Below are 43,264 nucleotides of genomic sequence, written 5' to 3' on the forward strand. Positions count from 1 at the left end.
ATTGGACTCCGGCCGACGAGCAGTGGTGGTGGTCCATCAACAATCCCGACGTGGGCTCGCCCCGGGCGGCCTACATCGAGTTGCAGCGGATGGAGAAGTGAGGGCATAGAACGCTGATGACGCTGATCCTCGCTGATGAAGGAAGACAATGGGGGATCCGCGTAGATCAGCGTCTCATCGGCGGCCCCCACTCGGCCAATTGCGGGAGGGAACGCATGGATCCGTACGCAAGAGCCTATCGTGAGCGACCGGAGCGGTCTGGCTTGGGCATAGCTAGCTTTGTCATGGGGCTGATGTCGCTGGCGGGCGCGTTCGTCGTCTTCGTGCTGATGCTGGCCCGAGTGGGGAGCAGGGTGCTTGTGGGCCTGGGGCTGTGCGGTGGCGGCATCTTCGCCCTGGTGGGACTGGGCTTGGGCATCGCCGGCGCCATCCAGAGCCGAAACCGAGGGCTCGCAGTGCTGGGAGCCGTGTTCAACGGCCTGTTCATCTCCATCGGCAGCATTCTCCTCCTGGTGCTCCTGCTCCAGTAGAGGATGCGACCTCGATTGCTCGCCATCACGTTCCCCCTGAGAGGCTGACGCCGAGAAAGATCAGCCGAAGGAGCCGACGACGGCTAAGGAGTTCGCGCGCCCACGCGCGAGCGCGTCCTGGCGGCAGACGTTCCCGTCTCGGCGCTGCCGCGTCTGGGGCGCGGGTTTGTGAGGTGAGTGGCTTGAGCCCAGCGAAGGACCCGAGTAGGGATCTGGCACGAGGACTCGTTTCCCGATCGCGAACCCTTGTGGGGCTTGAATCCGCCGCGCTTTCCCCCTATGATGTGGCCCGTCCGCTATCATCCATTCTCAGGGGGGATCATACATGTCCACACGAATGACCAGATACCTCGCGCTCTTCGCCGGCCTGGCGCTGATCGTGGCCGGGCTGACCGTGCCCGTCTGGATGGCCTCCCCCGGCATCGGCGACATTCAGGCAGCGCAGATCCTCTACGATAGCCAGGCATTTCACTGGTTATACGTCATAACCGTCATCGTTAGCTGCGTGCTCATCGCCCCGGTGATCGTGCTACTGGCCGTTCGCTTGTATCCTCTGCGTCCGGAGCTCTCTCTGGTGGGGGCTAGTGCCTTCCTTCTGGGCCTGATCTTGGAGGCGGCTGGCTCTGCGTCCTCTCTGGCCCGTTTCGGCGGAGCGGTGACCGGCGCCATGGAGGCCGATCCCCTGTGGATCTCCATCTACCACAGCCTGACGTCGCTCTACCTGGCGGTGGACTTTGCCGGGGTGGCGCTGATCTACGTGGCAGGGGTACTGCTGGCTCTCGCCCTCTGGCGCCATCACCTCATCTCCTCTATCCTCCTTCTGCTGGCCGCGGTCGTCTTCGTGGTGGCCCTCTTCCTCCCGAGCTTCTACAGCACCTTCACCCTGGCCGGCTCCATCGTCATCTTCGGCCTGGCCTATGGCGCCCTGGGCTATGCCACCGCAGACCTCGACAGCCGCGAGGAAGCCCTGCAGGAGACGGAGACCGAGGCCGCTGGCTTAAGGTCCTCAACCACGAGCCGCAGCCGCCGCTCGCGTCGTAGCAGCCGGCGCCGTCGCTGACACGTCAGGAGGGCAAACGGTGAAGATCTGGGACTGCCACTGCCACGCCCAGGGCAACGAGACGGGCGATCAGGTCCTGAGGTGGATGGACGAGGCTGGGCTGGACCGCATCTGCCTGTTCAGCCAGTATCCTCCGGGACGCTCCGCCGGCTCAGGCGTAGGACATAGTTCCTTCCGCCTCACCGGGCACCTGCGTCCCAACGATCGGGCTCAGGTCACCTATAGGCGGGAGGACGTCCGCGCCGCGGCCGACCACATCGCCGCCGTGCAAGCAGCCGACCCTGACCGCATCTTCGGGCTGCTCTGGGTCGAGCCCCGGACGCCGGGCATCCTGGAAGAGATCGAGTATGCCCTGGGGGACAGGAACCTTCGCGGGGTGAAGATGATCCCCGATCACTGGTCGCCCCTGGACGAGATGATGTACCCGATCTACGAGAAGATGGAGGAGATGGGCAAGCCCATCCAGTTCCACTCGGGCATACTGTACGGGTTCGACGACAGCTCCCGCTTCTGCCGCCCTGTCCTCTACGAGGTGCTGGTGCACTTCCCCAAGCTCCGCTTCAGCCTGGCTCACATTGGCTGGCCCTGGGTGGACGAGTGCCTGGCGGTGTTCGGGCGCTTCCGTGCCGCCCGACGGGGCACCGATGAGGAGCCACAGATGTGGGTGGACACCTGCCGCGGCACCCCTGACGCCTGGCGCGAGGAGGCTCTGGCCAAAGCTGTGCCCTTCTGCGGCATGGACCACCTCATGTTCGGGGTGGACGCCTCACCTGAGCGGCTGCCTGAGAACGCGCCCGTGCATGTAGCCAAGGACCTGACCATCCTGCGCGGGGTCATGGGGCTGTCACAGGAGCAGATCGAGACCTTCTTCTGGGGCGCAGCGGCGAAGTTCTACGGTGATACGTGATGCGTGACGCGTGATCCACCGCGCGCCGCGGCGCAGGATCACCTACCACGCGTCACGGGTCACGCATCACTTCCCGCGGTCTCCGGTAGCCGATCGAGATCACCCCTGCTTCCTCCAGCGCGCGGGCCAGGTCGGGGTCGCTGAAGGTCTCCCAGTCGCCGGCTCTCTGCGCCAGGCGCGTCTCTCCCAGGATGGCGCGCGACTCGGGCGTGGGCCGGCAGGGATGGTAGATCAGGTGGGTGAGCCCGGGCTCCAGGTTGCGCAGCACCTCGTGGTAGCGGGCACGGATGTCCTCCCCCGGCTGCATGTGCGGCATCACCAGGTGATCCACCAGGAGCAAGTCGCTAGTGCTCTCCAGAAGGCGCAGCCCGTGTACCAGGGCCTCCGCCTGCTGCGCCGGTACACCCTGTGCCATCACGGCCTCCTTGGTCAGGCGAGGCAGCATCACCGGAAGCCCAAACTCCCGGCCGAGGCCAAGGTACGGTTCCAGCAGCGATGGGTGAGCGATGGCGCCCATGTGCGTGTCTATGTGGGTGACGTCTATGCCCGCCCTCAAAGCGTGCTCCACCTGAGCCCGCATCTCTGCCACGGCGGCTCCGGGGTCCATGTGCGCGTGCAGCGGAGGTAGGTCAGGCCAGAGGTAGCCCTGGTCATCGAGGAGGCCACTGGTGGCGTCACGGGTGGAGACAGGCCCCCAGCGGTAGGTCTGCCACTCGCTGGTGAGGGTGAGGTGCACGCCTATGTCGGCCTCCGGATGGGCCTGGGCGAGTTGCGACAGGTGCAGGAACCAGGGGCAGGGAACCATGACCGAGCCGCAGTTGACCACCCCTGCCGCCAGGATGTCCTCGAAGGCAGCGTTGGCGGCATGACACATCCCCAGGTCGTCGGCGTGAGCGATGACCACGCGTTGTGAGGGATCGAATCCCAGCCTCTCCAATGCCGATGCCATGTTGACCTCCGACTGAACCGCGTAAGGTGTGTAGCGTCGGCGCAGTAGCCCTCGACCGAGGTCGGGGCTAGTGGACCTGGCGGCCGGGTGTCCGCCTACGCGGACACGGGGCGGCAAGGGTCCCAGCGCGGGGGCGGGCCCCACAGGCATGGTAGTCCGTCGGCGGGGCGAATGCCCGGGGGTCGCCTTGACGCCGGCAGGCGCGATCTTTCGGCTGTGGGTCCGCAGCAATAGTTGCGGCCGCGCCGTTTCCGCTGGCCCCCTCTACGGCGAGCCCCCAGCCCACGAGCAGCGGGCTGTGCCTGAATGCTCGGGGGTTTTGGGGCGCGAGCTCGACCCGCGTCGCCTGAGCGGAGGTCAATCCGTGGGCCGCACCAGGGCCCCGAAGACCTCCGGTCTGCGCGTCTGGAGGTTGAAGCAGGCCTGCCGCCGCCGCTCCGCCACCAGATCACCGTCCAGCTCTACCACCAGCAACTCCTCGGCGATGTCCTCGCTGCTCGACTCGGCCACCACTTGCCCCTTGGGGTCCACCACCAGGCAGCCGCCGGCGTGGTTGGCTTCCACCCCCTCGATGTCTAGAGCAGAGCGGCCCGCGGTGTTGCACACGGCGGCGTAGACGCCGTTGTCGTAGGCGCGGCAGGAGTGCACCATGCGCCAGTTCTCCTTCACCCGCCGCACCGCCTGCCTGCGCCCCTCCTCGTCCTCCGGCCAGGCGCCGAAGCGGGCGGCGTGGGGCGCCAGGATCAACTCCGCCCCGTCCACCGCCAGGCAGCGCGCCATCTCGGGGAAGTTGTTATCGTAGCAGATGATGATCCCGACCCGGGCAAAGGGCAGGTCGAGGACGGGCAGCTTCGTTCCCCCGCGGAAGAAGAAGTACTCGTCCGCCGAGAGGTGCACCTTGCGCTGCTTGCCCAGGTAACCCTCGGGGCCGACGATGAACTGGGTGTTGTAGTGGATGCCGCGGCCGTCCTCGGCGATGCCGGCGCAGATGAATAGGTCCAGGTCGCGGGCCAGGTCGACCAGGGAGCGGACGGCGTCGCCATCCGGCACCGGTTCCGCCTCCGCCACCATGCGGGCGTGTCCGGCGTGCCCGGTGATGCCCAGCTCCGGGAAGCAGACCAGGGCCGGTCCCTGCTCCTTGGCCCGGCGGGTCCACTGGATGGTCGCCTCCAGGTTGGCGGCCTTTTGCCCCACTGGGCTGGCGTGCTGTACCAACGCGAGCCTGAACGTACGCATTTCGCCCCCTGGGGGAGAGGGGGTGACACGGAGAGGGGGAGACACCGCACACCGTCAGTGCCCAGTGTCACGCCGTCTCCCTATCTCCCTCTCTCCCCCTCTCCGTGTCTCCGCGTCTCTGTGGCTATCCCGGCCGACCGCCCAGGCTGCTCACATCGAAATCCCGGGCGGCGTGGAAGCAGGCGATGATGTTCTCCACCGAGGTGTCGGGCTGGATCACGTTGGACGGGAAGACCACCAATCCGCCATTGTAGCCGCACTTGCGGATGAGGTGCAGCACCTCCTGGCGCACTTCCTCCGGGGTGCCGTAGGGGAGGGTGCGCTGCAGGCTGATGCCGCCATGGATGGTGATCTTGTCGCCCCAGCGCCGCTTGACCTCGACTGGGTCCATGCACTCCGGCTGCACCGGGTTGATGACGTTGAACCCGATCTCTACCAGGTCATCCATCAGGTCCATGACGTTGCCATCGCTATGGATGAAGAAGAAGACGTCCGGGTTGATGGCGCGGCAGTCCTCGATCAGCTTGGCCATGCGAGGCTTATCCACTTCACGCCATGATTTGGGGCCCATGATGATGCGGTCCTGCATGGCGATGTCCCCGGTGACACCGATCTGGTCCACCCCGGCGCGCACGGCCCGCTTACAGATCTCGCCGTAGAGGGCGTAGAAGCGGTCGTAGATGGCTTCCAGGATGTCCCGGTTGATGAGGTAGTCGGCCAGGAGGTTATCCATGCCCCGCAGCTCCCAGGCGTCGCGGTAGGGGTTGCCGACGCCGGCGCTCACGTAGAACTGCTGCTCCTTGAGCTCCGCCACCCGCTGGGCGTAGTTCTCGGGCTCCACGATGTCGTCTAGGCTGGGCCAGGGATAAGCCTCCACGTCCGCCACGGACTGGGCGTTCTCCAGGGGGCCGCTCATCCACTCGGAGTACCAGCCGCCCTCGCCGATACGGTAGCGCACGCCCCAAGGGTCCTCGTAGGTGCGATCATCTATCCAGACCACGGGCCGGCCCGGCAGGGGGCCCGGCCGCAGTTCGGCCCGCTTCTCGTACTCGGGCCTGGCAATCCAGGGAGTGAGGCCGGCCCACCCCTCGATGCCGAGTTCCTTGAGGACCACGTCCCAGTCGTCGGTATGGTAGTGCTCCTTGAGGCGCTGCTGCACTTCGTGGTGGAACCAGCCATCGGTAGGGGTGTGGTCCGGGATCTCGTGATTGAGCGCCGCTAGAATCCGCTCTCTCGGGGTCATCTTTGCTCCTCTCTGGGACCAGGAGGCCTGGGTCGCATTCCAGACTTATCCCCATTGTATCGCCGTGGGCCCTGGTTGCCAGTGAGGGGCAGCACACCTGGGGATGGTAGGTGACCGAGTGATGTAGCCAGGAATGTGAACATCCATGTACAGAGACAGTGCCACTAGGCACTCCGTCTCTGCTTCAGTTCACGCAGCCGAGCCATCACCGGTGGTCCGCCCAGCTCCTGACGCAGTCGCTCAACCTCAGATGCCTGCCGCGCCAACTGACTCTCGATATCCTCGGCGTGGTCGCTGTAGTACGCCAGCGCTGAGAACACCTGGCCTAAGGTGAGGTATGGGCGCTGGTACTGGAGCTCCCAAGGGCTCCAGCCCCAGGCGATGTGCTCTGCCACCAGCTCGATGACCTTCATAGTCGTGCCGGCGATAATGGGCACGCCTTCTTCGTCCAACACTATGTGCTTGCAGCCGGTCTCTGGCATTGCCATGCGCCGCCACCTCCAATCCGGCCCACGCTAGGACCTGACTGCATAGTATCACCTATGAGCACCGGCCGCCACGGCTCAGCTTATCAGGGCGATTCCGTCTTCGCTGGCTCAGGTGCCCCTTTGAGAAGTCCGCGCCTCATAGGCGCGGGTTGATGCGCCCTCTACATCTCCAAGCGGCGCCCTGGCGCGCGTGGGCGCGCGCACCCCTCAGCGATTTGGGGCGGCCGAGGCAGAAGGTGCAGTCGGCCTGCTCTACGCGGTGAGTTTCCCCCGGCGAGCGTGCTATAATGCGCCCCAAGAGCCGTGGTGGCACAAGGAACAGGAGCGCACATGGACAAACAGACCTACATCCGCGACGTGGCGGAGCACGTGGGGGAGGAGATCGTCGTCAGGGGCTGGCTCTACAACCGCACCGATAAGGGGCGCCTCCAGTTCCTTCAGGTGCGCGACGGCAGCGGCGTCATCCAGGCCGTCGTCTTCCAGAAGAACGTCTCCGCCGAGGCCTTCGAGGCCGCCGCTCGGCTCACTCAGGAGTCCTCAATCGTGGTTCGGGGCACCGTCCGCCAGGACGAGCGCGCCCCAGGGGGCTACGAGCTGGACGTCTCCGACCTCCGGGTGGTGCACCAGGCTCAGGAGTACCCCATCCAGCCCAAGGAACACGGGGTGGACTTCCTCATGGAGTGGCGCCACCTGTGGATCCGCACCCCCACCCAGGCCGCCATCCTGCGGGTGCGCGCCCACATCATCCGTGCCATCCGGGAGTACCTGGACACTCACGGGTTCATCAACGCCGACACCCCCGTGATCACCCCCTCGGCCTGCGAGGGCACCACCACCCTTTTCGGGCTGGAGTACTTCGACACCTCCGCCTACCTCACCCAGAGCGGGCAGCTCTACAACGAAGCCACCGCCATGGCCCTGGGCAAGGTCTACGCCTTCGGCCCCACCTTCCGGGCGGAGAAGTCCAAGACCCGCCGGCACCTGACCGAGTTCTGGATGGTGGAGCCGGAGATGGCCTACGTGGACCTCGAGGGCAACATGGAGGTGATGGAGGAGTTCGTCACCCACGTGGTGCGCAGCACCCTGGCGAACTGCGCCGCCGAGCTCAAGGAGCTTGGGCGCGACACCACCGCCCTGGAACGCATCGAGCCGCCCTTCCCCCGCCTCCAGTACGACGAGGCGGTGAAGCTGCTCAACCAGTGGGGCGTGCCTATGGAGTGGGGCGATGACTTCGGCGCCCCCCAGGAGACGGCCATCGGAGAGCATTTCGACAAGCCGGTGATGGTGCACCGCTACCCCAGTGCCATAAAGGCCTTCTATATGCAGCCCGACCCCGACCGGCCCGAGCTCTCCCTTTCGGTGGACATGATCGCCGCCGAGGGCTACGGGGAGATCATCGGCGGGGGTCAGCGCATCCACGACCTGGAACTCCTGGAGAGGCGCCTGGAGGAGCACAACCTCCCCCGCGAGCCCTATGAGTGGTACCTGGACCTGCGACGCTACGGCTCCGTGCCCCACTCCGGGTTCGGGCTGGGCATCGAGCGTACGGTGGCCTGGATCACGGGCGTGCACCACATCCGAGAGACTATCCCCTTCCCCCGGACCCTGGGGAGGGTGTGGCCGTAGAGAGCAGCCGCCACCTGGAGGAGGACCGTCCCCCTCCGGCGTACCGTCATCCCGCCCACCCAGACACAGGGGCCGACGAAGGTTGACCGTTGCCTCTTTCGCCTGTAGGATCGTCGGCAGTGCCGCTGGGCTGTGACCCAGGCAGCACGGCTCGGTCCCATGTGGGCGCCGGACGACCTTGGGAGCCGGTGGCACGAGCCTCTATCCCTCGGGGCTACAGGGGCAGAGCCTGATCCGTGGTTCGGTCCGTAGGTAGATCTAGTTGGCAGCAATGTAAGTGGAGGCAGGCATGTTTGCTAGAGTAGGCAGGATACAAGCACGGCCGGAGCAACTGGATGCGGCGGTGAGCTATCTCGATGAACAGATCATCGGGGGTGAACGCGGGCTCAAGAATGCCTACGCCCTGATAGACCGCCAGAGCGGCAAGCTCATGACCCTCACCCTTTGGGAGACTGCCCCCGACCTTCAGGCCACTGCCGACTTGGCGCTGGACATTCTCCGGGAGGCCAGCCGGAGAGCCGGAGCCTCGGCCGAGCCGGTGGTCGAGACTTACGAGGTGGTACTCACCGAGTGACGCCGCCCGGGGGTTACTGAGGCCCCTTGGCCAAGAGTGAGACGGGCGGGGCAGCGCCTACATTTCGCTGCTGTCTCGCCCCCATGGCCCAGCCGGCATGCCCACGCTGGCTCGGGCACCAACGGCCGCAGCCTCAGCGCATCAGTTGGAGCAGTCCTCGTGGGTGACTCATCAGGGGATGCTCTTGGTCACAGCTCGGACGCGATGGGACTGCTGAGGAGTCATAGAGTATGCCCCGTGAGAGAGCAACGTTAGGCGGCGGGTGCTTCTGGTGTCTGGAGGCGGTGTATGAGCTGCTCAGAGGGGTGGAGAGGGTCGAGCCCGGCTACTCCGGCGGTGCCACCCCCGCTCCCACCTACGAGCAAGTGTGCACCGGCAGGACGGGCCACGCCGAGGTAGTGCAGATCACCTTCGACCCGGACGTCATCAGTTACCAGGACCTGCTGGACGTCTTCTTCACTATCCACGACCCCACCACGCTGAACCGCCAGGGGGCGGACGTGGGCACGCAGTATCGCTCCGTGATCTTCTACCACTCCCCGGAGCAGGAGAGCGTGGCTCGAGAGACCATCGCCCATCTCACTCGCGAGGAGGTGTGGGACGCGCCCATCGTGACGGAGGTGCGGCCGTTCGAGGCTTTCTACCCGGCGGAGGAGTATCACCGGGAGTACTTCCGGAGGAACCCGGAGCAGGGTTACTGCCGGGCGGTGGTGGCCCCGAAGGTGGCCAAGTTCCGGAAGGAGCATTTGGCGCGGCTGAAGGAGTAGGGGGAGCCTCACGCAAAGGCGCCGAGGGGCAGACACACAAAGAAGGAGTACGCGGCTCGGCAGCGGCCGCAGTGCCGCGGGTTCAGACCGGCGGTGCCCTGGGGTGAGAGATCGAGTGGGGCGTAGTAGAGCAGTGTTCCTGGACCTCCGTGGTACTCCTGGTGAGGGCGGTCGGGGAGATATCATGGACTTGGCTCTATGTCCCTTTGCCGCGGAGGCCATCAAGCTTCTCAATGAGGCCGGACTGCTGGCCATCGTGATCACTAACCAGAGCGGGATCGCCTGGTACCGCTTCACCCACCAGGAGTGCTAGGAGCGGATCGCCGAGGTCCGGCGGGAGCTCGGCCAGCAGGGCGCCAGACTGGATGGGTTCTGCCACTGCCTTCATTCCCGAGAGGACGGCTGCTCCTGTCGCAAGCCCGCTCCCGCCCTGGTACATGAGGCCCAGCGCGACTTCGCCCTGGACCTGGCGGAGTGCTACGTGGTGGGCGCGTGGGACATGATCCTGGCCCGCTCGATCGCATGCAGAGCGGTGTCGGTGCGAACCGACGCTGGTATGGGCTACCTCGGGGAGTACCGTCACACATGGGCAGACACCGAGCTCGACTTCGTCGCTGCCGACGTGTTCGACGTGGCTCGTTGGATCGCGAGTGGGCGTCCGGGGTGCGCGGGGGGCCGCGCGGAGTGAGGCTGCGAGCACACGCGCGGCCGGCCGCACGGGCTAAAGCCGGGTGCTAGAGATGCGAAGCCGGCCCTTCGGCCGGCTGGGGAGATCTCTCAGCCCGCCGGAGGGCGGGCTTCGCCTAGGTAGCCGGGGGGTTCAGCCCCCGGTGCACCTGGCCCGCTGCGTCCGTGCCCGGCGCATCCGCGGCCCCTGTTACGTTCACGGCCGCCCCCCTCCCGCTCCCCCACTTGACACCACCGCCCCATCCCCTAACGTACACGCACACCCGCCGCACCGCTTCGCCTGAGAGGGACCACCATGAGACTAGCCTGCCTCCGACCCGCCTTCACCTTCATCGTCCTGATCACCGCCCTGGCACTCCTTAGCTCTTGCGCCTCCGCGCCGGCTACACCCATCCCCACACCGACCACCTCACCCACGGACACGCCCACAACGGCGCCTACCACGCCGCCTTCCCCCACCGACACACCCGTCCCCACGGCCACGGCGCCCCCCACTGAGCCCGCCCCGGAACAAGAGGCGCCGCGCGTGTCCTTCGCCTCCTTCTATGAGCGTCCGGTCCAGACCACCCCAGCCATGCAGCACGAGCCCATCGCCCCCGACCTGAGCAACGTCACCGTCCCCTTCGTCCTCTCGCCGGCCCAGCGGGAGCGCCTCGCCGCGGATGGCTTCGTGGTCAGCCCGGGGACGGAGAAGGAGTTCTTCACCGTCTACGAGCGGGCTCGCTACGACAACCAGCCTATCTTCGTCACCAGCGACTCCCTCCTGCACGTCTACCACCTCCTCTTCGACAAAGTCCTCCGTACCGCCGAGGTTCGCTACTTCATCCCCCTCCTGCGCGACCTCAACGCCGCTCTCCTGGCCCAGGCAGACGCCCAGTACCAGGCCCTACAGCACACCAGCTGGGAGGACGCTGCCCGTCGCACCGTCGCCTTCGTGGCGGTGGGCTCACGCCTGCTGGACCCCGACGTAGCCGTGCCCGACTACGCCGCCGACCTGGTCCAGGCCGAGGTCAGCCTGGTCATGGACTCCGCCGGCATATTGCCCTCACCCCTCTTCCCTGGCCTGGAGTACGGCGAGGACTACACCCAGTACATCCCCCGCGGCCACTACACCAAGTTCGAGGAGTTGGAGGCCTACTTCCGCTCCATGATGTGGTACGGCCGCATGACCTTCCGGCTGGAAACGGAGGACCCGGAGGTGGGGCGGGCGGAGACGCGCTCGGCCCTGCTTCTGGTGCGGGCCCTGCGCTCCGCCCAGGTCAACGGTCGGCCCGCTCTGGACGCCTGGGCCGACCTGTACGACCCTACCGCCTTCTTCGTCGGCCGCAGCGACGACCTTACCGTGACCCAGTACATCGCAGTGATGGACGCCGTCCACGGCCCCGACCCGTCCCTGGAAGCCGTCGCCGACGATGCCCTCCTGGACCGGTTCATCGCCGAGGCGGGCAAGCTGCCCCCACCCCGCGTCCTGGGCATGATCATCTTCGAGACCGACGACGTGGAGCAGCAGACCAAGGGCATGCGCTTGATGGGGCAGCGGTTTGTGCCCGATGCCTACATCATCCGCCAGCTCATCTACCGCAACGTAGGCACCAGCACTGAGCGCCGCGGCCTTCCCAAGGGGCTGGACATCCCGGCCGCCATGGGCTCCGAGCGGGCCTACCAGCACCTGGAGCAGATGGGCGAGACCAGCTACCTCAACTATGCTGAACAGATGGCCAAGATGCGCGCCTGGATCGCGGGGCTGACGGTGGAAGAGTGGACGGAGACCCTCTACAACTCCTGGCTCTATTCCTTCCTGCCCCTCCTCCGGCCCACCGTGGACGAGCCTGGCTACCCCGCTTTCATGCGCTCGCTCGCCTGGGCGGACAAGCAGCTCAACACCGTCCTGGGCAGCTGGGCCGAGCTCAAGCACGACACCATCCTCTACGCCAAGCAAGCTTACGCCGAGCTGGGCGCCGGACCCATGCCTCCCGAGCCGGTGCCGCCCAAGGGCTACGTCGAGCCCGTCCCCCAGTTCTACGCCCGGCTGGCCGCCCTCACCGCCATGACCCGCGAGGGCCTGAGCCAGCGCGGCATGCTGGACGAGCGCGACGGCGACAGCCTGCAGCGGCTGGAAGAGCTGGCCGTCGCCTTCCAGACCATGGCGGAGAAGGAGCTTCGGGGCGAGCCCCTCACCGAGGAGGAGTACCGGCGCATCCGCTTCTACGGCGGGGAGCTGGAGCATCTCACCATGGCCGCCGCCGACACGGAGGGGGAGGATGGCGGCCGGACCTACATGGAGGAGCAGCCCCAGGCGGCCGTCATCGCGGATGTGGCTACCGACCCCTGGCCGGTGCCCCGAGTGCTGGAGGTGGGGGTGGGCCGCATCAACGTGATCTACGCCGTGGTGCCGGTGGTGGAGGACGACGGCACGCTCTACCTCCAGGTGGCCAAAGGCGGCGTCTTCTCCTACTACGAGTTCCCTTGGCCCCAGGACGATCGGCTCACCGACGAGAAGTGGCGGGCCATGCTGGACGAGGGCCAGGCGCCGCCCCTGCAGGAGTGGATGGGCAGCTTCATGGAGGAAGAGGGAGAGAACAGCGACCTCACCTCCGCCATCCACGCCTGGCATCAGGCGCTCACCAGCGCCTACTGGCACGTCTACGCCGAAGGTGCCGCCTACCTGGCGCAGGGCGACGCCCTGGATCAGCTCCGGGCCGCTCTGGAGCCGCTGCAGGCGGAGGGGCACATGGTGGGTCATCAGTTGGTGAGCAGTGGCTTTCGCTCCTTCGACCGCCAGGCCGATGACCTGGCCCTGGTCACCGTGCGCGAGGTGTGGCAGGATGAGCTGTACCAGGTGGGCGAGTACCCCGGGGATGCGGTAGGTGAGCCTCTGGCGGAGCGCGGCCCTTACACCCTGGACGTCACTTACACCCTGAAGAGGGACGAGGGCGCCTGGAAAGTCATCCGCGCCGTCTACGCCAACGAGCCACCGGCATGGTAGGGAAGAGCTAGACCCCCATCCCCCTTCCCTGCAAAGGAAGGGGGAAGCTGGGCTCCCCTCTCCCACAAGGAGAAGGGCCGGGAGTGAGGGCCCATCGGCCGGCGTGCCGTCCCCTTGCCCGATCGTGTATCATGCCGGGGCGATTCTGGTATTAGCGGGGAGAGAGCATGTCAGAGGGAGAGCAGGCAGGCTCTCGGGCCAGGCCCCTGGCCGGGAAAGTGGCGGTGATAACAGGGGCGGGAAGGGGCATCGGTCGTGCCCTGGCGGCCGAACTGAACCGGCTGGGGGCGACGGTGGTCCGGGCCGACATCTCGACGGACGCGGACGACGAGAGTCGCGCCGATTCTGTCTTCGTGCTCGCGGACGTGTCCGACCCCCAGGAGGTGGATGAACTGCGTCGCCAGACGCTGGAGCGCTTCGGCCCGCCTGACGTCCTGGTGAACGGGGCCATGATCTCGCCCGTGGGCTCAGTGGTGGAGACCGATCCGGACACCTGGGATCGGGTCCTGGCCGTCAACCTCAGGGGCGCCTTCCTCACCTGCCGCGCCTTTCTCCCTGACATGCTGGAGCGGGGATCGGGCACCATCGTGAACATGGTGTCCACCGACGCCATGCCATTCCTCTCCGCCTACATCGCCTCCAAGCAGGGGCTAGTGGGGTTCAGCCAGTCCCTGGCGGCGGAGGTGGGCGAGCGAGGGATACGGGTGATCGCCTTCGCCCCCGGCCTGGTGGACACTCCCGGCCTTCGGGACGTGGCCCGGGACCTTGCTCCTCGGCTGGGCATGTCCTGCGACGAGTTCATGGCCATGGCCATTCCGACCGCGCGCGCCGCTTGGGCCGGGGTCCAGCTCCTGCTACGTTTCGCCGACGAATACCACGGCGAGACGGTAGATGGCTACACCATCCTGGACCGGGCCGAGGCCACCGAAGAAGAGACTCCACCTCCACCTGAGCCCACGGCCGCGCCGCCGGACTCCAAGACCAGGGAGGAGTACCTGCGCGAGGCCCAGCGTCTCACCGCCCGCCTCCAGGCCATCATAGATCAAACGGCAGCGGAGCTGAGGCGACTGCCGGTGTTCGTGCGTCCCCTGGCGCGGCGGGGCTTTCGCCGCAAGACGGGGCAGGACATGGAGCGCTGGTCGCGCACCCTGTCCGACCTGCAAGGCCACCTGCGCCAGATGGACCGCCTGGACTCGGTGGTGGTGGCTGCCTTCCGAGCCGAGCACCCGGAGGTGGAGGAGCTGCTGAAGGGCTTGCTGCGCTACTACCGCGAGGCCCCTGGCGAGTTCGCTCGCTTCACCCGGGACGAGTCGGCCGTCCGCTACGTCACCGAACTGAACGCGGAAAGGGAGCAGGTGGTGCGCTCCCTCATCAACACCCTGGCGCGAATCCAGGACTGAGTGGCGCCGGTGGGCGACGTCTCCGAGGGGGAGTGGCAATTCGTGAGCGAGGAGGTCCGGCCCGACCCGGACAGCATCGCCCTGGGTAGGATGGCCCTGGGCGAGCCGGGACTGCCCTGCCGGTTTCGGTGGCGCGACCACATCTACACCGTGGCCGAGGTGGTGGCTTCCTGGAAAAGCACCGCCAGGGAAGGAGGGCGTCCCGCCGGCGACGCCTACGTGCGGCGGCACTGGTTGGACGTGCGCACCACCTCCGGCGAGCGAATGGTGCTCTATTGCGAGAGGCAATCTCGGGGTGCGCGTCGCTCCCGCTGGTGGCTATACCGCATCTGCCGGGTGTAGGGGCAGGCCACTGCGCCTTCCCAGGGCGGACGCGGTGGTCCGCCCTTACTGCGTCGGCGTTCCCAGGATGCTGCCCCACTCCACGATAGCGCGGGCCTCTCCGGTGGCCTCGAAGTACTCGACCCGGACCTGGTGCCGGCCCTGGCTCAGGTGCACCATCACCTCATGGGTGCTGCTGCCGGGGTGCCACTCGTCCACCAGCAGTTCGTCGTCCACCCACAGCCTGACGCCATCATCCACCCGCAGAGTGAAGCGATACTGCCCCTCGTCTAGGTCCAGCTCCCGCGTCCAGCGGACGCTGAAGTTATCCACGCCCACCCCTGGAAGCGGATAGCCCTGCCCCCAGTCGAAGTTGATGCTGGGGTCGTCGCGGACTGCCGCCGGCGTGCCGCTGAGCTCGGTGTTGTTGAAGTACTCCCCCTTCCAGCCCAGGAACACCGAGGGCGTGGCCACCGGCGTGGGGGTGACGGTGGCAGTGGCAGTGGCCGTAGCGGTGGGTGTGGGCATGGGCGTGAACGTGGGAGTGGGCGGCGGCGTCTCCGTGGGTGTTGCCGTGGGGCCCACCTGGGAGGGCGTAGGCTGCGGCGCCGCCGTGCCGGCGGGCACGGTGGGGCCGAGCGATCCCGGAGTCAGATCGAAGGGCACCCTGACCTCCAGATTCCCGGAGCGGGCCAGGAGTTCGGTGCCGGGGCCGGAGGGGTAGTCGTTGTGCCAGGCTACGTCCCGGCGGAAGGAGCCTGTCGAGTCGGCCAGGAGACGGCCCAGCCAGTAGTCGGCGCTGCTTCGGTCCGACGTGAGCGATAGGGACACAGCGGCGTCGGAAGGCCAGCCCTCACCCACGATGGTGAACCCCCCGGCGCTATGTCCCTCGAGGCGCACCGAGGGAGCGCTCGGACGCTGCTCTCTGGTGGGGGCCGGCTGCCCGTCCCGGCCTCCTCGCAGCAGGCGCGCGGCCAGAAACGTGCCCACCACGAACGCCACCGCCGCGATCAGGCCCACCGCCAGTATCCAGGTACGGCCGCTGTCGTTCTCTGAGTATGTGTCCATGCTGCTTTTGCTCATCAGGCCAGAAGCTCGCACTCGCTCGCGCAGGCTCGGGCGGTGGGGGCGACGTGCCCGCCTTCCCGATCACCGACCGCCCCTGGCGAGAGAGGCAAGCTGCTCCTCCTCTCCTCGCCTATGACGACGCTCCTGGATCCAGCCCAGTTCCCCACCGTCGTCGCTAGGCATCGGCGTACGCATAACATAACACCGGACGATGCTTCACGCATCATCGGCTAGAGCCGGGGGCCGAGTCGGGCTCGGCGCTGGGCCGCTCGTGGCGCGCCGTTCGGCCTGCTGGTCGCCTCGGGCCCGCCGGTGCAGCCGACCGCTCCCCATCGGTGGTGTCGGGTCGGATGGCCTCTGCTACAATCCCCTCTGCAGCGGGAACGGCCGTGCTGCTACACTCGCCCAAGGAGGGCCCATGCCACACTGCGCGATCGCGCCTGGTGGCTCGTGCTGGAGGCACCGCCATGCCTCCCCCTGAATCGCCATCCGGCCCCTGGGGGCGCTGGGAGGTGCGGGGCGAATGCTGGGACCTGGCCGATCTGGCCGCCTTCGCTGCCGTCCGCGATCTCCTGGACCGGGCGGAGCTCATCCCTGACGTAGTCGCTATTGGCGTCTCCTCAGAAGGCAGGAAGCTCATCGTCCGAGCCTGGTCCGCTTCCCTCTCGGCCGAGATCAGGCGTGCGCTCGACGAGGTCCAGGCGGCTCATCCCGACGTGGTGTTCCTCGGCCTCCGAGCCACGTGGGAGCCGGGGGCGGGCCCGGCCGAGGAAGAGGGTACCGCGCTCTTCCTCCGGCCACGCCAGTGCGACCGCTCCCGATCCACCGCTGAGAGTGCAAGACCTCACGATCAGGGCGGAGAGCCTTGAGCCGCAGTATCGCTCCGGGCTGAAGCCGCGGAGCCATAGGTGAGTGAAGCCCGGCTGCGCGGGCCAGAGAGCTCTGGCAGCCGGCGAAGGCCGGCTTCGCCTTGTCGTAGCCCCTGGTTCACCCCTGAGCGGCGATGGTGCTGCGAACCCGTCCCTCCGATCCCAGACTGCTACCGGAGTTGACGCCGGCCCCATTAGCGGCTAACCTTTTAGCACTGGTGGCACCTCGCCCCAGGGTACCTCTAAGGAGAGACACCAAACCATGACTACCCTCCTCTGGGTCTAGCCTCCGTCTGAGCTTCGTCTGGCGGCATGTCCTGGCGGCCGCAGCCGTCCGTCCGAGAGCATCCGCTCCGGCCGGCCCGTCGGTCGCACCAGCTACACCCAGGAGTACAAGTCATGGTTTCTCCCTCGCGACGAACCCCCGCGCCCGAGTCCTCGTCGCGCTCGAACAACTGGCGCTGCTGGGACCGCCTGGCCGATTGGTACGACGGCTGGGTGGGCCCCACGGGCAGCGAACACCACCGGAAGCTGGCCCTGCCGGCCGCGCTGGAGTTGCTGCGACCCCGGGCCGGAGAGCGCATACTGGACGTCGGCGCCGGTCAGGGCGTGCTGGCGCCTGCCATCGTCCAGGGCGGGGCGCGTTACGTCGGAGTAGAAATGAGCCCCCGGCTGCTGCGTCACGCTCGCCGCCATCGCGGCCGCCTGGGCAAGTTCGTCCGCGCGGACGCGCGCTGCCTGTGGCAATGCCCCTCCCTCGGGCCCGGCTCTTTCGACGGCGTGGTCTTCCTGCTCAGCATCCAGGACATGGATCCTTTGACCGACGTATTGAGGTCGGCGGCCTGGGCCCTCCGGCCCGGCGGGCGGCTGGTCATGGTGATGACGCATCCTTGCTTCCGCGTCCCCCGGCAGAGCGGTTGGGGGTGGGATGAGGACCGGCGACTGGTCTACCGCCGGGTAGACTCCTACCTGACCTCCCGGTCCGTGCCCCTCACACCGCAACCGCTAAAGCGCCGTCGCCAGGTGGTCTGGAGCTTCCATCGGCCCCTGCAGGAGTACGTGAACGGCCTGTCGTGCCAGGGCTTGCTGGTGGAGCGCATAGAGGAACTGGCCACCCACAGCCACAACCCGGACTCCGCTGGCCGCGCCAAGGCTCACAGGCTGGCCGACCGGGAGATTCCTCTCTTCCTCGGCCTGAAGGCAGTCAAGCTCGCGGAGACGGAGGCGGGCAAGGAGCAGGTCAACCGACGTTGACCCGCCCCAGGTCCACCTGTCCCCGGCCCTCCCCCGCTTCCACCTTCATGGAGAGGATGTAGCTGCCCGGCGCTAGGTCGGCGGGAAGGAAGATGATGCGCGGGTCCCGATAGGTCTGCCCGATGGCCCAGGCCTCCGGCCCGAGGGCCTCGGCGAGGGCCTCGCCCGTGGCAATGGTCCTGAGCTGCCCGCCCGTCTCCAGCACGAACTCGAGTTGTACTCTCTGCCTCTCCTGTACCCGCCAGAAGAGGGCGATGGACAGCGGCTGCCCGGCCGACAGGGCGATCTCGCGGGCACGCTCGCCCCCCAGCGGTGAGAGGTCCCAGCCCATGAGCCGCATGGGCCCCAACCCCACCTGCTGGCGGACTACCGTTCGCAGGGCTGCTGCATCCAATAGCTGAGGCATGGGCACCACCTCGATCTGCCCCAGGACCAGATGGTCGGACCCATCGGGAAGCCTCAGGCGGGCGCCGGTGACCACATCGTACAAGCCCGCCACCACCGTGTAGTTGCCGGGGGGAGTGCCCAGGAGCACCGGCACCGCCTGCCGGTCCACCACCGTCACCCCCGGCGCCCACCGGCTGACGGGAAGATGCCCCGAAACGGGTAGCGTATCTCGCTGGCCCACTATGTTGCTCCTCCCATCCAGCGCCTGGATGAAGAGGGCATACTCGCCGACGGCAGGGCCACTCAGCCGCCAGTGGAACTCGACCGGAACCGCGGCTCCAGGGGTTACGCCACCGCCGCCCAGGGCATAGGCTTCCAGGGCGATGCGGTCGCCGAAGATGGCGTTGGCCTGGCGGAGCCGAAGATCCGGCGGAGCGAACTCGTGCTGAGTCAGGCGCACGTTGCCGTACCAGGTATCAAGGGCCTTATGTGCATTCAAGTCTAGCCAGCTCTCCACCACCCCATCGGGATCGCTCTCGGCCGTGGCCCAGAGCACGGAGAAGGCGCGCGAGTGCCGCCGGGCGATGGCCGCCAACTCCGCTTCCAGCCGCGCTCTATCAGGGGGCCTGGTGTCGGGCAGGGGATAGAGGCGGGCGGCGCCTCGGTAGTAGTAGGAGAAGACCTCGACCTGGCCCGGGGCATTCAGGATGACAGCATCCTCCGGTCCTGCTGCCGCCTCGATGTAGGCGGCCAGTCCCCGGTAATCATCGCGGGAGGCTCCCTGGCCGCCGTAGTAGGCGCTCAGTCCGCCGTACGCCGCCAGGCCGGCCGGCGCCATCACTGCCAGGGCCGCTGCCACGCCCACCACTGCGCCTGCCCGGCGGGCCCCCGCTGAGGCCAGCCAGGCCGTACCGGCCCCAGCCAGCAGGTGGTAGGCAGGCAGGCCGATGAGCAGGAACTTAGCTCGGTACATGGGCCGGAGGAGAGAAATGGCCCAGAGCGATACCGCCGGCCAGATGGCTGCCGTGGCCGCCAGCCCCCAGAGCAGCCGGTGGCGGGCTCGGGCGGGCGCCAAGGCCAGCCCCAGGACGGCGGGCACGAGCGCCACCCAGCCGACCATCGAGGTAGCCTGGGCTGCCGGCCCCAAGGAGTAGAGCCGTGCCGCTTCCTCCAGGTAGAACCAGAGGGGCTCCCGGGCGCTGATGGCGGGCCAGCCCCCGGCACTGCGGAGCATGACCGGCAGCCAGGGCAGGAAGAGCAGAGCTACCGCACCCTGCGCGATGACCCAGTCCCGTACCTCCCCACGCACCGTGCTCCGCGCCGACCGGTAGCGCCCGGCCAGCCAGAGGGCCAGGGCCAGGTTGTGGAGCGCCAGCACCATCAGCCCCAGGTAGTGCGACCACAGCAGCCCGGCAGCGGCCAGAACGTAGCCGGCGGCCCAGCGGCGCGCCCGGAAGCCCTGCTCGCGGGCCAGCAGATACTCGCTCAGCGCCCAGGTGGAGACCGCCGCCAGCAGCGCCACCAGAGCGTACGCCCTGGCTTCCTGGGAGTAGTAGACCGCGAATGGGGAAACCACCGCCAGAGCTCCCGCCGCCACTGCAGCGGCCTCACCTGCCAGCCGGCGAGCCCACAGGTAGGTAACCAGCACCAGCAGGCAGCCAATGACGGCCGAGAGGGACCTCAGCCCCGCCTCGGAGGTGCCGAACAGACGGGCCCACAAGTTGAGCAGGTAGTAGTACAGCGGCGGATGGATGTCGGCTCCGGCGGCGGGGGCGATGTCCGCCAGGGAGCGAAGGGTCATACCCCAGGAGTTGCCCTCGTCGGCCCACAGGCTCTGCCGGCTGAGGCCCTCGAAGCGGAAGACGACTGCAGCCACGAATAGTGCCGCCGGCACCATCGCCCGCGAGAGCCCCCCGGCCCGGAACTGGCGAGCCCTGTCCGACGTCCATATGATGGAGCCGTGGGCAGACATGCGACGATTATAGGCAGCCGCAGAACCGGGCGGCAACAACCCGCCGGTCAGGGCGGAGTGAGAGGTGCAGCGTGAGAGGGAGCAACCCTCTGTACGGTCTCCTGTTTCTGCTGGTGATCGGCGTGGCCGTTGTGGCTGGATACGTCGTAGCCAGCAGCGTCCGCATCGGACCTCTTCGCCCGCCCGACATCCTGGCCCACCTCTCTTCGCCCACGCCCACACCCGGGCGAGTCGAAGCCCGTCTGGTGACCCCTTCGCCCACCGGCGACCATCCCGAAGCGGACGCCACTCCTGCCGCCTGGCCCACCGTGCCCCTGCCCACGGAGCGCCCGGCGCCCACCGTGATCGTCCCCACCTTCGCTCCCGCCCCCACCGCCACCTCCGGCTCGAGCTCGCTAGGGCCCACCGCTGCCCAGCCCGCGGAAGAGCGAGGGACGCCCACGCCAGCGGCCACCGGCCAACTGGAACCGCCTTCGCCCACGCCCACCCGGCCGGCCTACCTGTTCGTACCCGCCGGCGCTCCCACTATGGCCGAAGACCGGGGATGCTTCGTGGGCGCCGTCTTCGGCTACGTCAAGGACGAGAGAGGCAATCCGCTGCCCGGAGTGCAACTTCGGGTCTACGATCCCTGGAACCACAACTTCCCCGCCATCACCAAGCAGCCTCCCGACACCGGCTACTACGACGTCATCCTGGGGACGGGCCCGGCGACCTACTACGTGGTGGTGGTGGACTCCCTGGGCAACCAGATCTCCCCGGTGGTGGAGGTACAGCACCGGGAGGGCGCCAAAGGTTGCTGGTACCAGGTGGACTTCCTGCGCACCCGCCCGCAATAGGACGCTGATGGCCCTGATACTGCGCTGATTCTCGCTGATCTTCGTTCGTCACTCTTCAGGATCAGCACCAATCTGCGCAGTATCAGCGGCATCAGCGTTTCATTCCCCGCTCAGGCGAGAGCAGTCTGGGCGAACTCCACCTGCGAGCCGGCACCGAAGGGCCGCACCAGGTCGGGCATCAGATAGCGGAGGTGGAAAAGGGAATCGGCGCCGGTACAGTGGTTGAGATACAGCTGGGGAGAGCCCCAGGCCTGCAGGCGCTGAGACAACTCGCGAAGGTGCTCTTGGGGAACTCCCGCCAGGTGAGTGCCCCCTATCACCGCCACCAGAGGGACATCGAGGCGCTCCCTGACGGCCTCCAGGATGTTGAGCACGCCGGCATGGGCACAGCCCAGCAGCACCACCACCCCGTCTCGTACCTTCAACACCAGCGACAAATCGTCGCGGTAAGGGTCGGGAGCGAAGCTGTCGCCCACTTTGACCACGTGAAGCTTCCCCCGTCCTTCCGGGTAGGGACGCTGCCGGATCTCACCGGTGGTCCACACTCCCGGCACCACTTCGGTGGGCTGATCGCTCAGCCGCGGAAGGAAAGCGTGCTCCAGGACCTGCTGCCGCTCGCGGTTCATGCCAATGGACCGCCGTTCGGGGCCAGAGAACCTTTCCTCGAAGATCCCGGGGTGAGCCACCAGCGGCCTGCGGCTCAGGAGAGGGGCCAGTGCCTCCAGCCCTCCAGTGTGGTCGGTGTGGCCGTGGCTGAGCACCACCGCGTCCGGAACGGCCGCCCTGAGGGCCTTGAGATTGTGCCTAACCACCGCGCCGCTCTCCCCGGTGTCGAACAGAACGCGACCGCCCTGCGCCTCCACCAGAAGCGACAGCCCGTGCTCGGCCAATAGGCCGCCACGAGAGACGCAGTTGTCCACCACGCAAGTAACTCTCAAGCCTTGCCCCTTGCCGACGCTTGGCGCGCCGGCACCACCGAGCTTATCCCCGGATGCCCGCGGCATCAAGTCGCCTCCAGAGCGGGGGTTACCGGTTCGCCGTCCGGGGCGTCAGCGCTCCGACGCCACTTTGACCGGCAAGGACCGGCCCCCTAGAATGGCGCGAGCTAGCCGAGCGTGGCCTGAACCCCGCCATACGCGACCAAGGAGTCTCACCCGTGACCGGCAATCGCTCGCCTCTCATCGTTCTGCTGGTGATCGCCGTTGCCTGCAGCTGCATCGCCCTGCTCCTGGGTTGCGCCGGAGTAGGCTACGTCGCGTGGCGCGGTGAGGAGGTAGTGTCCGGAGGCATCCAGCGCCAGGCAACCGCCGTCATCACGCGGGTGCCTGCCTCTCCCACCGCGCAGGGACCGGACGGCCGACCCTTAGGGGGTGAGCTGCGGCTGCCCGGCGCCATGCCGCCTACTCTGGACCCAGCCCTCAGCCAGGACAGCACCTCCGCCCAGTACATCGTGGAGATCTTCAGCGGCCTGGTCACCGCTGGGCCCGACCTGGAGCTGGTTCCTGACATCGCCGAGGACTACGAGATCAGTGACGATGGCCGGGTGTACACCTTCCATCTCCGTCGCAACGTCCGCTTCCACAACGGAACGCCGGTCACCGCTGACGACTTCAAGTTCTCCCTCGAACGATCCTGTGACCCTGCCACCGGCTCGCCCATCGCGGCCACCTACCTGGGGGATATCGTAGGAGCGAGAGAGATGCTCGCCGGCCGGGCCCGGGAGCTGGCCGGAGTGCGCGTCGTGGACGACTACACTCTGGAGATCGAGATAGACGCGCCGCGGCCCTCCTTCCTGGCCAAGCTGTCCCATCCGGTGGCCTTCGTGGTAGACCGCCGCAGTCTCCAGTCCGACGACATCTTCCAACGCTTCACCGGTACCGGCCCCTTCAAGCTGGTCGAGGTCATACCGGGGGATCGCATCGTCCTGGAGGCGAACCGGGACTACTACCGCGACCCTCGGCCGGCACTAGACCGAGTGGTGTACCGGCTGGGTGGGGGAGATCCGGTCACCATGTACGAGAACGACGAGCTGGATGCCACTCTGGTTGGTACTGCTACTCTGCCCCGCATAACCGATCCGGCTAGCGGCCTCGCCTCCGAGCTCACCGTGAGCGAGCAACTGGCTACTTTCTACGTGGGGCTGAACTGCGAGACCCCGCCCTTCGACGACCTCGAGGTTCGACGAGCCTTCGCCCTGGCGCTGGACCGGCAGAAGATCGTGGACATCCTTTACGAGGGCACGGTGCCTGCGGCCAAGACGGTGGTACCCCCGCAAATGCCGGACTACGACAACGAGGGGCTGGCCGCGCCCGCGTTGGACGTAGAAGAAGCCCGGCGGGCGCTAGCCCGGTCCTCCTACGGGAGCGCCGGAGCCCTCCCGCCCATCACTCTTTACGTGGCTTCCGCTACTCCCCAGACGGATCCCGTGGCCGAGGCGATCGCCGTCATCCTGGAGGAGAACCTTGGGGTGACCCTGGAGGTGGAGCAGAGCGACTGGTCTACCTTCCTGGACGGTCTGAATTACAGCGCCCATCCCTATCAGATGTACATTCTGGGCTGGATTGCCGACTACGCTGATCCGGAGAACTTCCTGAATGTGCTTTTCTCCAGCGGTAGCCACGACAACCACAGCGGCTACTCCAATCCAGAGGTGGACCGGCTGCTGGCCGAGGCGGGCCTGGAGATGGATCAGGAGGAGCGCCACCGCTTGTACCTGGAGGCGGAGGAGGTGATCCTCTCCGAGGTCCCGGTCATCCCCCTGTACCACGACGTGGAGTACTGGCTCACCAAGCCCTACGTCCGCCAGCTGCCCCATCCGGCCATGGTAGTCCCTGTGCTCCAGTATGCCTACATCCAACCCTGAGAGGCAGGCGCCAGCGGAGGACAGGATTGACCTACGATCTGCTCATCACCGGCGGGCGAGTGATCGACCCGGCCCAAGGCCTAGATGGTCCCGCCGATGTGGCCCTGCTTCAGGGCAGGGTGGCTGCGGTCGAAGCTGACCTCTCGGGCTTTGAGGCCGTCTCCCGGCTGGACGCTACCGGCTGCCTGGTGGTGCCGGGACTGATAGACCTTCACACCCACGTGGCTTTCCGCCTGGACGCCATCAGCATCGAGGCCGATCGACATGCCCCCTCCTCGGGCGTCACTACTTGGGTAGACGCCGGCAGCGCCGGAGCCGCCAACTTCGCTGGCTTTCGGCACTACGTCATCGAGCCCTCGTGCGTCCGCATCCTGCCCTTCCTGAACGTCTCCGAGCCCGGGCTGACCTGCCTGGAGGTGGTCCACGGCGTCATCGAGCACCTGGACGCCGACTCCGCCTTCCGTGCGGTGGAGGAGAACCGGGACCTGATGAAGGGCATCAAGGTGCTGAGCTGCGCCATGCGCGTAGGCCCTACCGGCCTCACCCCACTCCGGGTGGCACTAGAGGTGGGGCGGGCCACCGATCTGCCGGTGATGTGCCACATCGGCGCGCCACCCCCGGGCCTGGGAGACATGCTCCCTTTGATGCGCCCCGGCGACATCGTCACCCACATCTACAAGGGGCGGAAGGGCTGTCTGATGGTGGGGAACGACCGCGTGCGGCCGGAGGCCTGGGAAGCGCGCCGACGGGGGGTGCTGTTTGACGTGGGCCACGGCGCTGGCAGCTTCTCCTGGGAAGTGGCCCGCGCCGCTCTCGACCAGGGCTTCCCCCCGGACTTCATCTCCAGCGACCTGCATCGGTCCAGCGTGGGCTCCGGCGCCTTCAGCCTGCCCTCGGTGATGAGCAAGTTTCTGCATCTGGGCTTGCCCCTGCAGGAGGTAGTGCAACTGGTCACCGACGCGCCCGCCCGGGTGCTGGGGCTGCAGGGCGAGGTCGGTTGCCTTCGACCTGGCGCTTGCGGCGATGTGACCGTGTTGCGGCTGGAAGAGGGCCGGTTCCCACTGGCGGACTGCGAGGGCGTGCAGGAGGAGTTGCACCAGCGCCTGGTCGCGGTCCGCACCGTGGCGGCGGGTGTGGAGCTGGACGCCTGCTCCTGACGGCGACAACACCCGCTTGTGTAGGGTGGCAGCGGCGGTCTCCGCGGGCAGGCTCAAAGCCTCGCCGTGGTGCCACGGCTGGCGGTCCCGCCCCTGGGGCGAGCTCTTGGGATGCACGTCAGGAACAGCGAAAAGCCACGGTCGTGACCGTAGCTTGTGTCGATGATATGGAAGGCCTCGCCCTTCAAACCCGGAGCTAACCCTCGACTTGCCTAACTGACATTACATCACCGACGACTCGGGCGAGGCCTGCGCAACCGCCCCTGCGGGCTTTCGGTCTTCATGGCTGACGCGTGCCGCCGGGGGATCGGCCTGCTTTCTCCGCTCCTGCCTGCCCCCTTGGTGCCTTCACCCCTGAGAAAGAGAGGCGAGGAGCCCCCGGGGTGAGGGCTCCCCAGAACTCCAGTGGCAAGAAGAGGAGGGGAATGGGGGGACATGTAGCAGTGGGGGGATCACTGCAGGAGAGTATGTGAGCTATTCGCTTGTTCCACCGGACAGTATGCATGTGGTGAGTTAAACGGTCATAAAGCGTCTCTCAGAGATTCATCAGAAGGAGAGGGTAATCTGATAGGAGAACTCCGCACGATCGTTCGGCCTCTGCTTGGCCCTTGGCCGAGCTGGAACTTGGCAGGCAACACCGCGCCTGCGCCTATGTCTCCACCGCACCCGGCGCAAGCTCTGTCCGGTCGCCAGAATGGCGGGAACAGCACAGCGAAGTTGACTGGACAGACATAACAGTTAAGATGCCGGCACATAGGCGGTTCCCGCCGGGCGATGGGGCTGCGTCGCCACCGGGTCCGGAGGACGGAGAGAGTAGATGGAGCTGTACCTGTTGCGACACGCCATTGCCACTAAGCGCGACGTGGGTGGCTACCAGGACGACGCCGAGCGCCCACTCACGCGTCGGGGCGAGCGCAGAATGCGGCGCATCGCTCGCGGCTTGCTCTCTCTCGGTTTTCGGTGCGATGCTGTGCTAACTAGCCCATATCTCCGTTCACGCCAGACGGCCGACATCCTTGTCGACGCCTTGAATGATGGACCCGAGCCGCTGACCCTCGATGCCCTGGCGCCGGGCGGAAGCCACCAGGAATTGGTGGCTCAGATCAGTCGCCTGCATGGCCCCGACGAAAGCTTGGTGCTGGTAGGCCATCAGCCGGACCTGGGCCAGCTGGCCTCGGTGCTGTGCACCGGAGGTCTGAGCCTGGACCTGAACCTGCGCAAAGGCGGAGTGTGCCGTCTCGCTGTGTCCGAGCTGAGTTACGGGCGGTGCGCCACCCTTGAATGGCTGCTGGCGCCGAGTCAGTTGATCCAGTTGGCTGGAGGAAAGGACTCGCGAGCTGGTGAGCGCTGGTGAGAGCTCGACGATCGGGGAGGAGGGATGAAGACTCCTGGTTTGAACCAGGCGCATGACTATCCGGGCAAGCTCATCGTGGTGGAGGGCATTGACGGGTCGGGCAAGTCCACCCAGGCTCAGTTACTGCAGAAGTGGCTGATGAACCGGGGAGTGCCTGTCTTCTTCACCGAGTGGAACTCCTCTCCCCTGGTACGGCGAGCCACTCGGGTGGGCAAGAAGAAGAATCGCCTCACTCCGACGACCTTCAGTCTTCTTCACGCCACCGACTTCGCCGACCGGCTGACCTATCAGATCATTCCGCCCCTGAAGGCGGGCATGATGGTCATCGCCGACCGATACGCCTACACCGCATTTGCGCGGGACGTGGCCCGGGGGGTGCATCCTGAGTGGGTGCGCGAGGTGTACAGCTTCGCTGTGTGCCCGGATGTAGCCTTCTATTTCAAGGTCCCGGTGGAGTGCTCGCTCAACCGGCTGCGAAGCGCTCGGGCCAAGATCAAGTTCTACGAAGCGGGCATGGATCTGAAGCTTAGCCCCGACTTGGAGGAATCCTTCCGCCTGTTCCAGGGGCGAGTGCTGCAGGAGTACGATCGTATGGCGGAGGAGTTTGGCTTCCGGGTCATGGATGCTGAGCTCCCCATAGACGTGCAGCAACAGCAGTTGCGCAGGATCGTGGAGGAGACGGTGGCAGAGTACCTGGAGCCCTTTGCTGCCGGATTCACCTCCCGCACCGCTGCCGTCCCTCTTCCGGGGTTGGATCGATGAGCGAACGGCGTGCCTTCATGGGTAAGGGGCTGCCTTACGTGGACACCAGTGGTCTGTCGGGGTGCCTCATCGTCATCGAGGGCAGTGACGGCGTCGGGCGCACCACTCAGATCCGCCTCCTGCGCGGTTGGCTGGAGTATCAGGGCTATGGGGTGGTGGACACCGACTGGACCTCCTCGCCCTTGGTGTCTTCCACCATAGACCTAGCCAAAGAAGGCCACACCATGAACGTGTGGACCTTCAACCTGCTCTATGCCACCGACTTCGCCGACCGGTTGGAGCACGAGATCATCCCCGCGCTCCGGGCCGGGTTCGTGGTGCTCTCGGACCGCTACGTGTACACGGCTATCGCCCGTGCCTGCGCCCGCGGAGCCGACCGCGCCTGGGTGCAGGAGCTGTTTGGTTTCGCCCTCGAGCCCGACGTGGTGTTCTACTTAGAGGCCGACGCCGAGACGCTGGTCCGGCGGGCTCTGCTCGCCGATGGGCTGGACTACTGGGAGTCGGGGCTGGATCAGAACCCCGGTCTCGACCCGTATGACAGTTTCATCCGCTACCAGCGAAAGCTACTGCAGGAGTATGCTCGGCTCGCGCGCGAGTTTGGCTTCGTCACCATTGATGCCACGTCCCCCATTGCGACGGTACAGCGTAGCCTGCGCCGTCACTTGGTCCCACTCCTGACCCGAAGCAGTCCGCCGGACCCGGCCCCTTCAGTTGAGCCTCCTGGCTTCGCCCCGGCTTAGGGGGAAGCCACTGCACCCAACCGAACCTACGGCAGTACCCGGCCCCCGAGCCGAGGGCGGTTGAGGGCGCCGCCCGAGCGCCCTACAATGGGTGCGGCGCGTATCGATAGCTGCTGAGTTGAGCGTGAAGTCCATAGGAGGAATCGGATGAAGTCGTCTACACTTGTGATCCTGTTGGTGGTGCTGGCAGTGCTGTTGCTGTGCTGCTGCGTCGCCGTCGCTCTGGGGGCTGTGGCCATCTATGGCGGCGGTGGTCCCACAATATCCAGTGGCTGGTCCATCCTGGGCCGAGGCTCCTGGGAATCCACCACCTCCTATAGCCGTGAGTTGGTGGTCCGGTCGCCCGCGGTGGTGACAGTGATGAACGAAGTAGGTCGGGTGAACGTGCGCGGCGGCACGGGCGACGGCGTCAGCGTCCGGGCGGAAGCCAGGGCGCGGGCTTCCACCCAGGAGGCGGCCAATCGGCTCCTGGAAGAGGTGCTGTTCGATGCCTCCGCGAGCGGCAACCAAGCCGAGATTCGCGTAGACGTGCCCAGCAGCCTGGTGAACCAGTCCCTGAGCGTGACCCTGGACATTACGGTGCCCCGTTCCTCTAGCCTGAACGTGCGCTCCAACGTGGGCGAGATCCGTATCGAAGGCGTGGAGGGTGTGGTCACGGTGACCGGCGACGTGGGTGACATCGTCCTGCACGACGTAGCTCTCACTGGCGACAGCGAGATCCGCTCTGGCGTGGGCGACGTGACCTTCGACGGGCAGCTGCCTGAATCGGGGCAGGTGAGTGTCAACTCAAACGTGGGCTCGATCCGGATCGTCTTGCCCAGAGGCAGCCAGTTCCTCTTGGATGCCTCCACCAACGTGGGCGAGATAGACGTGGCCTTTGACGTGCAGGACCGCGAGACCGGCGGCGAGCGGATAGTCCGGCGGGAGCTACGCGGACGGGTGGGTGCCGACCCACAGGTGACCCTGATGGTGCGCTCTGGCACCGGCGGAATCGAGATCGAGGGCCGCTAGCCGGCGGGAAGGGGATGCTGATGACGCTGATCTACGCTGAGCTTCTCCGATCGGCGTGAATCAGCGTCATCCACGGGCACGTCGGTGTCCGCAACGTTCTGTCGTGTCCCTACTGCAGGGCCTCCCGGGGCGGGGCGTAGCTGGGACGAAGCGAGAGCGACCGCTCGAACGCCTGGCGGGCGGCGTCGGCCTGCCCCAGTGCCCGGAGGGCCATCCCTCTCCAGTACCAGACCTCCTCCACCTGATTGGTCTGTCGCATCACCTGGTCCGTCAGGGCGATCACCTTGTCGTAGGCGCCCACGTGGTAGTAGGCCTCCATGGGGCCGACCTGGTACCATAGCATTCGGCGCGGCCACCCTATGGCCTCCGCCCGGCGGTAGGCTTCGACCGCCTCCTCGTAGCGACCGAGGTGGGTGAGGTTGGTCCCCACGTTGAACCAGGCATACACATCGTCCGGATGGGCCTGAGCGTGCTCCTCGGCGCGGGCCAGGGCCGCCTCCCACATGGCCGGGGTGCCCGCTTCGGGCCCGAGGATGCCGTCCACCACCGGCTCCTGGTCGGCAGTGTAGACGACCACGAACGCCCGGTTGAATACCGTCCACATGGATTCCAGTTCGTCGTAGGGCAAAGCCAGGCCCAGGTACGGATTGGCCCCGCGCAGACCGACGGTGTCGTAGGAATCGAAGACGATGTAGTAACCCTGGGCGTCTTCGTAGCCGGTGAGCAGGCGATAGTGGCCCATGCCATCGTCGGGCTCGGGCTCGTGCCAGGTGGCGATGAGCACCGGGAGTCCATTGCTGAGGAGCAGTCGCAGGGTATCCCGATCTCCCTGGACGCCTACCACCGCTCTCAGGCCCTGAGAGATGGCGAAGGCCGCCAGTTCCTCGGGATCGGCGTTCTTGTCATCGTAGTTGGGCCGCAGGACGGCGGCGATGTCGCCCTGGCTGAGGCGGCTGCCGTAGTAGCTTAGGAGCATGGCCAGAGTGGCCGGCCCGCAGTTGTTCCAGGTCTGCCAGCTATGGGTGAAGCCAGTGAGCTCCACCGCCGGCGCGGCTGGCTGGTAGGCCGGCGTGGCCGTGGGAGTGGCGGTAGGGATGGGGGTGGCGGTGGCTGTCGCCGTCAGTGATATGGTCTCGGTAGCGGTGGGGCAGGCCAGCTTCTCCGCATCCGCGGTAGCGGTGGCGGGCGCCGGCTGCACGGCGGCAGCCTCCGTCTGGGGCCCACCGTTGGTGGCAGGCGGGAGCGCCGCCCCTGCCCTGAGAGCCATAATCGTGGACACTCCCGCCACCAGAATCACTGCTGATAGAGAGAAGGACAACCAGGCCAATCGTCTCACCACGACTCCCCTGGGCCGGCCGCGCCAGCCGCGTCTGAGTTCGCATTATATTGACATAAGGGCACGCTGGCGGCCAATCCTTGCCTTTCTGGCCGGCTTTGCTGATGGAAGGCCCGTCAGAGGGGGTGCGGCAGATGCCCGGCTCTTTCGATGGGGAGCGCCGATCGCGTGACGCCGCGGGTCGCATTCCCTGGCTGTTGAGGGTTGGCGCCTGAGTGGATGAGCGCGGGCGCCCGCACGCGCCTCAGTCCACCGAGACGATGGAGCGCTGCTGGCGGGCGAACGCGAGAGGGGGCCGGGGCAGGCGCAGAGCCAAGGCCTGCCGACTCTGGGCGGCGGCTATGCGGGCGCAGACCGCGAAGGCATCGCCCAGGGGGCGCCGAGCCTGTGCTTCCAACGGCAGCTGCCTGCTCACGAGACGAAGAGCCTCAGCCACGACGCTGCACTCGGCAGCATCGAGCTGGACGGTTACTCGGCCTTGTTCAAAACCCACGATCCTCATGTAATCCTCCAAACACCACCCTAGAGGTCATTATTCCTGTCACACTTGGGCAAGTCAACTCTGGACTGGAACGAGGGTCGCCAGCCGACTGAGCTCCGCTCAGCGGGGGCGCTCCCGGTGCCGGGGCAGCCCACCTTCTCGCGCGGAGACTGGCTCGTCGCGGGGGTGATTGGCGAAGAGGCGCCGAGCGTTGTCGCCAGAGGCACCTGGGGTTAGGATTCGGTTCCACCTGGCGTGGGAGCGGCGCCGTGAGTGTACCGTAGCATTGGGGAGGAAATGAAGGATGAAGGGTCGCAGTCTGTTGATGATACCGGGGCCGATCGAGTTCGAGCCCGTGGTCTTGGCCACCATGGCCGAGCCTACTACCAGTCATGTAGCCGGCAACTTCATCGAGGTGTTCGGGCAGGCCCTCGAGCGCACCCGCAGGGTCTTCCTGAGCGAGGATGGGCAACCATTCGTGGTGGCCGGCTCGGGCACCCTGGCCATGGACCTGGCAGCGGCCAACCTCACCGAGGAGGGTGACCGGGCCCTGGTGGTGAATACCGGCTACTTCGGGGACCGGTTCGGCGCTCTCCTTGAACGCTATGGCGCCCAGGTGACTCACGTCCGCGCCCCGGTGGGCTCGCGACCGTCGCTGGAAGAGATCGAGGCGGAGCTAGGACGGGCCCAGTACAAGCTGGTGACGGTCACCCACGTGGATACCTCTACCGGCGTCATAGCCGACGTTCCCGGGGTAGCCCGCCTGGCCCGGGAACACGGGGCGCTATCGGTGGTGGACGGGGTGTGCTCGGTAGCGGGCGAGGAGCTGCGCCTGAGCGACTGGGGGGTGGACGTGGCCCTGACGGCGTCCCAGAAAGCGGTGGGCGTGCCCCCCGGCTTGGCCCTGTTGGTGGCTGGGCCGAGAGCGCTGGAGGTCTTCCGCCGGCGCCGCTCGCCCGTCCGCAGCTACTACGCTGACTGGGACAACTGGCTCCCTATCATGGAAGCGTACGAGGCCCGGAGGCCCAGCTACTTCGGTACCCCGCCGGTCAACCTGGTGGCTGCCCTGAACGTGAGCTTGGGCCTAATCCTGGCTGAGGGCCTGGAGCGACGCTTCTCCCGTCACCGAGCTTTGAGCCGCATGTGCAAGGCAGGCGTACAGGCTCTGGGGCTGGAGCAGGTGCCCGAGCGGCCCGAGTACGCTGCGCACACCATGACCGCCCCTCGCTACCCTGAGGGTGTAGACGGAGCCAAGTTCCTGGGTTACGTCCGGGAGGCTGGCGTGATCCTGGCAGGTGGACTGCACCCACTTATCCGGGACCAGTACTTCCGCATCGGCCACATGGGGCCCAACAACATGGGAGACGTGATGGCGACGGTGGCAGCGATCGAGGCGGGGCTGGAGATGGCCGGCTACCGCTTCGAGAGAGGGGCCGGCCTGGCGGCGGCTGGAAGGGCAGTGGCTGGTGGGTAGTGGCTAGCTCTCCGGGCAGTGCATCCCGGTCCTGTTGGCTAGGGGCTATCCCCTCGTCACTATGGCACTACTGAAGGAGCACCGAGCATGATAGTGGTGGATTCGCACCTGGACTTGGCCATGAACGCTCTGAACTGGAATCGCGATCTGCGCCTGAGCGCCCACGAGACTCGTGCTCTCGAGGCCGGCATGACGGAGAAGGGCCGAGGTGCGGGCACCGTCGGCTTCCCCGACATGCGCCGGGGCAAGGTGGCCCTCTCTTCAGCCACCCTCATCGCGCGGGTGGCGTGGCCGGGCACCAACGTTCCCGGTTACCGTACTGCGGAGATTGCCTACGGCCACGCCCAGGGGCAGTTGGCCTTCTACCGCCTGCTGGAGGAGCAGGGCGACGTCCGCATCATCGCCGATCGGGCGGGCTTGGAGGAGCACCTGGCCCGGTGGCAGGAACCACTGCAAGACGAGCCGCCCCTGGGCTTCTTCCTCAGCATGGAAGGAGCCGACCCCATCGTCTCTCCCGAGCAGGTCGGCCGCTGGTGGGATGAGGGCCTGCGGGTGGTGAGCCTGTGTCACTACGGCATTAGCGCCTACTCTCACGGAACCGGCATGCCAGGGGGCCTACTGCCAGCGGCCTACGACCTCCTGGCCGAGATGGAGAAGGTAGGCATGGTGCTGGACGTCAGCCACCTGGCGGATGAGGCCTTCTTCCAGGCTCTGGACGCCTTCGGCGGGAGGGTGCTGGCCAGTCACCACAACTGCCGCGCCCTGGTGCCGGGAGACAGGCAGCTCACCGACGAACAGATTCGGCTGATGATCGAGCGCGACGGAGTCATCGGGGCGGCCCTGGACGCCTGGATGATCGTGCCGGGATGGGTCAAGGGGGAGACGAAACCCGAAGCGGCGAGCATGGAGGATTACGCGGATCACATAGACCACGTCTGCCAGATCGCTGGGAATGCCCGGCACGCCGCCATCGGCAGCGACCTGGATGGGGGCTACGGAAAGGAGCAGACCCCTCACGACCTGGACACCATCGCCGATCTGCAGAAGGTGCCGGACATCCTGCGACGGCGGGGATATGCCGAGGAGGACGTGGAGCTCATCATGCACGGCAACTGGGTCCGGCTGTTGAGAGAGGTGCTGCCGGAGCCGGGCTCCCATTGCGCACCATAGAGGAGTTGCCATGAGCACCGTCACCGTTCCCGCTCACTACTACCAACAGTTCGACGCCGACCTGGCTCTGGAGGTTCCAGCCGAGGGCTATGGGGGCTGGCGAAAGGGGGACATCCCTCTGTCACTGGACCACAGCGCCCTGGTGGTGATGCACGCCTGCGACACCGGTACCCCCCAGCAGTTCCCTGGCTGGCACCGGGCGGTGGAGTACATGGGCCGAGCCAATGCCATCGCCAGGGACGTCTTTCCGCCGCTCCTGGCGGCCGTGCGTCGCTCGCCTCTCAGGCTCTTCCACGTGGTCGGCGGTGGCGACTACTACAAGGAGCTGCCCGGCTACCAGCGAGCGCTGGCGTTGGCTGGCCCGGAGCCGGAGGCTTTGCCCAGCGTCGAGGCTGACCCGGTCCTGGAGCGGCTGCGGGAGTTCCGTCGGCAGCACGTCTTCGTGGGCCCTCATAACGAGGCCGATGTAGAGGCCGGGTTCGCGCGGGTGGACTTTATGCCCCAGGCGCGGCCCCAGAGCGACGAAGGGGTGGCCGAGAATGGGCGGCAGCTCTTCGCCCTCTGTCGCGAGGAAGGGGTGAACCACCTCATCTACGTCGGCTTCGCCATCAACTGGTGCCTGCTGCTCTCTCCTGGAGGCATGTGGGAGATGCAGAAGTACGGTCTGCTGTGCTCCACCATCCGGGAGGCAACTACAGCGGTGGAGAATAAGGAGACGGCCAGGACGGAGACAGCGAAGCAGATTGCGCTGTGGCGCGTGGCGCTGGCCTTCGGCTTCGTGTTCGATCTGTCGGACTTCCTCGGAGCACTGGGCAGCAGGGGGTAGCAGGCGGTTACGACCCCGAGCACGGCGGCCCCGGCTGTGGATACCGAGATGGCGCCTCTCACGGCTCGCGAAAGCGGTAGCCCTCGCCACGCACGTTGGTGATGTAAGTGGGATGGCTGGGGTCGTCGCCCAGCTTTTGCCGCAGGTAGCGAACGTAGACGCGCAGGTAGACGCTCTGATCCTTGTGTTCCGGCCCCCACACCTGGGTGAGCAACTCCTCGTAGGACAGGAGCCGGCCCGGGTGGCGGAGGAAGTACGCCAGGAGCCGGTACTCCTTGGGCGTTAGCCCCAGAGGCCGGCCCTGCTTGTGTACCTCGTGTCGGGTGGTGTCCAGCACTAGATCCAGGTTGGTGAGCACCCTGGGCTCGGAACCGGCGCCGCCGGCCGCCGAAGCAACTCGCCGCAGGAGGCTGCCCGCCCGCGCCTTCAGCTCCGCCAGGCTGAAAGGTTTGCGCACATAGTCGTCCGCTCCGCAGCTGAAGCCCTTGAGCACGTCGTCCTCGGTGACTCGGGCGGTGAGCATAAGGACCGGGATACCGCTCGCGGCCTTCAGCCGGCGGCAGACCTCCCACCCGTCCAAGCCGGGCAACATGATGTCCAGAATCACCAGATCGGGCTGCTCGTGCCCGACCATCTCCAGGCCCAGAACCCCGTCTTCCGCCAGGAGCACACGGTAGCCCTCTCTGCTCAGGCTGACCTCGATCAGCCGGGCGAGGTTGGTGTCATCTTCTATCAGCAGGATGCACTGATCCACTGGCTTAACTCTCAACCAGACTGCCGGTGGGCTGTGACTGCCCATCGGCCAGAGCACGGAGGGCACCCCGTCGGCTGCCTGGTTGCAGCGCTCGGGGGAGTCGCCTTCGAGGTCACCGGCTTGGGGCCTGAGTGCCGGACAGCGGACGCGTGAGGGACGGATGAGGCGGATCTGGTCCACTGATCCTCTCGTGGAAGGATACCACCGAGACTGCCGTGTGGCGATAAACGCCGGGTTAGAATGGTATAAGGGTTGGATAAGAAATGCTCGCCAGTGCCCGGCGAGAGGAGGAGATCTGGGACTTCCGGCTATGGCATCCAGCTGCCCTCAGGACTCGCGGAAGCGGTAACCTTCTCCCCTTACGTTGAAGATGTAGGACGGGTTGGCGGAATCGTCCTGGAGCTTCTGGCGCAGGTAGCTCACGTAGAGGCGAAGGTACTGGTCCTCGTCCGAGAACTCCGGTCCCCACACGTGAGTGAGGAGCTCGCTATGGGTGAGCAGGCGGCCGGGGTTCTGGAGGAAGTAGCTGAGGAGGCGGAACTCGAGTGGAGTCAGCTCCACGGGCACGCCGCCCTTGGTGACCTGATGGCGCGCCAGATCCACCTGAAGGTCACCGTTGTGGAGCACGTTCCCCTGAGTTGAAGTGGCGCCGTAGAGCTCCGCCCGCTTGAGCAATGCCTTCACCCGAGCGGCCAGCTCTGCCAGGCTGAAAGGCTTGCGCACATAGTCGTCGGCTCCGGAGTCGAAGCCCTGGAGCACATCCTCCTCAGTGGCCCTGGCGGTAAGCATGAGTACGGGGGTGTTGGACATCTGCTTGAGGCGGCGACACACTTCCCAGCCGTCGAGCCCGGGCAGCATCACGTCCAGGATCACCAGGTCGGGGTGTTGCTCGTAAGCTCGCCTCAGCCCGAGGTCGCCGTCCCGCGCAGTGAAGACCTCGAAACCCTCGCGGGACAGTGTGATCTCTACCACCTTAGCGAGGTGCTCGTCATCTTCGATAAGGAGAACTCGCTTCGTGCCCATGCCAACTCACCCTGAGAACCGTATCACAGTGGTAGGGCTCCATACCACGCCTATCCCGCCTAACAGCCTGTCGGGCGGTCGCCCTCCGGCGGCCGAGGTTCGGGCCGGCCCCCGGGCGGAGAGGAGCCAGGCCGCCGCACGCGCATCCGCCCACTCTCCCTCGGAAGGTGGCCCCTCGCCGCTTGGGACCATTGTACTACGCGGCACCGGTCTGTCCAGCGGCATGGGCAGCAGACTCGGTCTCCCTCGGTCTTGGCGCCTGCGGGCGAGCGGTGACTCGGAAGGGAGAGGGGAACGCCAGAGGCTGGCCTTTGTGGACGCTGCTGGGGAGTCACGTACACGACGCAACCGAAGGAGTCGCAGGCGTCGGTGCGCTCTCCCCAGCAGCCTTAGCAGAGCCCCAGAGCAGGCAAGACAGCCCTGCTCCTACACGTGGGTCATGTCTCCACCCGGCTCCGCGGCGCCCCTGGGCCGGTCATGTCCCGGCGCGGCCCGGCGTCGCTCCCACGCTTGGGTTATGTTTGAATCCGGCCCTGGCGCCAAGGTCCGAGCTTGACTGTGTGTGGAGCTGCTGCCGCCGTGCCGGCCGCGTGCTTCTACACCACCTCCACCGTCGGTGGGTTGATGAAATCGTGGTAGCGGGCGGCCACATGGCCCAACTGGGCGTCGCCGCGGTGGATGAGCAGCCGGTAACGGAACACCAGGTCCTGCCCTGCCTCCAGCAGCAAGGATCCGTCCAGACTGGCGTCCGCCTTGTAGTCGTGCCAGGCGAAGGGGTTGGCCGTCATCAGTCCGTAGTTGCGAACGTGGTACTCGGTGGGGTAGCGGACGTTGTCGGGGTGATCCATGATGGCGATGCCCACGAAGCGATCGGCCACCGGACCGGAGTAATCACACCACTGGGCCTTCTTGCCCCAGTTCTCCTTCTCGTTGATGCCCCCGTAGGCGTTCTCGATCTTGCCGCCCAGGCCCGAGGCCACGTCCATGGAGGTGGCCACCCGCACCGAGAGGATCCCTCCTTCCTTGGTGTCCCCGAACTTCACTGGCCCCATGTCGGCTCGGAAGTGCACCGTGTAATCCACGATCTTCTCGTGGTTGGGGAGCAGGTTGTAGAAGACCATGGTCCGCTGCTCGTACATCACCTTCTCGCCCCGGTTGCTGACCCAGTCGTTGTCGGCCTGGATCACCCCCAGCACAGGCCCGCTCACTAGCTGCCTGAAGCCCCGATGCAAGATCCGCCCATGCCCGGGCGTCTCGCTCCAGTTGTCCACTCCGTTTACGTCGCCGTGAGCGGTGTAGATGGACTTGTGGTGCGGATGGTCGTGCTTCTCGCCTTCGATGTCCTGCACCATGGGATAGTTCCGGGTTACGTTGTCGCCATACGGGCCCACTACCGGCCACAGAAACGGCCGCGCCCAGTGGTCGGCGTAGTTGTAGGCGGTGAAAAGGTGGTTGCCGATCTGGACCCGAACCCGCCCGTCCTGATCCTCCAACACGACGCCGCGGCGGGCCTCCTCCTCGGTGCTGGTCTCCAGCAGATACTCCCGGGTACCGCCTGCCGCGAGCACGTCTACTACCCAGTGGACCCACAGGTTGCCCTGATCGTCCAGGCCACCCTGGCAGGTCACCGGACGGCCGGTGGCAGTCTCAGTCAGTCTGAGCGAGCGCGGCTTGCCGTCGGCCCGACCCACGTTCACCTTCACCGGGCAGTCCACCCGGCAGTGCTCGCCCGCGTGCAGCCTCAGTCTCCATTCTGGCATGTAGACACCTCCAGTTAGGTTACAGGTTACAGGGGACAGGTTGCAGGGAATGCCTCCGAGTAGCCTCTCTCTGTCCGCCGTAACCTGTTCCCTGTAACCTATCCCCCATAACCTACTCTCTGCTCTTGAGGTACTCTATGCTCTCCCGGGCAATGCGCTCGGCACCGGGGGAGAAGTCGAAGACCTCCACCGATATCCAGCCACCGTAGCCGATGTCCTTCAGGGCCTGAAGGATAGGCCGATACTCTATGGGACCCATCCCCGGCCCCAACTTGCCGTCATTGGCGTGGAAGTGGCCCAAGTGGTCCTTCGCTTCCCGGATGATGTCGGGGATGGGCCGGCCTTCGTCCGACATGGCCTTGACGTCCAGGTGAAGGGCCACGCTGGGGTGATCCACCAACTCGACCAGGCGCACGCCCTGGTCCTTAGTGTAGATGAAGTTGGTGTCGTCTCGGGCTAGGGGCTCGATGCAGATCAGGATTCCCTCTTCCTGGGCCACCGGCGCTACTCTCTGGAAGAAGTGCGCGGCCCACTCCCAGGCGTCCTCCTCGGCCACGCCGGGGAGCACGTTCCGCTGCTGGGGAGAGCCGAACACCATGATCTTGCCCCCCATGTCGCCGGTGCGACGGATGAGGGTAGTCATGTAGGCAGCGGCCCGATCCCGGGCCTCGCGGTCGGCAGAGGTGATATGCAGGCCCTCAGTGCGGGCCAGCAGCCAGTGCATGCCCACCACTTCGAGCCCGTGAGCCCGAATCTGGTCGCCCACGCGCCTGGCCTCTTCCGGGCTCATCTGAGCCACGTGGGTGTCGAAGGCGAAAGGGGCCACTTCTAGGCCGGTATAGCCCAGCCGGGCCACCAGGGGCAGGTATTCCCCTAGGGGCTGGCCTTCGAAGAGCTCGTTACAGATCGCGTACTTCACGAGTTCCACTCCGTAACGCTGGTTCGGATCTCACCGCGGAGATCGCAGAGACCGCAGAGCGGGTCACAGGTTACAGGGGATAGGTCATAGGGATGTGCATCCAGCTATGCTACTCTATCCTCTGTAACCTGTTCCCTTCTCCGTGTCTTGGTGGCCAATCTCTAGAGGGGCAACTTGACCTCTCTATGGGTGCGGGCGGCCCTGTAGATGGCCAGCATTATCTCCACCGGCTTGCGAGCGCTCTCCCCGGTGATGAAGGGATCGCGATCTTCGCGGATGGCCTCGATCATGTCGGCAAAGATGGGCTGGTGCCCGTGAAGGGCGGTCGCCCGCGGGTCGGTGGCGACGGAGACGCCGCTACCCTCCTCCCGCGGACCATACATGGCCTTGATCTCTTGCTCCTCCTTGCCTTCAGGATCGTCGCGCAGCTTCCATACCTCGATGGTGTCGCGCCTCTTCCCCGTGGCGATGGTACCATTCTCGCCGTGAATGGTGAGGGTATCGCCTCCGCCAGGCCAAGCGGCAGTAGTCGTGTTGATGCTGCCGATGGCACCGTTCTCGAACTGGAGCACCGCGGAGACCTTGTCCTCGGCCTCGATATCATGGGCGTAGCGACCCATGTAGCCGAAGACGGAGGAGACCGGGCCAGCCAACCACTGCACCAGGTCCATGGTATGGATGCCCTGGTTGGCGAGGGAGCCGCCCCCATCCATGGCCCAAGTGCCCTTCCACTTGCCGTGCTTCTCATCCTCGTAGTAGCTCTGCTCGCGCCACCAGAAGAGGTCGGCGTGAATGCCGTAGAGCTTGCCCAGCCGGCCGCTGTCTATGATCTCCTTGAGGCGCTGGTAGAGAGGGTTGTAGCGCGACTGGAAGACGGCGCCCAGTTTCACTCCTGCCTTGTCGGCCTCCTCTATGAGTCGGTCTATGGCGCGGAGGTTGATGTCAATGGGCTTCTCTACCACGATGTGCTTGCCGGCGCGGGCAGCACGGATGCCGAACTTGGCGTGCATTCCGCTCGGCAGCGCGATGCTGACCACCTCTACATCCGGGTTGCGCAGCATGCGCCCGAAGTCCTTGTACTTCTTGGCCCCGTAGCGATCGCCTACGGCGTTGAGGCGCTCCTCATCGATGTCGCACACGGCGACCAGCCGAGCACCCGGCAGGTCATATATGTCGCGTGCGTGCCCGGCCCCCATGCCCAGGCCGACCACGGCGAAACCGATCTCACGTTCAGCCATTTCCCCAGTCCTCCTCGCGATGCATGGCCGGCATACCCAGGCCGGCAGGCGGCCCAAAGCGCAGGCTTGGCTGCTAGAGCCGGCCTTATCTTCTTGCATATGGGTTCGTCTGACAAGGGCAACGGCAGAGGGCAGGGTACAGGGGATAGGTTACAGGGGTCAGGGATTGCCTATTCAGGGCCTCTATCCTGCTCCCCTGCGACTTGCCCCCTAATACGTATGACCTACGCCCTGTTCCTGAACCGGTCGTCCTCACTCAGCATCCGCCGCAGCCCATCCTCTAGGCTCACTTTGGGGGTGTAGCCCAGCAGTTGCGAGGCGAGGCTGATGTCGGCCACCGAGTGGGAAACGCCCCCCTCTTGAGAGGGGTTGTGGATGGGGCTTGTGCGCCGGCCGCTGGCGTCCTCCACTAGGGCCACCAGCTGCCTGATGCTGCACTCGCGACCACTGCCTACGTTAATGACCTGGCCGGCCAGGCCGGGGCGTTCTCCCGCCGCCACCAGGGCATCGGTCACGTCGTCTATGTAGACGAAGTCCCGCGTCTGGTTGCCATCGCCGAAGATGACGATGGAGCCGCCATTGATGGCCCGGCGGAGGAACAGAGGTATGACTGGCGCGTGCGAGGCGGGAAGGGGCTGCCCGGGGCCGTAGGTGTTGAAGATGCGCAGGACCACCGTCTCGAACCCGGCTAGCCGGCCCACGGTTCGGCAGTAGTACTCAGCGGCCAGCTTGCTGACAGCGTAGGGCGAGCCCGGATTGGGCACGGCAGCCTCGCTTATGGGCATCTGTGTCTGCTCGCCGTACACGGCACCGGAGGAGGCGAGCACTACTTTGGGCACCCCCACGTCCCGCACCGCCTCCAGAAGGCAGACAGTCCCCCCTACGTTGACGTCGTTGTAGTCCCGCGGGTACAAGTTAGAGGCGGGCACCGAGACCTTCGCCGCCAGATGGTAGACGCAGTCGGTGTCCTGGAGCAGTGACCAGAGCTTCGGCACGTCCCGCACGTCGCCTCGGGTGAAGAGCACTTCGTCGCGCAGGCGAGAGGGATCACCGGCGCTAAGGTCGTCCAACACGTGGACCTCGTGCCCCGCTCCCGCCAGTCGGTTGGCTAACGCCGTTCCCAAGAAGCCGGCGCCGCCCGTGATCAGATAACGCATAGCGTACTCCAACGAAGAGAATATGACACGTGACACGTGATGCGTGATACGTGATGCGTGATACGTGACGCGTGACACACCTGCCTCGCGTATCACGCATCACGTGTCACGTATCACGCATCACGTATCATCCCGTCACTGTCACCTGCACATGTTCGGTCTCGGCGCTGTTGCCGGCGGCATCATAGCCGATGGCCCAGACCTCGTGCTGACCGGCTGGCACGTCTGTCAGCATCACCTTGAAGGCATAGGGTGTGACCGTGCTCATCCCGATCTGGGCGCCGTCCAGGTAGAACTCTACTCTATCCATCCGGAGGTTGTCCACAGCATCCACCTGAATGGTGAACCAGGCCCCTTCCACGTCGCTGCGGGAGTGCTTGCTGCCTGGGTAGGGATGGTTGAGCTTCACCTGGGGTGGCTCGTTGTCTACCGTCACTTGCACGTTGGCGAGCCACTCTGCGTGGTTGTGGTCCACCACCGAGAGCTGGATGGTGTAGAGGCCCGATAGCCCGGTGGTGTCCCAGTATTCGAGGGTGCCATTGTCCACCTGATGGCCGTGTTCGGACCCGATGGTCATCCAGGCTGACGGATTGAGCCCCTCCCCGTACTTGAGCCGGTAGACAGCCTGGTTGGGCACTCGGGCATTGCCCGCGATCTCCACCACACCGCGGACATACTGGTAAGGGGCGGGGCGAAGGATGGCTGCCTCTTGGGCGGCGGAGCCTTCCTCCGGCAAGGGGTCGTATTCGGTGGGCGGCTGGGGTATCCCGGCCATGCGCACCCAGTCGGCTGCCTCAGGTGGGTAGATCTCGTACACGCGCTCTTCCACCAGTTCCGCCGGCGTGTATACCGTGGCCAGCCGGCCCGTCTCCCGGTTCACCCGAAAGACCTGATGCATGGTGCAGTAGCCGGTGGGTTCAGTCCCCTCGACGAAGATCTCGGTTCTGGTGTGGGGGCAGTGATCGGTAGCCAGCTGGCCCGAGAGGGCGCACACCTTCTCCTCAACGATGCCGGGCGGTCGCTGGAACTCCATCACGGGCAAACCCTCGTGCAGCTTGAGCATGATCTCGTGGTAGATAGGGCCGGCACCAGTGGAGCCGAGCAGCCGGTTCATCTTGGTGCGGTCTGCATTGCCGATCCACACGCCTACGGCGTACTGGGGGGTGAAACCCATGGTCCAGGCATCGCGATTGTCGTTGGTCGAACCGGTCTTGGTGGCCACCGGCCGGTCGGGCAGGACCAGGTTAGCAGCGCTGGCCCCGAAGGCAGGCGCGCGCGCTGCCGTGTCCGAGAGGATGCTTTGGAGCACGTAGGCGTACTGCGGCTCCACCACCCGGCGCACTTCTGGCTGGGTGTACTGCTTGAGGATGTTCCCCTCCGAGTCCTCCACCAGCAGGATGGCCACGGGGTCGAGCTCGCGGAATCCGGGGCGGCGCTCCCAGGCAGGCACGGGCTGCCCGGCCATGTGTCCCCCGTTAGCCACTACGCTGTAGCCGTAGGTATGGTCCAGTAGCTTCACCTCTCGGGCCCCCAAGGCCAAGCTCAGTCCGTAGTAGTCGTCCGTGAGGGTGGTGATGCCCATCCTTCGGGCCATGGCTACCACATTGGGTATGCCCACCATGTCGAGGAGCTTGACCGCTGGTATGTTGTAGGAGCAGGCCAGGGCCGAACGGAGCGTCTGGGCTCCGTGATACTGCATGTCTATGTTCATGGGTGAGTAGGGCTCGTTGGGCGGGTCGGGGAAGGTGGTGGGGATATCCATCACCACGGTGGCGGCGGTATAGCCCTGCTCGAAGGCGGTCAAGTAGACGTAGGGCTTGAAGGAGGACCCCGGCTGGCGAGGCGCCAGGGCCATGTTGACCTGCCCGTCTATCGCCTCGTTGTAGTAGTCCACGCTGCCCACCATGGCTAAGATCTCGCCCGTCTGGGGCCGGAGGATCACCACAGCGGCGTTGTTGGCGTTGTTGGGCACGCCGTACTCCGCGATCTTCCGGGCGGCCACCTCCTGAGCCATGTTCTGGATGTCCAGGTCCAGGGTGGTGTAGACCCGAAGGCCACGGCGATACATGGCCTCGCCGT

Annotated in this window: 38 protein-coding genes; 22 read left to right on the forward strand and 16 right to left on the reverse strand. The window is 66.3% G+C overall.

Annotation, left to right across the window (positions count from 1 at the left end; translation table 11 throughout):
- Positions 1-215: 215 nt before the first annotated feature.
- From HPY83_13740 to HPY83_13750, 3 genes are all read left to right on the forward strand, one after another.
- Positions 216-530: a hypothetical protein gene (locus HPY83_13740; GenBank protein NPV09011.1), complete on the forward strand. Its 315-nt coding sequence runs from the start codon at positions 216-218 to the stop codon at positions 528-530.
- A 325-nt stretch (positions 531-855) separates the two neighbouring features.
- Positions 856-1,590: a hypothetical protein gene (locus HPY83_13745; protein NPV09012.1), complete on the forward strand. Its 735-nt coding sequence runs from the start codon at positions 856-858 to the stop codon at positions 1,588-1,590.
- A 19-nt stretch (positions 1,591-1,609) separates the two neighbouring features.
- Positions 1,610-2,497: an amidohydrolase gene (locus HPY83_13750; protein NPV09013.1), complete on the forward strand. Its 888-nt coding sequence runs from the start codon at positions 1,610-1,612 to the stop codon at positions 2,495-2,497.
- Between the two features lie 52 nt (positions 2,498-2,549).
- Here the strand turns inward: HPY83_13750 and HPY83_13755 are convergent, their stop codons facing one another.
- The 4 genes from HPY83_13755 to HPY83_13770 all read right to left on the reverse strand — a co-directional run bounded on the left by HPY83_13755 (position 2,550) and on the right by HPY83_13770 (position 6,413).
- On the reverse strand, positions 2,550-3,446 hold the full coding sequence (locus HPY83_13755) for a ChbG/HpnK family deacetylase (protein NPV09014.1): 897 nt from the start codon (positions 3,444-3,446) through the stop codon (positions 2,550-2,552).
- A gap of 357 nt (positions 3,447-3,803) precedes the next feature.
- Positions 3,804-4,682 (reverse strand): hypothetical protein, encoded by an 879-nt coding sequence (locus HPY83_13760; protein NPV09015.1) that lies wholly within the window; start codon positions 4,680-4,682, stop codon positions 3,804-3,806.
- A 124-nt stretch (positions 4,683-4,806) separates the two neighbouring features.
- On the reverse strand, positions 4,807-5,925 hold the full coding sequence (locus HPY83_13765; protein ID NPV09016.1) for a hypothetical protein: 1,119 nt from the start codon (positions 5,923-5,925) through the stop codon (positions 4,807-4,809).
- A 164-nt stretch (positions 5,926-6,089) separates the two neighbouring features.
- Entirely contained in the window at positions 6,090-6,413 is a 324-nt protein-coding gene (locus tag HPY83_13770; protein ID NPV09017.1) for a DUF433 domain-containing protein, read from the reverse strand.
- Positions 6,414-6,743: 330 nt separating this feature from the next.
- Here HPY83_13770 and asnS point away from each other — a divergent pair, with 330 nt between their 5' ends.
- The 7 genes from asnS to HPY83_13805 all read left to right on the forward strand — a co-directional run bounded on the left by asnS (position 6,744) and on the right by HPY83_13805 (position 14,795).
- Complete coding sequence (asnS, locus tag HPY83_13775; GenBank protein ID NPV09018.1) at positions 6,744-8,039, forward strand: asparagine--tRNA ligase; 1,296 nt, start codon at positions 6,744-6,746, stop codon at positions 8,037-8,039.
- Between the two features lie 289 nt (positions 8,040-8,328).
- Entirely contained in the window at positions 8,329-8,613 is a 285-nt protein-coding gene (locus HPY83_13780) for a hypothetical protein (protein ID NPV09019.1), read from the forward strand.
- Between the two features lie 230 nt (positions 8,614-8,843).
- On the forward strand, positions 8,844-9,380 hold the full coding sequence (gene msrA / locus HPY83_13785; protein ID NPV09020.1) for a peptide-methionine (S)-S-oxide reductase MsrA: 537 nt from the start codon (positions 8,844-8,846) through the stop codon (positions 9,378-9,380).
- 115 nt (positions 9,381-9,495) lie between these two features.
- Positions 9,496-9,693, forward strand: coding sequence for a hypothetical protein (locus tag HPY83_13790; GenBank protein NPV09021.1), 198 nt, complete (start codon positions 9,496-9,498; stop codon positions 9,691-9,693).
- 669 nt (positions 9,694-10,362) lie between these two features.
- Positions 10,363-13,053 (forward strand): DUF3160 domain-containing protein, encoded by a 2,691-nt coding sequence (locus HPY83_13795; protein ID NPV09022.1) that lies wholly within the window; start codon positions 10,363-10,365, stop codon positions 13,051-13,053.
- A gap of 167 nt (positions 13,054-13,220) precedes the next feature.
- On the forward strand, positions 13,221-14,453 hold the full coding sequence (locus HPY83_13800) for an SDR family oxidoreductase (GenBank protein NPV09023.1): 1,233 nt from the start codon (positions 13,221-13,223) through the stop codon (positions 14,451-14,453).
- Entirely contained in the window at positions 14,454-14,795 is a 342-nt protein-coding gene (locus HPY83_13805) for a cytoplasmic protein (GenBank protein NPV09024.1), read from the forward strand.
- Positions 14,796-14,840: 45 nt separating this feature from the next.
- On the opposite strand, the gene HPY83_13810 is transcribed toward HPY83_13805, so the two are convergent.
- Positions 14,841-15,842 carry a hypothetical protein gene (locus HPY83_13810; protein ID NPV09025.1) on the reverse strand — a complete coding sequence of 334 codons (1,002 nt, stop codon included), beginning with the start codon at positions 15,840-15,842 and terminating at the stop codon, positions 14,841-14,843.
- 467 nt (positions 15,843-16,309) lie between these two features.
- Here HPY83_13810 and HPY83_13815 point away from each other — a divergent pair, with 467 nt between their 5' ends.
- Entirely contained in the window at positions 16,310-16,711 is a 402-nt protein-coding gene (locus tag HPY83_13815) for a hypothetical protein (protein ID NPV09026.1), read from the forward strand.
- Between the two features lie 399 nt (positions 16,712-17,110).
- Positions 17,111-17,965, forward strand: a complete 855-nt coding sequence (locus tag HPY83_13820) for a class I SAM-dependent methyltransferase (GenBank protein ID NPV09027.1) — start codon at positions 17,111-17,113, stop codon at positions 17,963-17,965.
- Here the strand turns inward: HPY83_13820 and HPY83_13825 are convergent.
- Entirely contained in the window at positions 17,952-20,228 is a 2,277-nt protein-coding gene (locus tag HPY83_13825) for a hypothetical protein (protein ID NPV09028.1), read from the reverse strand. The genes HPY83_13820 and HPY83_13825 overlap by 14 nt on opposite strands.
- A 167-nt stretch (positions 20,229-20,395) precedes the next feature.
- Here HPY83_13825 and HPY83_13830 point away from each other — a divergent pair, with 167 nt between their 5' ends.
- Positions 20,396-21,160, forward strand: coding sequence for a hypothetical protein (locus HPY83_13830; GenBank protein ID NPV09029.1), 765 nt, complete (start codon positions 20,396-20,398; stop codon positions 21,158-21,160).
- 110 nt (positions 21,161-21,270) lie between these two features.
- Here HPY83_13830 and HPY83_13835 read toward each other — a convergent pair whose 3' ends face one another.
- Positions 21,271-22,098: an MBL fold metallo-hydrolase gene (locus tag HPY83_13835; GenBank protein NPV09030.1), complete on the reverse strand. Its 828-nt coding sequence runs from the start codon at positions 22,096-22,098 to the stop codon at positions 21,271-21,273.
- A 218-nt stretch (positions 22,099-22,316) separates the two neighbouring features.
- Between HPY83_13835 and HPY83_13840 the strand changes: the two genes are divergently transcribed.
- The 6 genes from HPY83_13840 to HPY83_13865 all read left to right on the forward strand — a co-directional run bounded on the left by HPY83_13840 (position 22,317) and on the right by HPY83_13865 (position 29,047).
- Complete coding sequence (locus HPY83_13840) at positions 22,317-24,023, forward strand: peptide ABC transporter substrate-binding protein (GenBank protein NPV09031.1); 1,707 nt, start codon at positions 22,317-22,319, stop codon at positions 24,021-24,023.
- 26 nt (positions 24,024-24,049) lie between these two features.
- On the forward strand, positions 24,050-25,180 hold the full coding sequence (locus tag HPY83_13845; protein ID NPV09032.1) for an amidohydrolase/deacetylase family metallohydrolase: 1,131 nt from the start codon (positions 24,050-24,052) through the stop codon (positions 25,178-25,180).
- A gap of 817 nt (positions 25,181-25,997) precedes the next feature.
- Entirely contained in the window at positions 25,998-26,534 is a 537-nt protein-coding gene (gene sixA / locus HPY83_13850; GenBank protein NPV09033.1) for a phosphohistidine phosphatase SixA, read from the forward strand.
- Between the two features lie 24 nt (positions 26,535-26,558).
- Positions 26,559-27,296 (forward strand): dTMP kinase, encoded by a 738-nt coding sequence (gene tmk / locus HPY83_13855; GenBank protein ID NPV09034.1) that lies wholly within the window; start codon positions 26,559-26,561, stop codon positions 27,294-27,296.
- Entirely contained in the window at positions 27,293-28,036 is a 744-nt protein-coding gene (locus HPY83_13860) for a thymidylate kinase (protein ID NPV09035.1), read from the forward strand. The genes tmk and HPY83_13860 overlap by 4 nt, the downstream gene beginning before the upstream one ends.
- A 147-nt stretch (positions 28,037-28,183) precedes the next feature.
- On the forward strand, positions 28,184-29,047 hold the full coding sequence (locus HPY83_13865; protein ID NPV09036.1) for a DUF4097 family beta strand repeat protein: 864 nt from the start codon (positions 28,184-28,186) through the stop codon (positions 29,045-29,047).
- 109 nt (positions 29,048-29,156) lie between these two features.
- On the opposite strand, the gene HPY83_13870 is transcribed toward HPY83_13865, so the two are convergent.
- A complete protein-coding gene (locus tag HPY83_13870) occupies positions 29,157-30,383 on the reverse strand; it encodes a tetratricopeptide repeat protein (GenBank protein NPV09037.1) in 1,227 nt (408 codons plus the stop codon).
- A 244-nt stretch (positions 30,384-30,627) separates the two neighbouring features.
- The gene (locus tag HPY83_13875) at positions 30,628-30,885 is read right to left on the reverse strand and encodes a hypothetical protein (GenBank protein NPV09038.1); all 258 of its coding nucleotides are present in this window, start codon (positions 30,883-30,885) and stop codon (positions 30,628-30,630) included.
- Between the two features lie 304 nt (positions 30,886-31,189).
- Here HPY83_13875 and HPY83_13880 point away from each other — a divergent pair, with 304 nt between their 5' ends.
- From HPY83_13880 to HPY83_13890, 3 genes are all read left to right on the forward strand, one after another.
- Positions 31,190-32,338, forward strand: coding sequence for an alanine--glyoxylate aminotransferase family protein (locus HPY83_13880; protein NPV09039.1), 1,149 nt, complete (start codon positions 31,190-31,192; stop codon positions 32,336-32,338).
- 87 nt (positions 32,339-32,425) lie between these two features.
- Entirely contained in the window at positions 32,426-33,508 is a 1,083-nt protein-coding gene (locus tag HPY83_13885) for a peptidase M19 (protein NPV09040.1), read from the forward strand.
- A 10-nt stretch (positions 33,509-33,518) separates the two neighbouring features.
- On the forward strand, positions 33,519-34,334 hold the full coding sequence (locus HPY83_13890; protein ID NPV09041.1) for a hypothetical protein: 816 nt from the start codon (positions 33,519-33,521) through the stop codon (positions 34,332-34,334).
- A 58-nt stretch (positions 34,335-34,392) separates the two neighbouring features.
- On the opposite strand, the gene HPY83_13895 is transcribed toward HPY83_13890, so the two are convergent.
- From HPY83_13895 to HPY83_13925, 7 genes are all read right to left on the reverse strand, one after another.
- The gene (locus HPY83_13895) at positions 34,393-35,268 is read right to left on the reverse strand and encodes a response regulator transcription factor (protein NPV09042.1); all 876 of its coding nucleotides are present in this window, start codon (positions 35,266-35,268) and stop codon (positions 34,393-34,395) included.
- Positions 35,269-35,415: 147 nt separating this feature from the next.
- A complete protein-coding gene (locus tag HPY83_13900; protein NPV09043.1) occupies positions 35,416-36,111 on the reverse strand; it encodes a response regulator transcription factor in 696 nt (231 codons plus the stop codon).
- A gap of 596 nt (positions 36,112-36,707) precedes the next feature.
- Entirely contained in the window at positions 36,708-37,871 is a 1,164-nt protein-coding gene (locus tag HPY83_13905; protein NPV09044.1) for a PmoA family protein, read from the reverse strand.
- Between the two features lie 112 nt (positions 37,872-37,983).
- A complete protein-coding gene (locus HPY83_13910; protein NPV09045.1) occupies positions 37,984-38,790 on the reverse strand; it encodes a sugar phosphate isomerase/epimerase in 807 nt (268 codons plus the stop codon).
- 161 nt (positions 38,791-38,951) lie between these two features.
- The gene (locus HPY83_13915) at positions 38,952-40,028 is read right to left on the reverse strand and encodes a Gfo/Idh/MocA family oxidoreductase (protein ID NPV09046.1); all 1,077 of its coding nucleotides are present in this window, start codon (positions 40,026-40,028) and stop codon (positions 38,952-38,954) included.
- 224 nt (positions 40,029-40,252) lie between these two features.
- Entirely contained in the window at positions 40,253-41,185 is a 933-nt protein-coding gene (locus HPY83_13920) for an NAD-dependent epimerase/dehydratase family protein (protein ID NPV09047.1), read from the reverse strand.
- Between the two features lie 127 nt (positions 41,186-41,312).
- Positions 41,313-43,253 (reverse strand): hypothetical protein, encoded by a 1,941-nt coding sequence (locus HPY83_13925; GenBank protein ID NPV09048.1) that lies wholly within the window; start codon positions 43,251-43,253, stop codon positions 41,313-41,315.
- Between the last annotated feature and the right edge of the window lie 11 nt (positions 43,254-43,264).

It is taken from the genome of Anaerolineae bacterium, assembly GCA_013178015.1.
Taxonomy (GTDB): Bacteria; Chloroflexota; Anaerolineae; order DRVO01; family DRVO01; genus Ch71.

Bases quoted from the DNA above. Each gene is read 5' to 3' on its own strand.
- HPY83_13920 (NPV09047.1), bottom strand. From the start codon at position 41,185: ATGCGTTATCTGATCACGGGCGGCGCCGGCTTCTTGGGAACGGCGTTA.
- HPY83_13815 (NPV09026.1), top strand. From the start codon at position 16,310: ATGCCTCCCCCTGAATCGCCATCCGGCCCCTGGGGGCGCTGGGAGGTG.
- HPY83_13820 (NPV09027.1), top strand. From the start codon at position 17,111: ATGGTTTCTCCCTCGCGACGAACCCCCGCGCCCGAGTCCTCGTCGCGC.
- HPY83_13875 (NPV09038.1), bottom strand. From the start codon at position 30,885: ATGAGGATCGTGGGTTTTGAACAAGGCCGAGTAACCGTCCAGCTCGAT.
- HPY83_13880 (NPV09039.1), top strand. From the start codon at position 31,190: ATGATACCGGGGCCGATCGAGTTCGAGCCCGTGGTCTTGGCCACCATG.
- HPY83_13900 (NPV09043.1), bottom strand. From the start codon at position 36,111: ATGGGCACGAAGCGAGTTCTCCTTATCGAAGATGACGAGCACCTCGCT.
- HPY83_13885 (NPV09040.1), top strand. From the start codon at position 32,426: ATGATAGTGGTGGATTCGCACCTGGACTTGGCCATGAACGCTCTGAAC.
- asnS (NPV09018.1), top strand. From the start codon at position 6,744: ATGGACAAACAGACCTACATCCGCGACGTGGCGGAGCACGTGGGGGAG.
- HPY83_13740 (NPV09011.1), top strand. From the start codon at position 216: ATGGATCCGTACGCAAGAGCCTATCGTGAGCGACCGGAGCGGTCTGGC.
- HPY83_13905 (NPV09044.1), bottom strand. From the start codon at position 37,871: ATGCCAGAATGGAGACTGAGGCTGCACGCGGGCGAGCACTGCCGGGTG.
- HPY83_13745 (NPV09012.1), top strand. From the start codon at position 856: ATGTCCACACGAATGACCAGATACCTCGCGCTCTTCGCCGGCCTGGCG.
- HPY83_13800 (NPV09023.1), top strand. From the start codon at position 13,221: ATGTCAGAGGGAGAGCAGGCAGGCTCTCGGGCCAGGCCCCTGGCCGGG.
- HPY83_13770 (NPV09017.1), bottom strand. From the start codon at position 6,413: ATGGCAATGCCAGAGACCGGCTGCAAGCACATAGTGTTGGACGAAGAA.
- sixA (NPV09033.1), top strand. From the start codon at position 25,998: ATGGAGCTGTACCTGTTGCGACACGCCATTGCCACTAAGCGCGACGTG.
- HPY83_13765 (NPV09016.1), bottom strand. From the start codon at position 5,925: ATGACCCCGAGAGAGCGGATTCTAGCGGCGCTCAATCACGAGATCCCG.
- HPY83_13865 (NPV09036.1), top strand. From the start codon at position 28,184: ATGAAGTCGTCTACACTTGTGATCCTGTTGGTGGTGCTGGCAGTGCTG.
- HPY83_13860 (NPV09035.1), top strand. From the start codon at position 27,293: ATGAGCGAACGGCGTGCCTTCATGGGTAAGGGGCTGCCTTACGTGGAC.
- HPY83_13780 (NPV09019.1), top strand. From the start codon at position 8,329: ATGTTTGCTAGAGTAGGCAGGATACAAGCACGGCCGGAGCAACTGGAT.
- HPY83_13755 (NPV09014.1), bottom strand. From the start codon at position 3,446: ATGGCATCGGCATTGGAGAGGCTGGGATTCGATCCCTCACAACGCGTG.
- HPY83_13915 (NPV09046.1), bottom strand. From the start codon at position 40,028: ATGGCTGAACGTGAGATCGGTTTCGCCGTGGTCGGCCTGGGCATGGGG.
- HPY83_13890 (NPV09041.1), top strand. From the start codon at position 33,519: ATGAGCACCGTCACCGTTCCCGCTCACTACTACCAACAGTTCGACGCC.
- HPY83_13795 (NPV09022.1), top strand. From the start codon at position 10,363: ATGAGACTAGCCTGCCTCCGACCCGCCTTCACCTTCATCGTCCTGATC.
- msrA (NPV09020.1), top strand. From the start codon at position 8,844: ATGCCCCGTGAGAGAGCAACGTTAGGCGGCGGGTGCTTCTGGTGTCTG.
- HPY83_13760 (NPV09015.1), bottom strand. From the start codon at position 4,682: ATGCGTACGTTCAGGCTCGCGTTGGTACAGCACGCCAGCCCAGTGGGG.
- tmk (NPV09034.1), top strand. From the start codon at position 26,559: ATGAAGACTCCTGGTTTGAACCAGGCGCATGACTATCCGGGCAAGCTC.
- HPY83_13925 (NPV09048.1), bottom strand. From the start codon at position 43,253: ATGTATCGCCGTGGCCTTCGGGTCTACACCACCCTGGACCTGGACATC.
- HPY83_13810 (NPV09025.1), bottom strand. From the start codon at position 15,842: ATGGACACATACTCAGAGAACGACAGCGGCCGTACCTGGATACTGGCG.